We start from the raw sequence: 57,671 nt of genomic DNA, 5'->3' as shown, positions 1-57,671 counted from the left end.
GTCGGACTCGCCACTCGCCTGGGCGAGCAGGTCGAGGTACTGACCGGCTGTCACCTCGACCCGGACGGCGTCGAAGTACTGCTCCGCCCGGGCCAGCGCGGCCGCGTCGAAGCCAGAGGTGTGCAAGAGCTCGTCGGCCCAGATGAGGCACAGGTCGCCGAGCAGGATGGCCGCACCGACGCCGAAGCTCACCGCATCCCCGCCACGGCCGGACTGCTCCGACCGAGCCCGCTGCAACGCCTCGAACCGGCGATGCGCGGCCGGTGCACCCCGGCGTACGTCGGAGGAGTCCATCACGTCGTCGTGGACCAGAGCGCTGACATGCAGCATCTCCAGACTGGCCGCGGCCTTCAGGATCGGCCGGGCCGGGTCACCACCGGCGGCGCGGAAACCCCAGTAGCAGAAGGCCGGCCGCAGCCGCTTCCCCCCGCTGGTCGCGTCCCGGGCGGCCTGGACCTGCTCGGTCAGCTCCGGCCCGATCGCCTCCAGGCGCCGTTGCTGCAGGTCGAGGAAACCGGTCAGCGCGCGCTGCACCTCGGCGGGGATGTCCACATCGCCATACACGTCTCGGAGCGTAGTCGGTACGACGACAGCGGTGGACACCGCGGGTAACCTGTCGCCATGGCGAACGGTCTTGCTTCGACGCGTCCCGGCAACCGGCCGACGATTCGCGAGCTGCTCGCGAGCGGGGGCCGTTCCTTCTCGTTCGAGTTCTTCCCGCCGAAGACACCCGAGGCCGAGGAGGTGCTGTGGCGCTCGATCCGGGAGATCGAGCAGCTGCGGCCCACCTTCGTCTCGATCACGTACGGTGCCGGCGGGACCACCCGGGACGGCACGATCCGCGTCACCGAGCGGGTCGCCCAGGACACCTCGCTGACGCCACTCGGCCACCTGACCTGTGTCGCGCACTCACGCGACGAGCTGCGGTCGGTGATCGGTGCGTACGCCGGGTCCGGGGTGCGGAACATGCTGGCGCTGCGCGGCGACCCGCCGGGTGGCCCGAACCAGCCCTGGGTCGCGCACCCGGAGGGCCTGAACCACGCGATCGAGCTGGTCGAGCTGATCCGGTCGCTCGGCGACTTCTGCGTCGGCGTCGCGGCGTTCCCGGACAAGCACCCGGAGGCCACCTCGCTGGAGGCGGACGCCCAGGTGCTGGCGGCCAAGGCCCAGGCGGGTGCGGACTACGCGATCACCCAGATGTTCTTCGGTGCTGACGACTACTTCCGTCTGGTGGACAGGGCGGCCGCTCTCGGCTGCGACATCCCGGTGCTGCCGGGCATCATGCCGGTCACCAACATCAAGCAGATCCAGCGGATGGCGGAGCTCACCGGGATGGCGCTGCCGACGGCTGTCACCGACCGCCTGCTCGCGGTCGAGGACGACCCGGCCGCGGTCCGGCAGGTCGGCGTCGAGATCGCCACCGAGCTGTGCGAACAGCTGCTGACCGGCGGCGCACCGGGCATCCACTTCATCACCTTGAACCGATCGACAGCGACCCGTCAGGTCTTCCTGAACCTGCGTTCGTCGGTCGTGTCCTGACCGCGGCACCCGGCCGTATCCTGTGGCGATGGCTGACCCGTCGGATCTGTTGATCGACCGCACCCTCGTCCTGCTCCGGCACGCCAAGGCGGTCCCGCCCGAGACCATGCCGGACCTGCAGCGTCCGCTGGCGGACCGCGGCCGCGCCGACGCCCGCGCGGCCGGGCGCCACCTAGTTGCCCAAGGCATCGAAGCCGGACTGGTCCTGTGCTCGCCGTCGGAGCGCACCCGGGAGACCTGGCAGTACGCCGCCGAGGGCGGCGCGACCACCACCGACATCTGGTACGACCGGCGCATCTACAACGCCGACACCGACGAGCTCCTCGACGTCATCCACGAAGTACCGGCCGAGGTTCGCACCGCGATCATGATCGGCCATGCGCCGGCCATCCCGTGGCTCGCCGACGAGCTCGCTCTGGACGGCACCAGTCCGGAGCGGGTCGAACTCACCAGGAAATACCCGACGTCGGGCCTGACCATCCTTCACTTGACCTGCCGCTGGTCGGACCTGTCCGCGAACGACGCCGACCTCGTCTCGTACGTCGTACCTCGCGGCTAGCTCGCCGGGCAGACGCCGTCGGCCGGCAGCTCACCGGTGAGCAAATACATCTCCGCCTTGTCGTCGATACACGGGTTCTTCGTGAACAGGTACGACGCGTGATTGCCGCCCTTGTCGATCAACAGCCTGGAGCCCGGTAGTACAGCCCGCATGCGGCGTGCGCCGATCACCGGGGTCGCCGCGTCGTAGCGGCCCTGCAGGAGCAGGATCGGCGGCACCTTCGGCGACCCGATCCGGACCTGCTTGGCGGGCTGTACCGGCCAGAAGGCACAGGGTGCGCCGTACCAGGTGTTCAACCAGGCGAACCGCGGCGTCAGGTGGTCGGCCAGTTCGGTGTCCTGGCGCCAGCGGCTCCAGTCCCGCGGCCAGCCGGGATCCATGCAGTTGTAGGCGAGCTGGCCCGTGTCCCACTGCCTGGGTCGCGAGCTGGTCGGTCGCACTCAGTACGCCGGTGGGATCACCCTTGCGGTAGGCAACGACCGCTTCGGCCAGGCTCGGCCAGGAGTCCTGGGTGTAGAGGCTGGAGGCAAGCAAGTCGTCGAGCTCCGACGCGCCGTCGCCGGGGCCCGGACAGCCCGGCGACCAGTGCGGTCAGCGATGCGACGACGACAGCAACAGCCGCGCCGCGCCGCAGGGTGTTCTTGGTCAAGCCCCGTCCTACTTCCTTTTCAGGAGGTGCGGGCGGGCAACCAATGGGTAGTGCTGTTGATGGTAATCAACCGCTGCGTGGCCCGGGTCAGCACCACGTACAAAGCGCGGACGCCGCCGAGGGTGTCGCTGACGATGCGGTCCGGTTCGACCACGACCACAGCGTCGTACTCCAGGCCCTTGGACTCGAGGGGGCTGACGGCAACGACCCGCGGGTTGCCGACGTCGGCCAGCACCGCGTCGACGGCAGGTCGCAGCTTGGGTGTGACGATGACGCCGACCGTTCCTTCGACCAGTTGGAGCAGCTCGGTGGCCGCGTCGGCGGTGGCTTCGACGATCTTGCCGTCGTCGAAGATCCGGTGCTCCGGCTCCACTCCGGTACTGCGGACCGCGTTGGGCAGATCGGCGTCGGGCAGACTCTGCCGGATCACCTCACCGGCGAACGCGTAGATCTCGGCCGAGTTCCGGTAGTTGGTCGACAGCCGGAACGCGTGCCGCTGCAGATGCGACAGCATCGAGTCCATCGCCGCACGAGCCTCGTCTGGGTCCGGCCACGAGCTCTGTGCCGGGTCGCCGACGATGGTCCAGCTCGCCTGCGGTCCGCGCCGGGTCACCATCCGCCACTGCATGGGGGAGAGGTCCTGTGCCTCGTCCACCAGCACGTGGGCGTACTCCTCCGGCTCCTCGGCCTCTCTGGCCGCCGCTGCCCGGGCACGCCGCTCCGAGGTCGTCAGCACCTCGTTGACGCCGTCCGACAAGCCCTCCAGCCAGTCGAACTCCTCGTCCTTGGTCTCCGAGACCGGAGCGCGTCCCAGCAACGTGTCCAGCTCGTCCAGCAGAGCCACGTCGGCGATGGTGAACTCGCTGGTGCTGCGGATCGCTCGGGCGAGGGCGTCGACCTCGGCCGGCGTCAGGTCGTTGCGGGCCCACCGCTGCAACCGCCGCGCGTCACCGAACCAACGCAGTACCGCTTCCGGTGTCAGCACTGGCCACCACTGGCTGAAGAACGACCGGAACGCCGGTGTGTCGGTCACCTGGTCGCCGAACGCCTCACGGTCGCCGTACACCCCGGTGCGCAGGTCCTCCGGGAACCGCTGCCACAGCGCGCCCACCAGACCTTTGCGGGCTTCGGTGGCTGCGCGGTTGCGCGGCGTACGGCGCAGGGCGTTCCGACGGACGTTGTCCAGCTGGTTGGCGTCCAGCTCGATCGTGGCGCCGCCGAGGAAGACGCGCAGAGTGGCAGGCGCCGTCGGCACGCGGTCGCGAGCGGCCCGTGACAGCAGTGCGCTCATCCGGAGCGAACCCTTGATCGCGGCAACCTGCGCCTCGTCCACCGCGGTGGCCTTGACGCCGTCGACCATCTCGCCGACCGCCCGCAGGGAGACCGTGTTCTCGCCGAGGCTCGGCAGCACGCGCTCGATGTAGGCCATGAACGCGGCCGACGGCCCGACCACCAGTACGCCGCCCCGCTCGAAGCGCCGGCGGTCGCTGTACAGCAGGTACGCCGCCCGGTGCAGAGCCACCACGGTCTTACCGGTGCCCGGTCCACCGCCGATCACGGTGACGCCACGAGCCGGCGCCCGGATCGCCTCGTCCTGCTCAGCCTGGATGGTGGCGACGATGTCGCGCATCGTGTGACCGCGAGCGCGCGACAGCGACGCCATGAGGGCGCCCTCTCCCATCACCGGCAGGTCCTCAGGTGCGCGCTCCGGGGCCAGCAGGTCGTCCTCGAGGCCGACGATGCGGGCGCCCTTGTTGCGCAGCACCCGCCGCCGGACGACCTTCAGCCGATCGGTCGAGGTGGCACGGTAGAACGGCTCCGCGGCCGGCGCGCGCCAGTCGATCACCAGCGGCTCGTACTCGGCGTCACGGACACCGAGCCGGCCGACGTACAGCTTCTCCAGGTCCGCCGCAGTACCGGCCGCAGGCTCCTCGTCGCCCTGGTCGGAGTCGAGCCGGCCGAAGACCAGGCCCTCGTGCTCCGCGTCCAGTTCGGCGATCCGGCGGGCGGCGGCGAAGACCAGCACGTCCCGCTCGTACAGACCGGTCTGCTCCTCCTCGCGGACCCGGCCGACGTTCTGCGCCTGCCCGCGTTGGTGCCCTTCGACCGCGATCCGCGACGCCGATCGAGCCGCCTCCGCGACCCGGTCGTACACCCGGTCGACGTGGTGCTGCTCCGCCGCCAGCTCGGCCCGCTCGACGTTCTCGTGATCGGCCGACGTAGGGGATTGATCCACCGAGGTCCTCTCTACTGCCGGGCTCCTGCCCCGACACGGAACACATGAACGATCAATCCTACGTGGGTCGGGTGACCGAACCCCACCCGGTATCAGGCTCAGGATCAGGCCTTGCCGATGGCGTCCGCCACGATCGCGGCGCCGAGTGTGGTGGCGGGCACACCGGAGCCCGGGTGAGCGCCCGCGCCGACGCAGTACAGGCCCTTCACGGGGGAGACGTTGGATGCCCTCCGCCGGGCCGTTTTGTACCCCTCCCAGGCCACCCCGGCCCACCAGGACGGTGACGTCTGACGGGACACCACTTTGTCCCGGATGTGCAGCCCGCGGGCCACGAGCAGGTCGAGTACGTCGTCCGTCGGATAGCCGTGCACCAGGACTGACCACGCCTGGTGTCCGGCCGGTGCCTGTCCGGCGGTCCGGACGACCACTGTCGGCGTACCGTGCAGCACCGTCTCGAACGGGAGGCTCGGCAAGGGCTCCTGCAGCCCGAGATGTACGACGTACGCCGCCTGGGCCTGGTGGGTCGACAGCACCTTCTTGCGCATTTTCTTGGCCGCCGGGTCGTCCAGGAGCTCGGTGTAGAGCAGACGCGGGTCGATGTCGCTCACCACGATGTCGGCGGGCAGCTCGGTCGCATCGGCCAGCCGTACGCCGGTCACACTGCCGTCGGTCGTGGAGACCCCGACCACCTCGGCGCCGGTGCGGACGTTGATCTTCCGCTCGCTTGCACGCTGGGCCAATGCGTCCGCGAGCGCACCGAAGCCGCCCGCGATCGTCCAGCGGCCGAACGTGCGCTCCAGGTAGGACCACACCCCGACGTACCCGGGGGTGAGCTTGGCGTCCGAGCCGCCTTGCGCTGCGAAGTGCCGCAGTACCGCACGGGCCCGGTCGTCATCCAGCTCGCGGTTCGCCACCTTGTCCAGCGACTGCCACGGCTTGAGCGACCGCACTGCGCTCAGCGACAGCTTGTCGTGCAGTGGTGGTTCGAGTGAGGTCTTCCGCAGGATCTGCCACGTCTCGCCGTAGCCGTCGACCAGAGCGGTCCACTGCTTGGCCGTCTTCTGGTCGGCCAGATCGGTCCAGGCCGCCTCCTGCGCACCGCGGTCACCGACCGGCAGGTCCAGCACCGACCCGTCGCCGAACATGTGCCGCCGTGGCTCGGTCACCGGCTCGAGCTGGACCAGACTCTCGATCGGGCGGCCGCTCTTGCGGAAGAGGTCCCGCAGCGCCGCTGGGAGCGTCGTACTGGCTGCTCCTGCGTCCCAGCTGAACCCGTCCGCCTCGACGCGACCCAGCACGCCGCCCAGGTGCTGGCCGCGTTCGCACACGGTGACCTGATGGCCGAGCTTGGCCAGCCGGACTGCACTGGCGAGACCGGCCAGACCGGCCCCGATGACTACTACGCGGGCCATCAGGCGGCACTGCTCCCAGTCGCCGGGGCGCCCCGTTTCTCCCGCCAGGCCCGGAAGCGTGCGAAGCCCCGCCGGATGAACCGGAACGCGAAGTACACCCCGATCAGGCCGAGCAGCAACAGCACACCGGCGATGATCAGCGCGACCTCCGGGTGGAACGCGGCCAGCGCCACCACGCTGGCGACGGCGACGTCCTCACCGGACGACGCGGCGATGTTGGTGACCGGCTCGGGAGAGGTGTTGATCGCCAGCCGCAGACTCGACTTCACAGCGTGTGAGAGTAGCGCCACCACTCCACCGGTGGTCGCGATCACGGCCTGCTGCAGGGTGCTCGCCTCACCGGCCAGCAACGCGGCGATGATCACGCCGATGGTCGGCCGGATCACCGTCGAGATCGCGTCCCAGGCCGAGTCGATGTACGGAATCTTGTCGGCGACGAACTCGAACGCGAAAAGAACACCCGCTGCGATCAGAACGGGGGTGGTGCTCAGTGCGGTCGGTACGTCCTCGGCGCCGGCGAACCGGCCGAGCAGACCGAGAATCAGCACGCAGGCATAGGCGTTGATGCCACTGGCCCATCCCGTCGTGAACGCCAACGGCAACGCTTCCATCGTCTTGCTCCGTAACGCTCGGTCGCCACCCCGTGAGACGGCATGTTTCGTCAGTATCGAACCTGCTGGTGTGAGACTTGGTTAACCGTTGACATCCGGTGCGCCTCGACTCACAGTGAGCAGGCTGCCAGTCTGTGTGACCGGCACTCCCCGCCATTGGGTTCAGGAGATCAACATGCTTCGTCGTCCGAAGATTCTCGCCGCACTGGCAGCGGTCGCGCTGCCCATCACCGCGCTCGGCGTGTCGACCGGAGGCCCACCCGCTGCCGCCGCGCCCCCAGGGCCATCCGCCGCGACCACCTCCGCCGGCGCGGCCTCCGCGTTCAGCGCAGCCGCCGCGAAGTACGGCGTACCCGAGTCGGTCCTGCTCGCCGTGTCGTACTCCGAGTCGCGGTGGGACGACCATCTCGGTGCCCCCAGCACGTCGGGCGGCTACGGCCCGATGCACCTCACCGCCGTCGACCCCAACGAAGTGGCCGACCTGTCCGGCAAGCGCAAGGTGGCCAACGCTGCGTCGCTGCGGACCCTCGACAAGGCGTCTGAGCTGACCGGGCTGGACTCGGCCTCCCTCCGGAACGACACCACTGCCAACATCAACGGTGGTGCCGCGCTACTGGCGTCGTACCAACGCTCTCTGGGGCTGCCGGTCGGTGCGAGCACCTCTCCGGCCCAGTGGTACGGCGCAGTGGCGTCGTACGCGGAGGCCGGCGACCGCGTGGCCGCGTCCGGCTTCGCCGACGACGTCTACTCGATCATGGCCCGCGGTGCGTCCCGGACCACGAACACCGGACAGCAGATCACGATGGCTCCGGTCGCAGTGACCCCGGACAAGGCACAGGCCGACAAGCTGGCGTTGCCTGCCGGGCAGAAGCCCGCGAACAGCGGCGTCGAGTGCCCTCCGACCCTCGGGTGTGAGTGGCTGCCCGCGCCGTACTCCCAGTACGGCGCGGGGGCTGGTGACTACGGCAACCACGACCTGGCGAACCGGCCGAAGACCGGCAAGATCGACTACATCGTCATCCACGACACCGAGGGCAGCTGGCAGACCACGCTGAACCTGGTGCAGGACCCGACGTACGTGAGCTGGCAGTACACGATGCGCTCGTCCGACGGCCACACCTGGCAGCACGTCAAGGCGAACGACGTCGCCTGGCAGGCCGGCAACTGGTACGTGAACATGCACAGCATCGGCATCGAGCACGAGGGCTTCGCACCCCAGGGCGCGACCTGGTTCACCGAGGCCATGTACCGCAACTCGGCCAAGCTGGTCCGCTACCTCGCCGCCAAGAACCACATCCCGCTCGACCGGGCCCACATCATCGGCCACGACCAGGTGCCGGGAACGATTCCCAGCACGGTGGCCGGCATGCACTGGGATCCGGGACCCTATTTCGACTGGGAGCACTACTTCGACCTGCTCGGCGCCCCGATCTACGGGCACAAGATCTTCCCGGTGAAGGCCGGCTCGATCGTCACCATCAAGCCGGGCTTCGAGGGCAACGTGCAGGTGGTCAGCAACTGCGACGCCCCCGGTACGCCGTGCACGCCGCAGGCCACCAACTTCGTCTACCTGCGTCAGGCGCCTGACGACAACGCTCCGCTGGTCAAGGACATCGGACTGCACCCGAACGGGATCGACGGCACCACGGACGTCTCGGACATGGGCTCACGGGCCGCTGCGGGTTCGCAGTACGTCGTGGCGCAGCGCCAGGGCGACTGGGTGGCCGTCTGGTACCTGGGCGCGCTGGGCTGGTTCAAGAGCCCGGCGTCGGCGCCGGACGCGTTCGCCAAGCCGGGTCTCGTGGTGAAGCCGAAGGCGGGCAAGGCCTCGGTGCCGGTCTACGGGCGTGCCTACCCCGAAGAGGCGGCGTACCCGGCGGGTATTCCGTACCAGACCGTCACGCCGCTGCAGTACTCGATCGGTGCCGGTCAGGCCTACCCGGTCAGTGACCTGAACATCGAGACCGACTACTACCGCGCCGTCACCTTCGCCGGTCAGCCCCCGACCGACCACGTGCAGGTGCTCGGCAAGGACCGGTACTACCAGATCTGGTTCGGACACCGGATGGCCTACGTCCGAGCCGCCGACGTGGACATCAGGCCGGCCGTCTAGATTGCTGTTGTGTATGACGAAGCCGTCCAGCAACTGCTGGACGGCTTCGTCGCATCGGTGCGCCAGGTCGCCGCGGTCGAGGCGATCTGGTTGCACGGCTCGCTGGCACTGGGCGACTACCAGTTGGGGCGCAGCGGTCTGGATGTCGTCGCGGTCGTGTCGTCACCACCGCCGGCTGCCGTCGAGGACGTTCATCGGCGACTGATCGCGGAGTCTCCGCCGGCGTCCAAGCTGCATTGCTCCTACATGCTCGCCGACCAGCTGGCGGATGCGTCGATCCGGCATGTGACCTTTGCTCAGGAGCGGTACTTCGACCGGCCGGTGACGCCGGTGACGCGACGAGAGCTTGCCCTGAGCAACGTCTCGCTCTTCGGCCCGCCGCCGTCCTCGTTGCTACCGGCTACCAGTGACGAGGAGTTGTTCTCCTTCATCCGCCGCGACCTGCGGGAGTTCTGGCTGCCTGCCGTGGCTCGGTGGACGAACTGGTACGTGGATGTCTGGGTCGATCTCAGCCTGCTCACCATCGCCCGCGCTCACGTCACGCTGACGACGGGGGAGCTGATCACCAAGCGGGCGGCCCTCGACGTACTGCCGTCGTTGGGAGCACCCGCGGCCGTCGTCGCGGACATCACCCGCGGCCGCTACGGTTCCCGCCGCCTCGCGACCCCGTGGTGGCGCCACCGTCGCGCGGTGCTGACCCGCCGCTTCGTCCAGACCGCAATCCCCGCCGTGCTCAGTTGACGGTGATCGGGGTTCCGTTGGAGATGGTGACGAGCTCGGCGTACGTGGTCGGGAAGACCGAGTGGGGGATGCCGGCCGCGGCCCAGATGACGTCGTACTGCTCGAGAGCGGCGTCGACGTAGGTCGGGACCTGGTGCGGGTGACCGACCGGGGCGACACCGCCGATGGACTGGCCGGTGTGCTCCTTGACGAACTCCGGCGTGGCGCGGCGCAGCTTGCCGATGCCGAGCCCGGCGGCCACCTTCGCGGTGTCGACCCGGTGCGCGCCCGAGGTCAGGATCAGCACCGGTACGCCGTCGCCGTCGAAGATCAGGCTGTTCGCGATCGCGCCGACCTCGCACCCGAGTTCGGCCGCAGCGGCCGCAGCCGTCGGCACCGCCTCGTCCAGGATCACGATCTCACCGGTGGCACCGGCCGCCTTCAAGGCGTCGGCCACCTTCTGCACGTTGGGATGACTGCTCACCTTCGGCACCTTATGCGCGTGCGTCGACGCGGGTCACGCCGGTTTCAGTTCGGCTGCTCCGAAGGACACGTTGAACCGGTCGCACCAGATGGCCACGCTGCGGAAGTCGTCGAGCGTGACGCCGGCCGGGACCGGGTAGTTCTGGTTGCCGTGGTTGCCTTTCAGGCTGCCGAGACTGCGGTACTGCCCGTCGTCGAACAAGTGCCATCCGGCTCGGCCCGGAACGACGTTCGCATCGCTCAACCACACCTTCAGGTCGGGACCGTCCGAGGTGTCGAGGTTCTCGATCCGCAGCACCCGGCTGCCGTCGGGCAACCGGAGTACGGCGACCGTGCCGGACGTCTCGTGTTCATGCGTGATCAGCTTCCCGGTCAGCAGAACCTTTGGTGTGGGCGGGACCTGCTTCGGCGCAACGGAAACTGTCGGTGGCGTCGTCGACGATGTCTGTGTGGAGATCGGAACAGCGCCCGGGAGCGCTTCGTCGACGACCGTGTCGGTGAAGAGCCGCCACGGCTGGAAGAGCGGCAGCGCGACTGCCGCGACCACGACGGCAACGGCCGCCGCGGTGACCAGTGCTGCCCGCTTCTTCACGGTCCGTCCCTTCGTCAACGCCTCGGTGCACCCAGTCTGGCGGCCGGATCGGTCGCGCGGCGGCGCGCCGGGCTTACGGGCCGTTGACGATTGTCGGCGGGCGGCGATACGCTTCCAGTGTTCGAACAGATGTTCGATTACCTCCGGCCCGGCTTCGTCGGGAGGCCTGCCGGAGGTGACTCGGACAGCTGGACGGCTCCGGTGCGGAGTTGCGGCCGCATCGGGATCCGGTGGTTCCGGCGGGCCGGGCACCGAGGTGGACCTCGACCCCCACCTCGTGCCCACCCGCCGGGCCTCCGACCGGGCCGTCGACCAGGGGAAGCAGCAGTTCGTACACAGGAGGCGATGGAGCATGTGGGAGTTCGACGAAGCCGTCGAGGTGCGTTCGGGTGTCGTGGACGGCGTCGAGACCCCGGAGCAGTTCCTCTGGCGTGGCCGTCTGTGGCGTGTCTGCTCCGTCCAGGCGCACTGGACCGAGACCGCCGCCTGGTGGGAACGCGGCATCATCGGCACCCCGATCCATCGCGCGACCGACTGGCATCACGCCGAGGCCGCTCCGGCCGTCGCCGAAGCGCCTGTCCTTGCCGGTGCTCCCGCTCCGGCTCGGGCCAGTGGCGCGGCGGTCGGCGTACTGGATGCGGACTGGGGACCGCGGCGCGCGGTGTACCGGGTGGAGGCGGGATGCGGCCGGCACGGTCGGCGTGAGCTGTTCGATCTCGCGCACGACCCGGACTCCGGCCGCTGGCAACTGGAAAGGGTGACAGATCGATGACCGTTTCACCGGTGTCTCCGGCGGCTGCCGGCGCGGCGAGCCGGGAGTTGTCCCGCGCACGAGCCGCTCTGGCCGAGGCGCTGGACACGAGCGACCACCTGATCCGCTACTCGAGTGCTCACATCGCGGCTCTCAGGGTCGCGGCGGCGGTCCTGGCCGTCCGTGCCCGGCCGGTGCGCTCCGGCGCTCGCCGTCGCATCCAGCGGAATGCCTGGGTGCTGCTGGCGGAGGTCGCCCCAGAGTTCGCCGAGTGGGCTACGTTCTTCTCGGCCGGTGCGTCTCAGCGGGCTGCCGCCGAGGCCGGCTTGGAGCGTGCTGTCACGACCCGCGAGGCCGATGATCTGATCCGCGCCGTGGAGACCTTCTACGGCCTGGTCGAGTCCTCGCTGCGGTTGTCCAGCACGCCCGCCTTGACCGCCACCACAGACCCCCAGTCGGTCCTCACCCAGTCCTGGATGCAGGCCAGCTAGCAGCAACCCACGACGGCAGTCACTCGGAGAGAAACGACATTGAGTCAGGTACGCAGAGGTGTCGGCCATGACCTGTGTGGTCGCGTGCATGCGGTGCTCGGGGTCGAGTGCTATCTGGCGGACGCCCACTACCCACGCCCGCATCAGTCGCTCGAAGGCGAGTCCTGGGACGACGGCCTGTGCAGCAAATGCGCCGGCGGCGGCCTCCTGGCCGGCTACACCTGCGACCGCTGCAACGGCGCCGGCTTCGAACCCGTCGAACTAATAGACCCCGAAACCTACCAACCCGGCTAACCCCACACCCCAACCCGCCTGGTCCCCATACCCCCACCGGCAAACCTGCCGGGCACCTCGCCGCCCTAGGCGGTTGGCGGGGAGGTGGTGGGAAGTAGGGTGTGGCGGACGTGGGGTGATTGGTTGGGGGACTGCTAGGAGGGTCATGACGATGGTCGATCGGCGGCGGCGTTCGTTGCGGACGGCGCTGGTGGGCGAGGCTCTGCGGGTTGCTCTGGCAGGGCGGGCCCGGACCAATCCGGGTGCCGGGCTGGACATCGTCGACCTCGGTGGTGGCACCGGCGGATTCGCCGTACCGCTGGCCGTCGAAGGTCACCGGGTGACCGTGGTCGACCCGAGTCCCGACGCGTTGGCGTCGCTCGAGCGGCGGGCGCGGGACGAAGGCGTGAGCGACCTGGTCCGTGGCGTCCAAGGCGATGCGGCCGAGCTTCCCGGTCTCGCCGGCGAGTCGAGTGCGGATGCCGTCTTGTGCCACGGCGTACTCGAGGTCGTCGACGATCCGGTGCAGGCCCTGCAGGCAATGGCCTCGGTACTGCGCGAAGGCGGCGTACTGAGCTTGCTCGTTGCCCAGCGCAACGCTGTCGTACTCGCGCGGGCCCTGGCCGGTCACCTGGCCGAGGCTCGGGTCGCCCTGCAGGACCCGGACGGACGCTTTGGTGCGAACGATCCGATGCCGCGGCGGTTCGACGAAGCCGGCATCATCGCGCAGTTGGCCGACGCCGGGTTCATGGTCCACACCGTGCACGGCGTCCGCACGTTCGCCGATCTGGTCCCGTCTGCTTTCGTCGACTCCGAGCCAGGCGCCGCCGACTCCCTGGCCGAGCTCGAGCGCGCCGCCAGCCAGCACCCCGCCTTCCGGGCGCTCGCCACCCAGCTCCACATCCTCGCCACCCACTGACCACCGGACACGGGAAGGCTCCAGGACGTACGCCGTACCGCCTGAGCACACCCGGGCGTGTCGCGGCCCACAGACGGCCCGGAACGCCCGAATGCGACGGAACGTGATGGGGCGGCAACCGTAGGCTGGAACAGGGTTTCGGCTGGTGGCGCGGTGGTTCGGGAGCGGCCGTCGAGGCGGGCAGTTTCCGGACCGTGACGCGCTGGACAGGCGGCCAGGGTTTCGTGTGAGGCATGCGCGTCCTAGACTGGAGGCGGCCTATCGAGATCGCGCTCACCATGGAGGGATCGACGGTGCCCCTCTCGGAAGAAGAGCAGCGCCAGTTCGAGCAGCTCGAACGCGCCCTCGCTGCGGAAGACCCGAAGTTCGTCTCCGCCATGCGAGGGACCAATGTGCGCTTGTATTACAAGCGCCGGGCAGTGCTTGCCGGCGTCGGATTCGTGCTGGGCATCGTGGTCTTGATGACGGGCGCGATCATCCCCAACACCATCATCGGAGTCATCGGCTTCGTGATGATGGTCGCCTGCCTCTACATCGCGGCGCTCAGCATGAAACGGATCAGCAACGCGGGGGACTCCGACGACATCCCGCCGCCTCCGCCGTCGAAGCGGCACCGGACCAAACACGACTCGTCCGGAAGTTTCATGGAGCGCATGGAGGATCGCTGGCGCCGCCGCCGCGACGAAGACCTCTGACCGGCCGCAGCGCCGGCTGAGCGCGAGACCAGTCGAAGAACCACACCCGTGCCCTGGTGGGGCGGGTGTGGTTCTTTTTGTGCACGTATGGTTTGAGATCTGTCCCAGGTGGGAAGCCACCCCTGAGCTGCCCAAGCATCCACAGGCCCGTCGGCATCACGGGATCCCGAGTTAAGTCGGCCGCGCATCCCGGGATGGAATGCGCGGCCGAGAGTCGACTGTGCGGCCGGGCCTACTGCGCGCCCGAGGCCGGGTCGTCAGTTGGCGTGGCGTCCGCGGAGGACCAGGGACCGGAGCCGGGCGAGCAGGAGGTCGAACTCGTCCAGGAGGTCGGAGGCCTCTGTGCTGCCCCGGTTCAGGTACCAGCGCCAGGACGGTGGCAGCAGCCGAGCCCGCCAGCGACGCACCTGCCGTGCCTGCGACCAGAGCGCCTTGCGTACGGCGGCCGCCTCGGCACGGAGGTCCGTGCTCGGATTCACGTCACCGGAATACCGCAGAGCCTCGATGCCACGAGCGAGCCGGAGCGCCTGCGGATGCGCCTCGGCGGGCAGCTTCGTCAGCAGCCATTCACCGGACTGGCGCGGCGTGGAGATCTCCGACCAGTCGAGACCGAGGTCCCGGGACGTGTCGCGGATCTCCGCCCAGAGCCCTTCGGCACCGGACCGGCCCGGCGGCCGGGAGAACCGGCGGCGTCTGGTCAGACTGCGGATCAGCCACGGGATGCACAGCAGCAGGATCACGCCCGCGCTGATGCCGATCGCCTGACCGCCTCCGTTGGTGAACCAGTTGCCCTGGTCGAGGACCGCGACGCCGCTGTCGTTCGGCAGGTTGCGGTCGCCGTTCGGCTTGTCGATCAGCGGGTCCTCGGTGCCGCCCGGGGTGATCGGCGCGGTGCTCGGTGCCGTCGACGGGTTGATCGAGTCCGAGCCGGTGCCGACCGTCCAGCTCGGGGTGGTCGCGACTCGGGCCGGTGGGGTCGGCTCGAACCGGACCCAGCCGTAGCCCTGGAAGTACAGCTCGGGCCAGGCGTGCATGTCGTGCATCCGCACCGTGTACTGGCCGTCCTTGTCGGACGTCCCGGGCAGGAACCCGATGCCGACGCGGGACGGGATGCCGAGGATGCGCGCCATCAGCGCCATCCCGGTGGCGAACTGCTCGCAGTACCCGGTCTTGTTCTCCAGCAGGAAGTCGCGCAGCGCCGGCATCCCGCTGCCGCGGGCGTTGTCGGTGCTGTAGGTGAAGCCGCCGCTGCTGCGGAACCAGCTCTGCAACAGCACCGCCTCGTCGAACTGGTTGCCCTTGGCATCGGCCGTGACCTCGTGGGTGAGGTCGGTGATGTCCTGCGGGGTCCGCTTCGGCACCCGGCTGGTGTACTCGTCCGGCGGACCGCCCTGCAGGGCGTTGTGCAACTGGTCCGGGCTGGGCTTGAGGTCGTACGCGCTCAGGTTGTACTTCTTGCCGCCGACCACCTGCCCGTTCGACGACACCACGTCGAGCGCACTGGCGTCGTACCGCCAGTCCCGCTTGAGCGAGATCGTCCGCAGCGGATAGGGGACCGGCGCGAACTGGGACCGGAAGCTCCGGCTGACGTTGATCTCCATCTTGGTCTGCGGAGCCTTGCTCAGGTCGCCGTTGTACCCGGGCGGCGGTGCGAGCTCGCCGTCGATCTTGCGGTTCTCGGGACGCGGCGCGATCCGCCAGGTGTTGCCGTCGAAGCTGTCGAGCGCGGTCAGCCGCAGGTAGCTGCCGACGTCCGGACCGCCCTTGTAGGTGAGCGCGACCACGTTGTCGCCGCGCTTGAGGTTCTTGCCCATGTCCAGCATCGGGTCGGTCGACGAGATCGACGCGCCGACGCCGTTGCCCGGACCGCTGCCTGCCAGGCCGTTGCCGACGACACCTTCCGGCAGAGCCGGCAGCAACGCAGGCAGTAGGGCGGCGAGCGCAACAACGCTCAGACCGATCCGTCGGCCGGCCTGTCCCAGGGCGGACGCCTCGACCGGCTCGGCCGCGTCCAGGTGTGACACACCAGAGATCCGGCGGCCCCACCGGCTCAGCCTGCTGCGGCCCTCGGCCGACAGCAGCACGATGTAGCCGATCGCCGGCGGGATGAACAGCAACGCGGGCAGTCCGCCGTGCACGGTCGCAGCCGGCACTGTGTACATGATCAGGAGCAGCAGTCCGGCCCAGGCCGCCTGCCGAAGCTGTACGGCGACGACGTGGATCAGCAGTCCGGTCGCGGAGATGACCGACACGGCGAACAGGGTCAGATGCGAGTCCGGCGGCAGCGGCGCGCTGAACCGATTGATCGAGTCCATCGCGTTGACCAGCTGGGTGTTGAACTCGATCGCTGTCCCCTTCCACGGGAACAGCCCGAACTTCAGCGTGCTGTTCAGGAAGAACAGCGACAGCAGCTCGATCAGCACCAGGAGTTGAACCAGCGGTACGACGATCCGCGGGGCGCGCAGGTTCTGCAGCAGCACGCCGACGCCGGTGACAGCGCCGCAAAGAAACGCGCTGATGAACAGGAATGGCCCGGAGAACACAGGCGTCAGCACGAGCGACCCCAACACGGTCGCTCCCCAAGCGGCGAGAGAGATCCTCACGTGTCCGGTCATGCGATCCTTCCGCTCCGCAGTCCGAGGCCGGACCACACGGTGGGTAGGTGGTCGCCGCGCCGGACCCTGGCGACTCGCCAGCCGCTCCGGCGCAGCTCGTTCTCGGTGGCGTCCGCGGCGGCGGTCAGGCGGGCCGCCTTCTCGGTCGCCTCGGCGCCGACCGCCCAGCTGGCCGCGTCGAGCAGCAGCGCGACGCCGATGGCCTGGCTGGTCCGCCAGCGGTTCAGCGAGGTGACGTCCTCGGAGCTGCACGCGCCGAGGATCGCGATCACCAGGCTCGGATCATGGGTATGCCGGTCGACGGTCAGCAGCGGACCGATCTCGGCGTACTTGTGTTCCTCGACGGTCGCGCACTCGGTCAGCAACTGCTGTGTGGTGAGCGGCTGGTGGACGGAGGCCGAGGTGCGGTGGGTGATCGCCGACAGCGTGGTCGTGCCACCGAGCATCGTGGTCGCGTAGCCGCGGCGGATCCGGTCGATGCCGACCGAGGCGGCCGCGCTGACGGCCCACTCGAGGCTCGACGACGGGCCGTGGCCGTGGTGGGAGATGGTCCGTGCGTCCAGGAACATCGCGCACCGGCTCTGCCAGGGCTGCTCCTCCCGCCGCACCATCAGCTCACCGCGGCGGGCGGTCGACCGCCAGTGCACCCGGCGGAGGTCGTCACCGTCGCGGTACTCGCGAACCGTCGCGTCCTCCTCGCCGGCCGATGCGATCGCCCGCGGCCGATTCTCACCAGAGCCGGCGCGGTCCGCACCCAGCCGGATCTCCGGCAGCCGGTAGACCCGCGGCGTCACCAGCAGATGCTGGCTGCGGGTGAACGTACGGCTCGTCTCGACCAGTCCGAACGGGTCGGCCACGGTCAGCATCAACGGCCCGACCTGGAACAGCCCACGGACATCGGACTTGACCGAGTAGGTGACGGTACGACGCCAGTTCGGGCTGACCCGGTCGACCACGAAGCGCGGCCGGTGACCCAGCACGTAGGGGATCCGGTCCTCGAGCAGGAGCAGACCAGCCGGCATCCGGCCTTGGTTGCTCAAGGCAAGCTCCACCGTCGCCTGCGTCCCCACCGGCACCTGGTCCGGCGCGAGGCTGCGTCGTACCTGCAACCGCAGCCTGGTCCGTCCGACCACGAGCGCCGCGACCACCGGCAGCGCGACCAGCAGGATGCCGACGCGCAGCAAGTCCTTCTGCCCGAGCAGGAGTGCACACAGCGACGCGGTGATGCCGGCCGCGACGAACGCCCGCCCTCTGGTGGTCAGCCCGCGCAGTGCCTGCCGCATGTCTCAGTCCCGACGAGTGCGGGGGAGTGCCACTGTGGACACCAGCCCGGAGATGATGTCGGCTGCACCGCGCCCACCGAGATGCGCCTCAGCCGCAGGAAGAACACGGTGCGCCAGCACGGGCACCGCGAGCTCTTGAACATCGTCCGGGAGCACGAACTCCCGGGAGTCGAGTGCCGCCGCCGCGCGGGCCGCCCGGATCAGATGCAGGGTGGACCGCGGGCTCGCACCCAGCCGGAGCTCCTGCGATCGACGGGTCGCGCCGACCAGGGCGACGGCGTACTCCTTGACGCCCTCGGACACGTGCACCGACTGCACCGTCTTCACCAGTCGCAGGATCTGCTGGCCGTCAGTGACCGGTTGCAGGCTCTTCAGCGGATCGTCGGCGGCGTGACCGTCGAGCATCCGCAGCTCGGCGGCCGGCTCCGGGTAGCCCATCGAGACGCGGGCCATGAAGCGGTCGCGCTGCGCCTCGGGGAGCGGGTAGGTGCCTTCCATCTCGATCGGGTTCTGGGTCGCGATGACCATGAACGGCGCCTCGAGCTGGTACGTCGTGGTGTCGACGGTGACCTGGCGCTCTTCCATCGACTCCAGCAGCGCGGCCTGGGTCTTCGGCGACGCACGGTTGATCTCGTCGCCGACCACGATGTTCGCGAACACCGCGCCGGGCTTGAACTCGAAGTCGCGGATCTCCTGGTTGAAGACCGAGACGCCGGTGATGTCCGACGGCAGCAGGTCCGGGGTGAACTGGATCCGGCGCACGGTGCAGTCGATCGACCGGGCCAGCGCCTTGGCCAGCATCGTCTTGCCGACGCCCGGTACGTCCTCGATCAGAAGGTGGCCTTCGGCCAGCAGGACCGTGACGGCGACCTCGACCACGTCGGGTTTGCCCTCGATCACCTGCTCGATGGCCCGGCGGACTCGTCCCGCCACCTCGGCCAGTTCGTCGAAGTCCCCGGCTCCTGCCAGCGCCGAGCTGGTCGCGGTACTGCTCACCCTGAGTCCTCCCCATTCGTTGACGGCCGACACATTCTCACCCGCTGTAGGGGCCGGGCCTAGAGCATCGGAAGTTTCGTTACCTGGCGTTTCGGTGTTCATCGGCACAGGCCCTCACCGGCTGGGTCGGAAAGTCGTCCCTCCAAGCGTACGGGCGGCGAAAACAAACTGCCGGGGGTTACGACGGCTCTGGGCGCCGAATGGTTCATCCCGATGCGGAGCGGAGTGGAAACAGCACCGAGTGGAGCGAAGTGGAGATGTCCGGTGGAGCGGAGTGGAGAACGCCGGTGGAGCGAAGTGGAGGAAGGCCAGGCGCCTGACCAGGCAGCGACACGCGGGAACGCCGGGTGGGATTCGCGGCGCGGGTGGGGGAAACGGGCGGAAGTTGGTTGACGGTGGTGGAAAGTGGAGTAAGGTGGAGCGCAGTGGAACCGAAGTGGTGGAAACAGCTCGCCTGAGACGGAGAGTCCGCAACGGGGAGGTGGAGCGTGTTCCTCGGAACTCACTTCCCCAAGCTCGACGACAAAGGCCGGTTGTTCCTGCCGGCGAAGTTCCGCGACGAACTGGCCGACGGCCTGGTGATCACGCGTGGACAGGAGCGGTCGCTGTCCGTGTGGCCCGAGCGCGAGTTCATCCAACTGACAGAGCAGCTGAAGCAGGCGCCGATCACCAACAAGGGTGCGCGGGACTATCTGCGGATGCTGTTTGCCGGAGCCTCGAACGAGGTGCCGGACAAGCAGGGCCGGGTCACCATCCCGCCGATGCTGCGCGATTACGCCGGACTGGATCGCGACTGCGTCGTCATCGGGGCGATGAACAGGGTGGAGATCTGGAACACCGAGAACTGGAACAGGTACTCGCAAGAGCAGGAGCAGGCCTTCGCGGACCTGTCCGAAGAGGTATTGCCAGGCATCTTCTGAAGGCAAAGCGTTTCCAGCTGAACAGTGGGCGAGCAGGACCGAGAACACACCGACCGTCCGGTGAGATCACGGGTCCGACTTCCGACCTCAAGCCCTTGGCGCCACTTCCCCGGCGCCAAGACCGACGAGGTACTTCCCCGGAAGGCGTACCCGCGATCTGACCGGACGGTGTCACTCAGGGTCACTCAGGATCACTCAGGATCACTCGAAACACCCGCACCACAGCGACTCCCTCCACCCCGCCCCACCGCAGGACAGGTACCACGTACGACGGCGACCCGGATCCGCGACATCCGGAGCGGCGACCAACCGGAAGGCCGGCAGGCCCGACGGGCAGCACAGCAGTACAGAACCTGCGGGGGCAGGGTCGCTCCCGCGGCGACGGGAAGGGTCGAGGATGAACGCTGCGGAGCGGCATGTGCCGGTGATGCTGGAGCGCGTGGTCGCGCTGCTGGCGCCGGCGCTCGCGCATCCCGGCGCGGTCCTCGTCGACGCGACCCTCGGCCTCGGTGGTCACTCCGAGGCGTTCCTGCGCAGCTTTCCCGACGCCCGGCTGATCGGCTTCGACCGCGACCCCGAGGCGCTGCGCCTCGCCGGTGACCGGTTGGCGCCGTACGAGGAGCGGATCACCCTCGTGCACGCGGTGTACGACCAACTCCCGCGGGCGCTCGCGGACCTCGGCGTACCGGCGATCGACGGGATCCTGTTCGACCTGGGCGTCTCGTCGATGCAGTTGGACGAGGCCGACCGTGGATTCGCCTACGCGCAGGACGCGCCGCTGGACATGCGGATGGACAGCACCGGTCCGACCACCGCGGCCGACATCGTGAACACCTACAGCGCGGCGGACCTGGCCCGGATCCTGTTCCAGTACGGCGAGGAGAAGTTCGCCCGGCGGATCGCGGACCGGATCGTGCGGGAGCGCGAGACCGAGCCGTTCACCACCAGCGCGCGACTGTCCGAGCTGGTCCGGAACGCGATCCCGCAGGCTGCCCGTCGTACTGGCGGACATCCGGCGAAGCGGACGTTCCAGGCGCTGCGGATCGAGGTGAACGGCGAGCTCGAGGTGCTCCGGCGCGCGCTGCCGGCCGCGCTCGCGGCACTGGCGCTGCACGGGCGGATCGTGGTGATGAGCTACCAGTCCCTGGAGGACCGGATCACCAAGCAGACGTTCGCGGCTGCCACGAAGTCCGACGTACCTGACGACCTGCCGGTCATTCCGGCCGGGCACGAGCCGTACCTGAAGTTGCTGACCCGCGGTGCCGAGCGGCCGACCGAGGAAGAGGTCGCGGCGAACCCGCGGGCCGCCTCCGCTCGCGTGCGAGCCGCCGAACGAATCCGGGAGAAAGGGCTGGTGGCCTGATGAGTACTGTCTTCAGTCCGTCCAAGGCACGGGTCACGCCGGCGCCGGCCAAGCGGTCGGAGCCGAAGCTGCGGGTCGTCTACGGCGCGCCGTTCCGGCCGCCGCGGATGCCGTTCGTCATCTTCGTGGTGTCGCTGCTGGCGGCCGGCCTGGTCGGTCTGCTGCTGCTCAACACCGAGCTGCAGAGCGGGACCTTCCACGTCACCGAGCTGAACAAGCAGGCCGATCAGCTGCGGGACCAGCAGGAGCAGTTGGAGAAGCAGGTCCGCACGCTGGAGTCGCCGCAGAACCTGGCTGACCGGGCGCTGAAGATGGGCATGGTGCCGAACCCCAACCCGGTCTTCCTGCGACTGTCCGACGGGCGGGTGCTCGGTGTGCCGCAGGAAGGCAAGGCCGGGACCGGCGCGGCGATGTTCGGTCCCAGCGCGGCACCGAAGCCGGCCGTCACGCCGACGCCTCCGGTCGTCACGCCTCAACCTCCGCTCGTCACGGCCAAGCCGCCGGCCGGCACGGTGAAGCCTCCGGCCGGGACGGTCAAGCCGGGGACGGTGAAGCCGGGTACGGCGACCGCACGGACAGGAACGGCGACGGGTAACAAGCCGCCCGCCACCACCACGAACTCCCCGCGCACCGGTACGACGACAGGGGCGCAGGGCACCACGACCACCGGGGGATGATCGGATGACGGACCGACGGGGCAGCGAGCCGCCACGCAGGCGTGGCACCGAGCCGGGCCGGGGCGGCACGCCCCGCAAGGCTCAGCCTCGCCGTCCGTCCGTCACCGACAGCAATCGCTCCACCCCCCAGCGTCCGGAATCCACCCGGGACCGTCTCCTCCGCCAAGCCCGCGAAGAGCAGGAGCGCGCCGCTCAGCCGAGTCCCGCTCCGCGCCGTCCGGTGAAGAAGGCGGAACCGAAGAAGCGCGTGAGCTCGAACGGCGCCCGCCCGGCAACCCGCCGTACGACGGGTGAGACCGACCCGAGGAAGAGGCCGGTCAAGAAGACGGCGGCCCGGAAGGGCCCTGCCGCGAAGAAGAGTCCGGCGAAGAAGAGGCCTCCGCAGAACCGGCCGGCTCCTCGGCCCAAGAAGCGGAAGGTGAAGCGGGCGCCTCGGACTTTGAAGTTGGGACGGCCGACCTTGCGGCTGCGGGTGACGTTCGGGGTGATGGCGTTCGTACTGTCGCTGTTCGCCGGGCGGCTGGTGCTGCTGCAGGGCGTCGACCCGGACAGCTACGCCCAGGCGGCCAGCCGGGAGAACACCAAGCCGTTCCCCCTGTACGCCTCCCGCGGCGCGATCGTCGACCGCAACGGCGTCCCGTTCTCGGTCTCCGAGGACGCGGTCGCGATCACCGCCGACCCGACCCAGACCGGCCCGGTCGCGACGCAGCTCGCCGGGATCCTGGCTCCCAAGGTCTCCGGTACGACGTACGACAAGCTCGTCACCGCGATGACCGGGAAGGGCCGGTACGTCCGTCTGGCCCGTCAGGTCGCCCCGCAGACCTGGAACGAGATCCAGGCCGCGATGAAGCAGCGCAACGCCGACATCAACGAGCAGAACAAGGCCAAGCCGCAGGACCAGAAGGCCCCGCTGCTGGCCGGTCTCTACACCGAGGACGACCCGGTCCGCAGTCACCCGAACGGCACCATCGCCGCGAACGTGGTCGGTGTAGTCGGCGGCGACGGCAAGGGCCTGTCCGGGCTCGAGTACGGGCTGAACGACAAGCTGTCCGGTCAGGACGGCAAGGCGATGTACGAGGTCGACACCAAGGGCAACAAGATCCCGAACGCGAACCACACGGTCGAGGAGCCGAAGCCCGGCGTCGGCGTGCAGCTCACCCTGGACGCCGACCTGCAGTGGTTCGCGGAGAAGCGGATCCAGCAGGCGGTAGAGCAGTACCACGCCAGCTCCGGCACGGTCGTCACGCTGGACGTGCCCTCCGGCGAGATCCTGGCGATGGCGAACTACCCGAGCTTCGACCCGAACAAGAAGGTCACCTCGCCGAGCCAGTTGAAGAACCCCGCGCTGGAGCGGACCTACGAGCCGGGCAGTGTGCAGAAGGTTGTCACGATGGCCGCTCTCGCCGACGCCGGCCTGATCGACCTGAACACCAAGCTCCGGGTGCCGGGCAGCATCGAGGTGCAGCGGCGCACGATCAAGGACCACTGGGACCACGGTTCGCTGAACCTCACCATCGCCGGGGTGGTCGCGAAGTCGTCGAACGTCGGCACGATCATGGCCGCGCAGCAGATGCGGATCCCGCAGTTCGTGAAGTATCTGCACGACTTCGGCTTCGGCGCGCCGACCGGGCTGAACTACCCGGGCGAGAGCAAGGGCCTGATGCCGCCGGGGGACGAGTGGACCGAGCTGACCCGGTCGAACGTCGCGTTCGGTCAGGGCCTGTCGGCGAACGCGGTGCAGATGGCCGCCGCGGTGAACGCGGTCGCCAACGGCGGTGTGTACGTGCCGCCGAAGCTGGTCCGCAACTACGTCGACGCGAACGGCACCACGACCCCGAACCAGACCGCGCCGCCGCGCCGGGTGGTGAGCGAGAAGGCCGCCAAGGAGGTCGCCACGATGATGGAGGCGGTGACCGCGAAGAAGGGCACCGCACCACAGGCGGCAATCGACGGCTACCTGGTGGCCGGCAAGACCGGAACCGCCCAGGAAGTCGACTCGGCCTGCGGCTGCTACCGCAAGTGGGCGACTTCTTTTGCGGGATTTGCCCCAGCCGACAACCCACGGTTCGTGACGTACGTCGTACTGCACGACCCGCGGGGTGCGCGGGGTGGTGGCTTCCAAGGAGGACCGGTGTTCCGAGACGTGATGAGCTACGCGCTGCAGAAGTACGTCGTCCCGCCGACGGGGGCGAAGCAGCCCGACGTTCCCACCACCTGGTGACGCAGGGTCAGGTAGGAGTCACAGTGCCAGGAGCGGTAGCCTCTGGGCCCGTGTCCACCCCTTCCGCCGCAGGCGGCGCCGTCGCAGCGATCAGGCCACGGCACATCGTGCCGGTCGATCTCGCCGAGGTCGCCAGGGTCGCCCACGCGCGGACCCCGGCAGCGTCCGTCCATGTCACGGGTGTATCGCTCGACTCGCGTTCCATCCTTCCTGGTGACTTGTACGCCGCTCTGCCGGGTGCGATCACGCACGGTGCGGCCTTCGTGGCAAAGGCGGAGCAGTCCGGGGCGGTCGCCGTACTGACTGATCCCACCGGCGAGGAGCGGGCGAACGCGACCGGTCTGCCGGTGCTGGTGGTCGACAAGCCGCGAGACGTGCTCGGCGCGGTCGCCGCCCGGATCTACGGCGAGCCGACCAGTGAGCTGCGGTTGCTCGGTATCACCGGCACGAACGGCAAGACCACCACCTGCTTCCTGCTGGACGCCGTACTGCGCCGGATCGGCCAGGCGGCGTTGATCGGGACGATCGAGACGCGGATCGGCGATGAGGTGGTGAAGAGCGTCCGGACCACTCCGGAGGCGACCGATCTGCAGGCGCTGTTCGCGGTGATGCGGGAGCACGCGGTCGCGTGGTGCTCGATGGAGGTGTCGAGCCACGCACTGGCGATGGGCCGCGTGGACGGCGCGCGCTTCGCGGTGGCCGGGTTCACCAACCTGACCCAGGACCACCTGGACTTCCACAACACGTTCGAGGAGTACTTCGCCGCGAAGGCCTCGCTGTTCACCCCGGAGCGGTGTGATGTGGCGGTGGTGACCATCGACGACGAGTACGGACGCCGGTTGGCCGCGCAGACCGTCGTACCGCTCGTGACTGTGTCCACGACCGGCGAAGCCGACTGGACGGTCGCGAGCCGGCACCAGTCCGAGCACGGCACAACCGTCCTGGACATCCAAGGGCCGGGGGAGACGCTGACTGTCGAGATCGCGTTGCCCGGTGACTTCAACGTGGCGAACGCCCTGCTCGCGACCGCGATGCTGCGGCAGCTCGACGTACCCGCGGAGGCGATCGCGGCCGGACTGCGGACCGCGACCGTGCCCGGGCGGATGGAGACATTCACCCGCGAGGACGGCTTGGCGGTGATCGTGGACTACGCGCACACGCCGGACGCGGTCGAGCTCGCGCTGAAGGCCGCGCGCGGCGCGACGAAGGGCCGGCTGTTCGCCATCGTGGGCTGCGGCGGCGACCGTGACGCGGGCAAGCGCCCGCAGATGGGCGCCGCGGCCGCGCGCGGCTCGGACGTCGTCATCGTCACCGACGACAACCCGCGCAGCGAGGACCCGGCGACGATCCGCGCCGCCGCGCTCGAGGGTGCCCGGCAGGCGGTTCCGGGCGTCGACCTGCACGAGATCGGTGACCGGAGGCGGGCCATCGCGACCGTGATCGACCTGGCCGGACCGGGCGACACCATCGTCGTACTGGGCAAGGGCCATGAGACAGGCCAGGACGTCGGCGGTGTGATCCACCCGTTCGACGACCGCCAAACTGTGCGTGAGTTGCTGGAGGCTGAGCGGTGATCGGAGTCAGGTGCGGTGAGATCGCCGAGGCGGTCCACGGCGAGCTGGTGGGTGTGGACCCGTCGGCCGTCGTCGACGGTGCGGTGGTGATCGATTCGCGAGCCGCCGCTCCCGGCGGGTTGTTCGTCGCCCTGCCCGGTGAGCGGGTCGAAGGGCACGACTTCGTCGGTACGGCGTCCGAGGCCGGCGTCACGGCGTCACTCACGTCGCGGCCGATCGATGGTGCTCCTTGCATCGTCGTCGCGGACACGCAGAAGGCGCTCGGTGACCTGGCCCGCCTAGTGGTCAGCCGGCTGCCCGACCTGGTCGTGATCGCCCTGACCGGCTCGTCCGGCAAGACCAGCACGAAGGACCTGATCGCACAGCTGATCCGCCCGTACGGCGAGACGGTGTCGCCGGAGAACTCGTTCAACAACGAGATCGGCCACCCGCTCACCGCGCTGCAGGCGACCGAGAGCACGAAGTACCTGGTGGCCGAGATGGGTGCGCGGCACATCGGCGATCTGACGTACCTGTGCGGGATCACGCCGCCGCGGGTCGGTCTGGTCCTGAACGTCGGGACGTCGCACATCGGCGAGTTCGGCTCCCAGGACAACATCGCGCTCGGCAAGGGCGAAGTGATCGAGGCCGTCGTCCCCGGCGGTACGGCGATCCTCAACGCCGACGACCATCGGGTCGCGGCGATGCGGAGCCGGACGCAGGCGCGAGTGCTGACCTTCGGCGAGGCGCCGGAGGCGGACATCCGCGCCGAGGGCGTCAAGCTCGACGCCGAGGGTCGCCCCGCGTTCACCGTGCACCTCGGCGACTTCGCCGGCGAAGTGCAGCTGCAGCTCATCGGCGAGCACCACGTGTCGAACGCACTGGCCGCGGCAGCCGTCGCCTCGGCGCTCGGCCTCACCCCCGAACAGATCGTGGCCGGGTTGAACTCGGCAGGCCGGGTGTCGGCGGCGCGGATGGAGCTGGTCGAGCGGGCGGACGGCGTCACGATCATCAACGACGCCTTCAACGCGAACCCGGACTCGACGCGGGCGGCGCTGAAGGCGCTGGTCGCGATCGGACGGTCCCGCGGCGCGCGGACCTGGGCGGTGCTCGGCGAGATGCTCGAGCTCGGCGACACCTCGACCGAGGAGCACGACGCGATCGGCCGGCTCGTGGTCAGGCTGGACGTGAACCGGTTGCTCGTGGTCGGTGCTGGGGCGAAACCGATCCATCTCGGTGCCTCCCTGGAAGGATCCTGGGGCAACGAGTCGGCGTACGTCGACACGATCCCGGAGGCGCTGGAACTGCTGCGGTCCGAGCTGCGCCCGGGTGACGTCGTACTGGTCAAGTCCTCGAAGGCGGCGAAGTTGCGCAGCCTCGCCGATGCTCTGCTGCCCGGACGCGATGAGCTGTCCAAATCTGAGGGAGCCGCGCAGTGATCTCGATCCTGTTCGCCGGCGCCGTGTCGATGGTGCTGACGCTGCTCGGCACTCGCTGGGCGATCACCCTGCTGTCCAGACGTGGCTACGGCCAGGAGATCCGCGACGACGGCCCGACCTCGCACCACACCAAGCGCGGTACGCCGACCATGGGCGGCACCGTCTTCATCGTCGCCACCATCGTCGGGTACTTCGCGGCGAAGCTGTTCACGATGATCAGCGGCCACGGGAGCGCACCGACCGCCTCGGCGCTCCTGGTGCTGTTCCTGTTCGCCGGCATGGGCGCGGTCGGCTTCCTGGACGACTTCATCAAGATCGTCCGCCAGCGCAGCCTGGGCCTGCGCAGCAAGGCGAAACTGGCCGGCCAGACGTTGGTCGCGGTCGCCTTCGCGGTCCTCGCGCTGCAGTTCCCGGACGAACGTGGCCAGCGTCCGGCCTCGCCGTTCATCTCGTTCATCCGCGACATCAACTGGCTGCACCTGGCCGGGATCCTGGTGGTGATCTGGATCCTGCTGCTGATCGCCGGCATGTCGAACGGCGTCAACCTGGTCGACGGCCTGGACGGTCTGGCCACCGGCGCGTCGATGATGGTGTTCGGTGCGTACACCCTGATCTGCATCTGGCAGTTCAACCAGAGTTGCGCGTCGTTCCCGACCGCCAAGTGCTACGAGGTCCGCGATCCACACGACCTGGCCGTGGTGGCCGCCGCTCTGACCGGTGCGCTGTTCGGCTTCCTGTGGTGGAACGCGTCGCCCGCGAAGATCTTCATGGGCGACACCGGCTCGCTGTCGCTGGGTGGTGCGCTGGCCGGCTTCGCGGTGATGACCCGGACCGAACTGCTGGTGCTGCTGCTCGGCGGGCTGTTCGTCATCGTCACCGCCTCGGTCATCCTCCAGGTCGGCTACTTCAAGCTGACCGGGGGCAAGCGATTGTTCCGGATGGCACCGCTGCACCATCACTTCGAGATGCTCGGGTGGGAACAGGTCAACGTGGTGATCCGGTTCTGGATCATCCAGGGCCTGTGCGTCGTGATCGGTCTCGGGCTGTTCTACGCGGAATGGGTGGCCGGATGAGTCTCGAAACACGCACCTCCGACGGTTGGGCAACGACCCGCTTCGTCGTCCTCGGCTTCGGTACGGCGGGCTACGCGTGCGCCGACTCGCTGCTGCAGGCCGGCGCCGAGCACGTCACCGTTCTGGACGACCGTGACAACGAGGCACTGCGCGAGAAGGCGCAGATCCTTGAGACCCTCGGCGCCACCATCACCCTCGGCCCGGGCACTACGGCGGAGCTCCCCAAGGACGTCGACATCGTGGTGACGTCGCCGGGCATCCCGCCGTACGCGCCATTGCTCGCGCACGCCGATGAGCGCGAGGTGCCGATCTGGAGCGAGATCGAGCTGGCCTGGCGGCTGCGGGACCCGGCGCACGCTGCTCCGTGGTTGTGCATCACCGGGACCAACGGCAAGACCACGACCGTGCAGATGCTGACCGCGATGCTGACCGCGGCCGGCCACCGTGCCGTTGCCGCGGGCAACGTCGGGCTGCCGCTGCTGGAAGTCGTGATGGACCCCGAACCGTACGACGTGATCGCGGTGGAGCTGTCCAGCTACCAGTTGCACTTCACCCACTCGATGTCCGCGCACTCGGCCGCCGTACTGAATCTCGCGCCGGACCATGTCGACTGGCACGGGTCGATGGAGGCCTACGCCAAGGACAAGGGCCGGATCTACGAGAACTGCCAGATCGCGTGCGTCTACAACGTCTCCGACCCGGTCACCGAACAGTTGGTGATCGATGCCGACGTGATCGAAGGTTGCCGCGCGATCGGTTTCACCCTCGGTACGCCGGGCCTGTCGATGGTCGGCCTGGTCGAGGATCTCCTGGTCGACCGCGCGTTCGTCGAGCAGCGGGAGACGTCGGCGCTGGAGCTGGCGAAGCTCGCGGACATCACCCCGGCCGCACCGCACAACGTGGCGAACGCATTGGCCGCCGCAGCACTCGCCAGGGCGTTCGGCGTACCGGCGACGGCGGTGCGGGACGGGCTGCGCGGGTTCACCCCGGACAAGCACCGGATCGCCCATGTCGCAGAAGTTGCCGGGGTCAACTATGTCGACGACTCGAAGGCGACGAACCCGCACGCGGCGCAGGCGTCGCTGCTCGCGTACGAGCACGTGGTCTGGATCGCCGGCGGTCAGGCGAAGGGTGCGACGTTCGACGGACTGGTGCTCGCGGCAAGGGAACGGCTGCGGGGTGTCGTACTGCTCGGCCAGGACAAGCAGGTGATCGCCGAAGCACTTGCCCGACACGCACCGGATGTCCCGGTAATCACTGTCGAGGCAACGGACACTGGAGCCATGCAGATCGTGGTGGGGGAGGCGGCGAAGCTGGCACAGGTGGGTGACACCGTGCTGCTCGCGCCCGGCTGCGCATCGTGGGACATGTTCGCCAACTACGGAGCCCGTGGGGACGCCTTCGCCGAAGCCGTGCGCCGGTTAGGGGGTGTCTGATGGTCCTGCGCCTACTGCGCGGCACTCGGCACGGCACCTCGCCGCACTGGCGCAAAGGCCACGATGCTCCGCATCGAGACCTCCGCTCCAGCACGCCGATGCACCGCACCGAGCACCTGCTCGCGACGGCGCAGGACCATCAGACACCCCCTGGGCGACAACTGATCCGGGAGTGATCGCGTGACGTCGATCGCGGATCAGCCCAAGAAAGCGCAGGACGAGCGGCCGTGGCTGGCCGCCATCCGCGAGGTGCTCGACCGGCCCCTGACGTCGTACCACATCCTGCTCGGTGCGACCGGCCTGCTGCTGGTGCTCGGGATGCTGATGGTGCTGTCGGCGTCCAGCGTGCTGTCGCTGCGGGCGAACGGGAACAGCTACACGATCTTCGTCCGCCAGCTGATCTGGGTCGGCGTCGGCCTGCCGATGGCCTACGTCGCCTCCCGGATGACGCCGCGGCACTTCCGCATGCTCGCGTACGTCGCTCTGCTCGGCTCGGTGTTCCTGCTGGTGCTGACCTACGTGCCGGGCCTCGGCGTCGGTGTGAAGGGCAACACCAACTGGCTGAACCTCGGTGGACCGCTGCAGATCCAGCCGAGTGAGTTCGCCAAGCTGGCGCTGGTGATGTGGTGTGCGGACCTTTACGCACGCAAGGAGAAGTTGCTGACCCAGTGGAAGCACCTGCTGGTCCCGATGGTGCCGGTCTGCGGTCTGGTGATCGCACTGGTCGTCGGGCAGCACGACCTCGGTACGGCGCTGGTGCTGATGGCTGTGATGATCGGCATGATCTGGGTGGTCGGCGCACCGACGCGGTTGTTCATCGCGACCATCACGGTGGTCGGCACGATCGCGTCGTACTTCGTCATCACCGCGAAGCACCGGATGGACCGGGTCTCGTCGTTCCTGGATCCGTTCACCGACCCGTCCGGCGTCGGCTGGCAGGCGTACCACTCGTTCTACGCGCTCTCGACCGGCGGTTGGTGGGGCGTCGGGATCGGCAACAGCCGGCAGAAGTGGGGCAACCTGCCGGAGGCCCACACCGACTTCATCTTCTCCGTGATCGGTGAGGAACTCGGCCTGTTCGGGTCACTCACCGTGCTCGCCCTGTTCCTCACTCTGGCGTACGCCGGGGTGCGGATCGCGACCCGGAACACCCAGCCGTTCGTCCGCTATGCGGCGGCCGGGATCACGGTCTGGATCATGGCGCAAACCCTGGTCAACCTGGGTGCTGTGATCGGACTGCTACCCATCGTGGGGATTCCGCTCCCGCTTTTGTCGTACGGTGGTTCCGCACTGCTGCCGACGCTGATCGCGATCGGCATGCTGCTGTCCTTCGCGAAGGCCGAACCCGGCGCGCAGGCCGCCCTGAAGGAGACCAGGCGGTCGCGGTTCGGGTGGCTGTCCTCGCGTACGTCCTGACGAGAACACGCGGGAGCGTTGAAAGCTGTGCCCAGCATCGTCCTGGCCGGTGGAGGATCCGCCGGCCACACCTCACCCCTGATCGCGACCGCCGACGCCCTGCGCCGCATCGACCCGACGGTCGAGATCCTCGCCCTCGGCACGGAGCGTGGCCTGGAGACCCGCGTGATTCCCGAGGCCGGCTACCGGCTCGAGTTGATCCCGCCGGTGCCGCTGCCGCGCAAGCCCACGCCCGCCCTGTTCGCCGTCCCCGGGAAGATGCTCGCCTCGGTCAGCGCCGCCCGGAAGATCCTGGACGAGGCGAAGGCGGACGTCCTGGTCGGCTTCGGTGGCTACGTCTCCACGCCCGCGTACGTCGCGGCCTGGCGGCGGAAGACGCCGATCGTGGTGCACGAGGGCAACGCGGTGCCGGGGATCGCGAACAAGTTCGCCGCCCGCTACTGCACGCAGCACGTGAAGACGTCCTTCCCCGGCTCCGACCTGCCGCACGCGGAGTACGTCGGCCTGCCGATCCGGCGAGCGATCTCCACGCTGGACCGGGCCGCGCTGCGCGCCGAGGCCCGTCAGTTCTTCGGACTGGACCCGGACGCTCCGACGCTGTTCGTGACCGGTGGCTCGCAGGGCGCGCAGCAGATCAACCAGGCCGTCTCCGGCGCCGCCGCGGACCTGCAGGCAGCCGGGATCCAGGTACTGCACGCGATCGGCCCCAAGAACACCCTCGAGGTCCCGCAGACCGGTCGCTACCCGTACGTCGTACTGAACTACGTCGACCGGATGGACCTCGCGTACGCCGCGGCCGACCTGGTCGTGTGTCGCTCGGGGGCGAACACGGTCACTGAGGTGTCCGGTGTCGGCCTGCCCGCCATCTACGTTCCGCTGCCGATCGGTAACGGTGAGCAGCGGTTGAACGCGAAGCCGGTGGTGGACGTGGGTGGAGGTGTGCTGATCGACAACGCGGAGATGACGACGGACTGGGTCCGGGCCAACGTGCCGCAACTTCTGCACGACCGCGAGCGTCTGACAGCCATGTCCACAGCAGCGACGGGTGTGATCCGCACGGATGCCGACGATCGATTGGCGCGGATCATCCTGGATGTGGTGGGGTCTGCTTCGTGATCGTCGAAGTATTGAATTTTGGTCCTGACGCCACCATTCTGCCCGCCGAGAAGCTGGGCAGGGTGCACTTCGTCGGTATCGGCGGCGCCGGTATGTCCGGGATCGCCCGGATCATGGCGTCCCGCGGCATCGAGGTGTCCGGCTCCGACGCCAAGGACGGCAAGGTGCTGGCCGCGCTGCGCGCGCTCGGCGCCACCTGCTGGGTCGGCCACGCCGCCGAACATGTCGCGGCCGCGGACACCGTGGTGGTGTCGACCGCCATCCGCGAGACCAACCCCGAGGTGGTCGCGGCACGGGCCGCCGGGATCACGATCCTGCCGCGGGCCGCCGCGCTCGCGTCGGTCATGGTCGGCCGCCGGACGCTGGCGATCGCCGGCACCCACGGCAAGACGACCACGACCTCGATGCTGACCGTCGCGCTGCAGCACTGCGGGGCCGATCCGTCGTACGCGATCGGCGGCAATCTGAACGAGTCGGGTTCGAACGCCCACGACGGCAGCGGCGACCTGTTCGTCGCCGAGGCGGACGAGTCGGACAAGTCGTTCCTGACCTATACGCCCGAGGTGTCGATCGTCACGTCGGTCGAGCCGGACCACCTGGACAACTACGGTGACGAGGCCAGCTACCGGAAGGCCTTCGAGGAGTTCTGCGGTCGGGTCCTGGCCGGTGGCTTCATGGTGATCTGCCACGACGACGCGGGTGCGCGCCGGTTGGCGGCGTACGCGCGTGAGCAGGGCATCGACGTCCGGACGTACGGCGAGTCGGAGGATGCGGACCTGCGCGTCACCGAGATCACGGCCACCGGGGCGACGCAGTCGTTCGTGCCGGTGTACCGCGGCCGCAAGCTGCCGATCGTGCAGTTGCAGCAGGCAGGCAAGCACAACGCGCTCAACGCGTCGGCTGCCCTGACGGTCGGGCTAGGCCTCGGGTTCTCCGCGGCCGACCTGGCCGAGGGGCTGGCGTCGTTCACCGGCACCGGGCGGCGGTTCGAGTTCAAGGGTCTCGAGGACGGGGTGCGGGTGTTCGACTCGTACGCCCATCACCCGACCGAGCTGGCTGTCGACCTGACCGCGGCCCGGCAGGTCGCGGGGGAGGGCCGCGTCGTCGCGTGCTTCCAGCCGCATCTGTTCAGCCGGACCAGGATCTTCGCCACTGAGTTCTCCGAGGCACTCGCGCTGGCCGACGAGGTCGTCGTGATGGACGTGTTCGCCGCCCGGGAGGACCCGGAGCCCGGTGTCACCGGTGCCCTGATCGCGAACCACGTGCCGCTGAAGCCGGACCAGGTCCGTTTCGAGCCGTCCTGGTCCGCCGTACCTCAGCTGGTCGCCGATCTGGCCGAGCCGGGCGACCTGGTGGTGACGCTGGGCGCCGGCGATGTGACCCTGATCGGGCCGGAAGTCGTTGGTCTGCTGGCCGAACGCGCCGCCGCCCGCGAGTCTGCCGCGGAAGCCCTTGCCCCTGTGGTGGAGTAAAAGGGTGGGGATTGTTGAATGAGCCAGAGCGCTGATCTGGCTCGGGCACAGCAGCGGTTCGCGCGCCGGCAACGGCTCGTGCGGTGGCGGAGTTGGCTGCCGTGGGCCATCGGCGGCGCACTGGTCGTCGTGGCCGCTGTGATCGTCTGGTTGTTCTACTACTCGTCCGCCTTGGCAGTCGACGGCGTCCGGGTGAGCGGTGCGGACACGGTGCCGGTGGCAACGATCCAGAACGTCGCCGAGGCGCCGGTCGGGACACCGCTGGCGAAGGTCGACCTGCGATCGATCGCCGATCGGGTCCGGACGATTCCCGCGGTGGCGGACGCGCAGGTGACGCGCGCCTGGCCGAACAAGGTCGTGATCGTGGTCACCGAACGGGTCCCGGTGGTGGTCGTCACCGACGGGTCGCGGTTCGAGTTGGTGGACGCGACCGGTACGACGTTCAAGACCGTGGCCGCTCGGCCGGCCGGGCTGCCGGAGGCCAAGGTGACAGGGTCGCGGCGGGACGTGACGGTGCATTCGGTGGTGACGGTTTCGGCCGCACTGCCGGACACGTTGCGCACCCAGGTCGGGTCGATCTCGGCCGCGTCGCCGGACTCGATCACCCTCAACCTCTCGTCCGGGGTGAAGGTGGTCTGGGGCAGCTCCGATGACAGCGAGCGCAAGGCAGAGGTACTCAGCGTGCTGATGAAGCGCAAGGCGAAGGTGTACGACGTCTCGGCGCCCGATCTCCCTGTCACCAAAGGGGAAAAGCGATGACGGATCACATCACGGGACAGTGCGGCGAGGCGCGTGGACTTTGGTCGGAAGCGTCCCGTACCGTGCGTCGTAATCTAAAGTTGACATAAGTCTAAGCATTCACTTGAGGTTCAGTCTTTTCGCTGGACAACGGGAAACGAACGAGGCGAGAGGCGCGGACGTGGCGGCACCGCAGAACTACCTGGCACTCATCAAGGTCGTCGGCATCGGCGGAGGCGGCGTGAACGCCGTCAACCGAATGATCGAGCACGGTCTGAAGGGCGTTGAGTTCATCGCCATCAACACCGACGCGCAGGCGTTGCTGATGAGCGACGCGGACGTCAAGCTCGACATCGGCCGGGAGGAGACCCGGGGCCTCGGCGCCGGCGCGAACCCGGCGATCGGGCAGAAGGCCGCCGAGGACCACGCAGAGGAGATCGAGGAGGCGCTCAAGGGCGCCGACATGGTCTTCGTCACCGCCGGCGAGGGCGGCGGCACCGGTACCGGCGGCGCACCCGTCGTGGCCCGGATCGCCCGTTCGCTCGGCGCCCTGACCATCGGTGTGGTGACGCGGCCGTTCTCGTTCGAGGGCAAGCGCCGCGCGACCCAGGCCGAGGACGGCATCAGCACCCTCCGCGAGGAGGTCGACACGCTGATCGTGATCCCGAACGACCGGCTGCTGACGATCTCCGACCGCGCCGTGTCCGTGCTGGACGCGTTCAAGCAGGCCGACCAGGTGCTGCTGCAGGGTGTTTCCGGCATCACCGACCTGATCACCACGCCCGGCCTGATCAACGTGGACTTCGCCGACGTCAAGGCAGTCATGTCGAACGCCGGGTCCGCACTGATGGGCATCGGCTCGTCCCGCGGCGAGGACCGCGCGGTCGCGGCGGCCGAGGCGGCCATCTCGTCTCCGTTGCTTGAGGCAAGTATCGAGGGTGCGCACGGCGTCCTGCTGTCGATCGCCGGCGGCTCCGACCTGGGCCTGTTCGAGATCAACGAGGCCGCCCAACTGGTCTCGGAGTCCGCGCACACGGACGCCAACATCATCTTCGGTGCGGTCATCGACGATGCGCTCGGTGACGAGGTGCGGGTCACCGTGATCGCGGCCGGGTTCGACGGCGGCATGCCGAAGCGCCGCGAGCAGGCGATGAACTCGGCCCGCCCGCAGACCACCCGTCCGGCCACCGAGACGTACTCGGCCCCGATGTCCGGGACGACGAACCCGCCGGCCCAGAGCGGTCAGCAGGCTGGTCAGCCCGCGACCGGTCAGCCGGGTCAGCCGCCGGCAGGTCAGCCTGGCGCCGGCCAGTCCGCAGCCGGTCAGCCGGCCGCGGGTCAGGGCTCGACGGGACAAGGCTCGACAGGACAGGGCGCGCCGGGGCAGGCCGGGTCCGGGCAGGGCAGCGCGGGGCAGAACGGCGGCCCGGCTCAGCCGGCCTCGGGCGCCCCAGGCCAGGCCACGACTCCGCCGGCTCCCACCGACGACACCGTCCCGGTGCCGGCCCCGACCGAGGGCCGTCCGGGAGCGGGCACGACCAACTCGGCGCGCCCGCAGTCCGGTGACCCGGTTCGCACCGTGCCGTCGCAGCCCGCGCCGCACACGCCGGCCACTCCGACCTCGCCGCACTCGTGGCCGACCAACGGTCCGAGCAACTCGCCGGCCGGCGGTTCGTCGTCCGGTTCCACCTCCTCGCAGCCCGCCCCGGCCCGCCCGGTGCGCAAGCCGGAGCCGGAAGAGGACCTCGACATCCCGGACTTCCTGAAGTAAGGAGCGTCCGGGCCGGTAGCCTTTGTTCGTGTTCAGCTACGACGAGGTTCACTCCGCTGCCCGCTTCGCCGTCACCGACCGCTTCGGCGGCGTGAGCACAGCGCCGTACGGCGAACTGAACCTCGGCGGGTCGGGGGAGGATCCGGAGCTGATCGCGGAGAACTTCCGCCGGGTCGCGGAAGCCTTCGGCGTCGAGCCGGAGGCCGTGGTCCGGGTCAGCCAGGTCCACGGTCGCGACGTTCACGTGGTCCGGCCCGGCGACGTACTGCCTGCCGATCCGACGCCGACCGCGGATGCGATCGTCACGACCAGGTCCGATGTGGTGCTCGCTGTCCGTGCCGCTGACTGTCTCCCGGTTCTGCTGGCCGACTCCGAGCAGCGCGTGATCGGTGCCGCCCACTCCGGACGCCCGGGGATGTACGCCGGCGTCGTACCGGCGACCGTCGAGGCGATGCGTGACCTCGGTGCCCGGAACATCACCGCCGTACTCGGGCCGCATGCGTGTGGGAAGTGTTATGAGGTACCTGCGGAGATGCGGGCCGAGATCGCGGAGCGGGTGCCGGCGTCGTACTCCGAGACCAGCTGGGGTACGCCGGCCATCGACGTGGCCGCCGGGGTGAAGTCGCAGCTGGCCGAGCTCGGGGTCGAGGTGATCGACGCGACCGCATGCACGATCGAGTCGGACAACCTCTACTCGTACCGGCGCGAAGGCAAGGTCAGCGGGCGGCTGGCCGGTCTGGTCAAGCTGGCAGCGGAATGAGCACACGCGCCGACGAACTGCGGAGCAGTCTGCAGCAGGTCCGGGAGCGGATCGAGAAGGCCTGCCAGGCGGCCGGGAGGTCTCCGGACGAGGTCACCCTCGTCGCGATCACCAAAACCTTCCCAGTCAGCGACGTACGGGCGCTGGCGGCCCTCGGGATCCGGGACGTGGGGGAGAACCGCGAGCAGGAGCTCAGGGCGAAGGCGCCGGACTGCCCGGAGCTGACGTGGCACTTCGTCGGGCAACTGCAGTCGAAGAAGGCCCGCTCGGTCGCCCGAAACGCGTCGATCGTGCACTCCGTGGACCGGTCGTCACTGGTGGTCGCGTTGTCGAAGGCCGCTGTCGCCGAGGAGAAGACCCTTCGCTGCCTGCTCCAGGTGAGCCTGGCGTCGTACGGATCGAGTGAGGCCGCGACCGGCGCCGAGCGGGGTGGCGTCGCGCCGGACGCCGTACCGGATCTGGCCGCCGAGGTCGCGTCCGCGGACGGGCTGGAGTTGGGTGGCGTGATGGCCGTCGCGCCGCTCGGATCGGACTCGGACGAAGCCTTCGCCGGGCTGCAAGAAGTAGCGTCGCGGCTACGCTCCGAACACCCCGGCGCGGACTGGATCTCGGCCGGGATGACGGGCGATCTGGAGGCCGCGATCAGGCGCGGCGCGACACACGTCCGGCTCGGGCGCGCCTTACTCGGTACGCGTCCTCCACTCGGTTAGTGTCGACATCGAGCAGGTTTTGCTTCCTGCTCACCGTTGTCGTCGAACCGGGATCGAGGGGCTGGAGGGCCATGAGCGGCGCACTGCGCAAGATGGGTGTGTACCTCGGCTTGGTCGAGGACGGGGAGCGCTACAACGCTCGCTACGACGACGAGTACGACGACTACGAAGAGTACGACGACGAAGCCGTCGACGGGGAGTCCCACGAGCCCGAGCCGGTGCCCGCCGGCCGGGAGAGCCGCGAAGCCCGTGAATCCCGGACCGAGTCGCAGTCACACTCGGGTCGCGAGGAGCAGGGCGCAACGGTGAGCAAGTTTCCAGATCGACGTGGTGTCGCACCGTCCCCGGAGGTTACCGAGTTGGCCCGCATCACCACCGTGCACCCGCGCAGCTACAACGAGGCGCGAGTCATCGGTGAGCACTTCCGTGACGGCACGCCCGTCATCATGAACCTGACCGAGATGGACCACGCAGATGCCAAGCGGCTGGTCGATTTCGCCGCCGGGCTGATCTTCTGCTGCCGTGGTTCGATCGAGCGGATCACCACCAAGGTGTTCCTGGTCTGCCCGCCGAATGTGACGGTGGCCGCCGAGGAGAAGGAGAAGATCGCCGCGGACGGGTTCTACAACCAGAGCTGACCCGAACCCTTCGCCGGTCTTCTACACTCATTGACGACATGGTTGCTCTAGCGCTCGTCCTCAGTGTTCTGTACTGGGTGCTGCTCGCCTTCTTCCTGGTGCTGGTGGCGCGGTTCGTACTCAGTCTGATCGTCATGTTCGCGCCGCAGTGGCACCCGAAAGGCCCGCTGCTGCTGTTGTTCGAACTGATCTACTCGGTCACCGATCCGTTCCTGCGCCCGCTCCGGCGGATCCTGCCCCCGATCGGGGCCGGCGGGATCCGGATCGACCTGTCCATGCTGATGCTGTTCGTGATCGTCTCCGTGGCGATGTCGATCAACTCGACCGCGCTCGGATCGCTGTGACCCAGCGGATCGGGACGGACAGGGAACCGGCGGAGGTTCTGCCGGGTCCGAGGGTGAGGACGCCGGGGACTGGGTAGGTAGAGTCTCGACGAAACGGCTGAGTTGTCGAGCCGCTCCGCGGGGGCAGTGGAGCGTTATCGCCCGCCCGGATTCCGTCAGAACACAACGAAGCGATAACGTGATCTACTGAGTCGCCGGGGTGAAGGCCACGGGGACTCCGCCAAGACACAGACAAACGAGGTGAAAGATGCCGCTGACGCCGGATGACGTCCGCTCGAAGCAATTCACGCCCGTCCGACTACGGGAGGGCTACGACGTCACAGAGGTCGACTCCTTCCTCGACGAGGTGGAGGCCGAGCTCGAGCGACTTCTCGCCGAGAACGAGGAGCTGCGGGCCAAGCTCGCGGCGGCTCAGCGCGCAGGCGCGGGACAGGAGCGGCCGGTCGTCGACCAGACCGCTGCGCTGCCGCCTGTCGTGCAGCAGCCCAAGCCCCCGGTCGTGGTCGAGAAGCCGGAGGAGAAGCCACCCGTGGTGCCCGCTGTAGCGGCTGCGGGGGCTGCTGCGGCAGCAGGCACTGTCGGGGACGCGTCCAGCTCCGCCGTGCGGCTGCTGGAAATGGCGACCAAGCACTCCGACGACCTGGTCCAGGAGGCGAAGGACACCGCCGACAAGATCATCGGCGAGGCCCGCGCCAAGGCCGAGCGGCTGGAGAACGAGGCGCGTGGCAAGGCCGACCGGATGACCGGCGAGGCTCGTGCCCGCGCCGAGAAGCTGGACGGCGAGATCGCCGAGCGCCGCGCCCAGATGCTCGGCACGCTGGAGAAGCAGAAGGGTCAGCTCGAACGCACGATCGACGACCTGCACGCCTACGAGCGCGAGTACCGCAGCCGGCTGAAGACGTACTTCACCGAGCAGCTCAAGGCGCTCGGGAACGGCGACGACACGCTCAGCCCGCGCAACGGCTTCCGCCCGGAGGCTCGCGCCCAGGCTCACGGTCACGGCGTCTAAAGAAACCTCGAGAAGAGGCGGTGCTTTCCGGCGGCACCGCCTCTTCGGCATGTCTGGCCACTTCTGACACACCGTCCCTTCGTGGTGACAGGGTGTCAGGGCCAGGCAAGCGGATCCTTCCGGCCACTGAGTGTCTCGACATCGGTGAGCCGCAGCCGGTACGGCGTCAGCCGTAGCAGCGAGGGCGATTCCCCGGCCGGGCCGTCGGGGAACACACTCCAGAAGTCGTAGCCGAGCGGTGCCGGCTCGCCCCGGTAAGCTCCCAGGCTCGTTGCCGGGTCGCCACATCGGCGATCCACTCCGCGCGGCAGTCCGCGACTGCCACCTCATGACCGGGCTCCCAGTAGCTGCAGCTCAGATACGGGCTGTAGGCAAGGTGTCGCACCTTCACCGGCGTCGCCCGCGTGACGATCCACCCGGTCAGCTCATCCGCCAGTTCCCACACCGGATGCAGGATGCGGGTCCGCGGCCGCTGACCCGGGCCGACGGTCGCGACGGTGCACCACACGATCCGGTGCGCACGGTCCAGAAACTCCTTTTGCACAACCATGGTTGTAGGTTAAGTGATACACAACCAGGGTTGTATAGTTCGCGACATGGAATTCGACCCGGCCGGTGCGGACCTCTCGCTCGCCTCGCTGTTCGCCGGCTGGGCACTGGCGGACGAACTCCAGCGCAGGCTGGCCGCCGACGGCTTCGCGGATGCGCGCTTCGCCGACGGCGTGGTGTTCCAGCATCTGGTCGCCGGCCCGGTGACGATCAGCACACTGGCCGAGCGCCTCGGCGTCACGCAGCAAGCCGCCTCCAAGTCGGTCGTGGACCTGGAGAAGCGCGGCTACCTGAGCCGTGAGCCGGATCCGGCCGACGCACGCGCCCGCAACGTCGTCCTCACCCACCGCGGACAGGCCGTGATCGGCGCGGCCCGGCGGCAGCGGGCGGCGCTGGAGTCAGAACTTCGTCAAGCTTTCGGGGACGAACGGGTCGAGGCCGCGCGGCTGCTGCTGGTCGACACGATCAAACGGCTCGGCGCGAGCCCGTCGATCCGGGCCCGCGCCGTCCGTCCGCCCCGTTAGCTCACGCCTTGGCCAGCCAGTAGGTCAGTTGCAGTTCCTCTTCGGTGCCGGTAGCAACATCCGCCGACTCCGTCGGGGCCGAGTGCGCGAGTTCGACCGCCAGTACCTCGCGGGCGATCTCGTCACCGTGCTTGCCGAGGGCATCGGTCAGTTCGGTGTCCGTCGACGTGAGCCAGACCTTGACCCGGTCCGAGACCTCGAGGCCGGCGTTCTTCCGGGCCTCCTGCAGGGTCCGGATCACCTCACGGGCCAGACCGGCCTGCTTGAGCTCCGGCGTGACCTCGAGGTCGAGGGCAACGGTTTCGCCCTGCTCGTTCACCACGGACCAGCCTTCGCGCGGCCGCTCCGACAGCAGTACCTCCGACTCGCCGACCTCGACGTTCTCGCCGTCCACCACGACGGTCGCCGTACCCGACTCCTTCAGGGCGGCGGCCAGGGCGGCGGCGTCAGCCGCGGCGATCGCGGCGGCGACCACCGGGGTCTGCTTGGCGAACCGCTTGCCGAGCTCGCGGAAGTTGCCCTTCGCGGAGAACTCGACCAGGTCCGCGCCGGCCGACGACAGCGGTTCGACCGAACCCACGTTGAGCTCGTCGGCGATCTCCCGCAGCAACTGTGGCGAGAGGTCAGCGATCGCGGCCGATCCGACCAAGGCCCGCGACAACGGCTGGCGCGTCCGCACCTTGGCCTCCGCCCGCGCCGACCGGCCGAGCTCGACCACGCGACGCGCCATCGACACATGTTGCGCGAGTGCATCGTCGATAAGGCTCTCGTCGTACGTCGGGAACGTCGAAAGGTGCACCGACTCCGGCAGATCGGGCGTGACCGGACGGAACACGTCCTGCCAGACCCACTCGGTGACGAACGGCGTCAGCGGCGCCATCACCTGGGTCAGCGTCTCGAGCGTCTCGTGCAGCGTCGCCAGCGCGCCGCGGTCACCGGCCCAGAACCGGCGGCGCGAACGCCGGACGTACCAGTTCGAGAGCACGTCGACGAAGCCGCCGATCGCCGTGCCGAGCTTCTGCGTGTCGTAGCCGGCGTACGCCTCGTCCGCGTCGCGGACCAGCCGGTGCGTCTCGCCGACCAGCCAGCGGTCCAGCACCGATCGCTCGGCCACCGGCGGCGCGTCCGTGGGGGACCAGTCGGCCAGCCGCGCGTACAGGGCGTGGAAGGCGACCGTGTTCCAATAGGTGAGCAGCACCTTCCGGACGATCTCGTTCAGCACGTTCGGCCCGATGCCGCGCGCCTTCCATGGCGACCCGGACGCGGCCATGAACCAGCGCACCGCGTCCGCGCCGTGGTCGTCCATCAGCGAGATCGGTTCGAGGATGTTGCCCAGGTGCTTGGACATCTTCCGGCCGTCCTCGGCCAGGATGTGGCCGAGGCAGACGACATCGCGGTACGGCGACTCGTCGAAGACCAGCGTGCCGATCGCCATCAGCGTGTAGAACCAGCCGCGGGTCTGGTCGATCGCCTCGGAGATGAAGTCGGCCGGGTAGGTCTGCTCGAACTTCTCCTTCGAGCCCTCGACCCACGGGTAGCCCCACTGCGCGAACGGCATCGAGCCCGAGTCGTACCAGGCGTCGATCACCTCGGGCACCCGGCGGGACTCCGCGCCGCAGGTCGGGCAGGCGAAGGTGATGTCGTCGACGTACGGCCGGTGCGGGTCGGTCTCGCTGAGATCGCGTCCGGCCAGGTCGCCGAGCTCGGCCAGCGAGCCGACGCACACCTGGTGGTCGTCGGCGCAGCGCCAGATCGGCAGCGGCGTACCCCAGTAGCGGGATCGGGAGACAGCCCAGTCGATGTTGTTGCGCAGCCAGTCGCCGTACCGCCCCCACTTGACCGAGTCCGGGTACCAGTTGGTCTTCTCGTTCTCCCGGAGCAGCGCGTCCTTCACCTGGGTGGTGCGGATGTACCAGGACGGGAGGGCGTAGTACATGACCGGGGTGTGGCACCGCCAGCAGTGCGGATACGGGTGCTCGTACGGCACGTGCTTGTAGAGCAGGCCGCGGTCCTGGAGGTCCTTGACCAGGGTCGCGTCGGCCTTCTTGAAGAACTGCCCGCTGACCAGCGGTACGTCCGCGGCGAAGTGGCCGTTGCTGTCGACCGGGTTCACGACCGGCAGGTCGTATGCGCGGCTGACCGCGAGGTCGTCCGCACCGAACGCTGGGGCCTGGTGCACCAGACCGGTGCCGTCCTCGGTGGTGACGTACTCGGCCAGTACGACGTAGTGGGCCGGCTCCGGGAACTCGACCAGCTCGAACGGTCGCTGGTACGTCCAGCGCTCCATCTCACGACCGACGTACCGGCCGGTCACCGTCCAGCCCTCACCGAGCCGGTCCAGCAGCGGCTCCGCCACGACGAGCGACTCGGTGCCGTCGGTGGCGACGACGTACGCGACGTCGGGATGAACTGCGACAGCAGTGTTTGAAACGAGCGTCCAAGGTGTCGTCGTCCAGACCAGCAGCGACGCCTGACCGGCCAGCGGTCCGGAGGTCAGCGGGAAGCGGACGTAGACCGAGGGGTCGACGACCGTCTCGTAGCCCTGCGCCAACTCGTGGTCGGACAGACCGGTGCCACAGCGCGGGCAGTACGGCGTGATGCGGTAGTCCTCGACCAGCAGGCCCTTGTCGTGGATCTGCTTCAGCGACCACCAGACCGACTGCACGTACGGCGCGTCCATGGTCCAGTACGGGTGCTCCAGGTCCACCCAGTAGCCCATCCGCCGGGTCATGTCCTCGAACGCTTCGACGTGCCGCAGGACCGACTCGCGGCACTTGGCGTTGAACGCGGCGATGCCGTACGCCTCGATGTCGTTCTTGCCGGTGAAACCGAGTTCCTTCTCCACCGCGACCTCGACCGGGAGGCCGTGGCAGTCCCAGCCGGCCTTGCGCTCGACCCAGAAGCCGTTCATGGTCCGGTAGCGCGGGAACACGTCCTTGAAGACGCGGGCCTCGATGTGGTGCGTGCCGGGCATGCCGTTCGCCGTCGGCGGGCCCTCGAAGAACGTCCACGGTTGTCCGCCGGCGGATTGCTCGAGGCTCTTGGCGAAGAGGTCGTGCTCCTCCCACCGGGAGAGCACCTCGCGCTCGAGCGCGGGGAAGTCAACTTGCGCCGGGACCTGCCGCCATGGGGTCCCCGGGGTGTCTGCCGCCATCTTTCCGTCGTCCTTCGTCGCCAGTGACCTGCTGACGAGGGACGAAGTACCAGGCTTTGGTCGCCGGATACCGCGCGGTACCACCCTCCTTGGTAACTCCTGGTGGAGCTACCCACTTCCTTCCCGCGCCGCGGCCGGTTCTAATAGGTCCTTGCGGACCGTTCTTCCGGCGGCTCCGGGGTGATGGCCCCATCACTGCCTTTGCGGATCGCGGTTGTCAGTGTACGGCGTAGTACCAGGCAACTACGAATCGTTAATCAGTGGTCAGGTGAGAATTCAGGGATGAGAATTCTCCTGCGGGCCGGACCGGGTGCTTCCCGGATCACGACCGGTCCGTGGCAGGACGTCAAAGGGGGAGGAGAGCGACATCCGGCCGGGGTATCGAACAGATGTCCGGCTGAATTCCAGTTGGGTCCGAACTGATGCTCGTTCGGAACGAAACAGACTCGGGTGGTGAGGCAGTCGCAAGTGCGACTGTGACGCGCGGAACATCGAGTGGCCTTGAAGAACCGACTACCGTATGTCCACGGTCTGCGCGTCGGACTGGCACGTGGTGAACGCGTGGCCTACTGTCTTGCGACCAGTCCGCTTCAGTCTCCGACGAAGGCAGGGGGTAGCTGACCATGGCTACATCGGCTCCCAAGAAGACCGCCCCCCAACGCACCGCCGCGGCCAAGAAGAGCGCCGCGAAGAAGACGACCGAGCAGGCCAAGACCACGGCCCGCAAGAAGGCGCCGGCGAAGACCTCACCGGCCAAGAAGACTTCCGCGGCGAAGAAATCCACCGCCGCGGCGAAGAAGACAGCTGCGAAGACCCCTGCCAAGAAAGCTCCGACGAAGAGGGTGGCCATGAAGACGAACGAGAACAGGGCCCCGGCAACGGCGCCGGCGAAGTCCGCAGCACGCAAGGCTGAGACCCTCGCGGTGAAATCCGGGGAGACCCCGTGGACGACGGCCGAGCTGGCCGAGTTGCGCGGCGAGCTGGAAGCCGACGTGGTGCACCTGCGGGAGGAGATCCGCGACGCCGAGCAGGAGATCGTTGGACTGCTCCGCGACGGCGGTGACGGAGCGGGTAACGACCAGGCCGATGTCGGCTCCACCACGCTGGAGCGCGACCACGAGATGTCGCTGGCCAACAACGCCCGGGACATGCTGGACCAGATCGAGCGGGCCCTGGCCCGGATCGAGAACGGCACCTACGGCGTCTGTGAGAGCTGTGGCAACCCGATCGGCAAGGGTCGGTTGCAGGCGTTCCCGCGTGCGACACTGTGCGTGTCATGCAAAGAACGCGAAGAACGCCGCTGAACCAGACCTCGTCCCGTCAGGCGGGGGACGACGCTGAACCGACGCCGGAACCGGCCGACCACGAGTCGGCCGGTTCTCCGTCGTCTCCGGACCCTGCCACGCCGCCGCCGAAGAAGTCCTGGAAGTGGACCCTCATCTTCGCCGCTGTCGGGCTGGTCATCCTCGGGCTGGATCAGTTGACCAAGGCGCTGGCGCTGCAGCATCTGACGCCGGGTGAGCCGGTGAACGTGATCGGGAGCCTGCTGAAGTTCAACCTGATCCGGAACTCCGGCGCCGCGTTCAGTCTCGGCGCCGGGTATACGCCGTACATCAGCGTCATCCAGATCACCGTCGCGGCCGGGGTCGTCTACCTGTCCCGGCGGCTGGGGTCGGTGGGCTGGGCGATCGCTTTCGGGCTGCTGTTCGGCGGTGCGGTCGGCAACATCATGGATCGGGTCTTCCGGGAGCCGTCGCCGTTCCACGGACACGTGATCGACTTCCTGCAGACCCCGCACTGGGCGATCTTCAACGTCGCCGACATGGCGGTCACCACGGCCGCCTGCCTGCTGGTCCTCCAGACCCTGCGCGGCGTCCGCCTGGACGGTACGAAAGACCAGCGGAAGTGAGTGACTCCCGGACCGTGATGGTGCCGGACGGGCTGGCCGGCGAGCGCCTGGACGCGGCTCTGTCCCGCCTGTTCGGCGTGTCCCGGACCAAGGCCGCCGAGCTGATCGAGTCCGGCCTGGTCCAGGTCGACGGTGCCCCGGCGCCGAAATCGTCCCGGGTGGCGGCCGGCGTACTGCTGGATGTCGAGCTACCGCCTCCGCCCGGCGAAGTGACTGTCGTGCCCGAGACTGTGGACAACCTGCGGATCGTGTACGACGACGACGAGATCATCGTGGTCGACAAACCGGTCGGAGTGGCCGCGCACCCGTCACCTGGCTGGACCGGCCCGACCGTGATCGGTCACCTGGCCGGAGCCGGTTTCACCATCTCCACCAGCGGCGCCGCCGAGCGCAAGGGCATCGTCCACCGGCTCGACGTCGGCACCTCCGGCCTGATGGTCGTCGCCAAGACGGAGTACGCGTACACAGTGCTGAAGCGCGCCTTCAAGGAGCGCACGGTCAAGAAGATCTACCACGCACTGGTCCAGGGCCATCCGGATCCGTTCACCGGGACAGTGGACGCACCGATCGACCGGCACCCGCACCACGACTACAAGTTCGGCGTCGTCGCGGGCGGCAAACCGAGCGTCACCCACTACGAGACGCTCGAGGCGTTCCGGTACGCGACCCTGCTCGAGATCACCCTCGAGACCGGCCGCACCCACCAGATCCGCGTACACATGTCCGCGATCGGCCATCCGTGCTGCGGCGACCTGACGTACGGCGCCGACCCGGTGCTCGCCGAGCGGCTCCAGCTCACCCGGCAGTGGCTGCACGCGATGCGCCTCGGCTTCAACCATCCCGGCACCGGCGAGTACGTCGAGTTCACCTCGGAGTACCCGGACGACCTCGACCACGCGCTGGACCTGCTCGCGGACTCGCAGTGAGGCTGTATCTGTCTTCGTTCCGCCTGGGCGATCATCCCGAGCGCCTGGTCGCTCTCCTGCCGCCGAGCGGCCGGGTGGCCGTCATCTGCGACTCGATCGACTTCGAGGAGCCTGGCGAACGCAAGGAGAAGGTCGCAGCCGAGATCGCCTGGCTGACCGAGCTGGGTCTGCGTCCCGAGGAGCTCGATCTCCGCGAGTCCGCCGACTTCTCGACGTACGACGGAGTCTGGGTCCGCGGTGGGAACGTCTTCGTCCTCCGCGAGGCGATGGCACGCTCCGGCGCCGACCGGATCCTGCCCGACCTGATCCGCTCCGAGCAGCTCGTGTACGCCGGGTACAGCGCGGGACCGTGCGTCCTCGCACCCAGCTTGCGCGGGCTCGAACTGTGCGACGACGTCGATGCGGTCGACGGCGAGGTGATCTGGGACGGTCTGGGCGTCCTCGACCACGCGATCGTCCCGCACCTGAACTCGCCCGGTCACCCGGAGATGGAGTTCCTGGAGAAGGTCGCCGAACTGTACGACCGGACCGGCGTCGCCTACCTCCCGATGCGCGACGGCCAGGCCCTGGTCGTGGACGGCAACCACCGCGAACTGGTGTGATCCTGGTCTGATCCACGACCGGATAGCGGGCGGTGCCCGCGCGGATCGGTGAGCCGGTGAAGAACTGTCGGCAGGCCCGCATAGGCTGTTCCAGTCCCGCTCACTCACGCCCTGGGAGGTCTGCGAAGACATGGCGTCCAGCGACAGTTTCGTGCATCTACACGTGCACACCGAGTACTCCATGCTGGACGGCGCCGCGCGGATCGACGAGTTGTTCAAAACCGCCCATGACATGGGCCAGCCGGCGATCGCGACCACCGATCACGGCTACGTGTTCGGGGCCTACGAGTTCTGGAAGACCGCGAAGAAGTACGACGTCAAGCCGATCATCGGCGTCGAGGCGTACCTGACCCCGCACACGCATCGCAGTGAGCGGAAGCGGGTCAAGTGGGGCGACGCGAACTCGGGTCGCGACGACGTCTCCGGTAGTGGTGCGTACACCCACATGACGTTGCTGGCGAAGAACACCTCCGGCATGCACAACCTGTTCAGGATGAGCTCGCTGGCCAGTCTCGAGGGCTACTACTTCAAGCCCCGGATGGACCGCGAACTGCTGAACACCTACGGCCAGGGCCTGATAGCGACCACCGGCTGCCCGTCCGGTGAGGTGCAGACCCGGCTCCGCCTCGGGCAGTACAAGGAGGCCGTCGAGGCCGCCGCGGAGTTCCGCGACATCTTCGGCAAGGAGAACTTCTACTGCGAGCTGATGGACCATGGCCTCGGCATCGAGCGGGACATCCAGAAGGACCTGCTCAAGCTGGCCCGGGAGCTCGGCCTGCCGCTGGTCGCGACCAACGACCTGCACTACACCAAGCCCGAGGACTCGACCGCGCACGCCGCGCTGCTGTGCGTGCAGTCGGGCTCGACGCTGTCCGACCCGAACCGGTTCAAGTTCGACGCGAACGAGTTCTACGTCAAGACCGCGGCCGAGATGCGCGAGGTGTGGAAGGAACTGCCGGAGGCGTGTGACAACACGCTGCTGATCGCCGAGCAGTGCGACGTCAGCTTCACCGAGGGCGAGGGCCGGTTCATGCCGCGCTTCCCCTGCCCGGACGGACACAACGAGGAGTCCTGGTTCGTCTCCGAGGTCGAGACCGGCCTGCACTTCCGCTACCCCGACGGCATCCCGGACGCGGTCCGCAAGCAGGCCGAGTACGAGATCGAGGTGATCGTCGGGAAGGGATACGCCGGCTACTTCCTCGTCGTCGCCGACTTCATCAACTGGGCCAAGAAGAACGGCATCCGGGTCGGCCCGGGCCGTGGTTCCGGTGCCGGTTCGATGTGCGCGTACGCGATGAAGATCACCGACCTGGACCCGCTCCAGCACGGCCTGATCTTCGAGCGCTTCCTGAACCCGGAGCGGATGTCGATGCCCGACTTCGACGTCGACTTCGACGACCGCCGCCGCCCCGAGGTGATCCGCTACGTCACCGAGAAGTACGGCGACGACCGGGTCGCGATGATCGTCACCTACGGCACGATCAAGGCCAAGCAGGCGATCAAGGACGCCGGCCGGGTGCTGGACTACCCGTTCGCGATGGGCGACCGGATCACCAAGGCGATGCCGCCGACCGTGATGGGCAAGGACATCCCGCTGTCCGGCATCTTCGACCCGCAGCACAAGCGGTATTCCGAGGCCGGCGAGTTCCGGCAGCTGTACGAGTCGGACCAGGACGTGCGCAAGATCGTCGACACCGCGCGCGGGCTGGAGAACCTGAAGCGCCAGTGGGGTGTGCACGCGGCCGGCGTGATCATGTCCAGTGAGCCGCTGATCGACCTGATCCCGATCATGCGCCGCGAGCAGGACGGCCAGGTCATCACCCAGTTCGACTACCCGAGCTGCGAGACGCTCGGCCTGGTCAAGATGGACTTCCTCGGCCTGCGCAACCTGACGATCATGGACGACGCGGTCAAGAACGTCGAGGCCAGCCGCGGCATCACGCTCGACCTGGACGAGCTGGCCAAGAGCCTCAACGACGGCCCGACCTTCGAGCTGCTCGGCCGCGGTGACACGCTCGGCGTGTTCCAGTTCGACGGCGGCCCGATGCGGGCGCTGCTGCGGCTGATGAAGCCGGACGGCTTCGAGGACATCTCGGCCGTCGGCGCGCTCTACCGGCCCGGCCCGATGGGTGCGAACTCCCACACCAACTACGCCCTCCGCAAGAACGGGCAGCAGGAGGTCTCGTACCTGCACCCGGAGCTGGAGCAGGCGCTGGAGCCGATCCTCGGACCGACGTACGGGCTGATCGTCTACCAGGAGCAGGTGCTGAAGATCGCCCAGGAGCTGGCCGGTTACAGCCTGGGCAAAGCGGACCTGCTCCGCAAGGCGATGGGCAAGAAGAAGAAGGAGGTCCTCGACGCCGAGTACGTCGGCTTCGAGGAGGGCATGAAGTCGAACGGCTTCTCGGCCCAGTCGATCAAGGCGCTCTGGGACGTCCTGGTCCCGTTCTCCGACTACGCCTTCAACAAGGCGCACTCCGCGGCGTACGGGCTGGTCTCGTACTGGACGGCGTACCTGAAGGCGAACTACCCGGCGGAGTACATGGCCGCGGTCCTCACGTCCGTCAAGGACGACAAGGACAAGATGGCCATCTACCTCAACGAGTGCCGCCGGATGGGCATCAAGGTGCTGCCGCCGGACGTGAACGAGTCGGACTCGAACTTCACCCCGGTCGGCACCGACATCCGCTTCGGTCTGTCCGCGATCCGCAACGTCGGCGTGAACGTGGTGGCCGAGATCGTCGCGTCCCGCGAGGAGAAGGGCCGGTTCACCGACTTCGTCGACTTCATCGACAAGGTGCCGCTGCCGGTCTGCAACAAGCGGGTGATCGAGTCGCTGGGCAAGGCCGGTTCGTTCGACTCGATGAACCACGCCCGGCGCGCGATCGTCGCGGTGCACGAGCAGGCCGTCGACGAAGCGATCGACCTGAAGCGGAACGAGGCGCACGGTCAGTTCGACCTGTTTTCGATGGGCGACGACGAGGCGGACGAGGGCGAGGGGAACAGCCGGCTCACCGTCACCGTCCCGGAGATCGAGGAGTGGGACAAGGCGACCAAGCTCGCGCACGAGCGCGACATGCTGGGGCTGTACGTCTCCGACCACCCGCTGTTCGGCGTCGAGCACGTGCTCACCAACGGCACTGACTGCACCATCGGTCAGCTGCTCGCCGACGAGGACCGGCCGGACGGCTCCCAGGTCACCATCGGCGGCCTGGTCACCGCGGTGCAGCGGAAGGTGAACAAGCGCGGCGACATCTACGCGATCGTCACCATCGAGGACCTCGAAGGTTCGATCGAGGTGATGATGTTCTCCTCGGCGTACCAGTTGCACGCACATCTGCTCAGTAACGACGCGATCATCTTGATGAAGGGCCGGGTCCGGCGTCGTGAGGACCGGCTCGAGCTGAGCGGCTCCGAGGTGATCGTGCCGGACCTGACCGAGGGCCCGAGCGGTCCGGTGGTGATCACGATGCCGGTCAACCGGTGTACTCCGCCACTGGTCGAGCAACTGCGGGACGTGCTGCAGTCGCATCCCGGGATGACCGAGGTGCAGTTGCGCCTGCAGGCCCGGCAGAAGACCACGGTGATGCGGATCGGCGACCGGTTCCGGGTGACGCCGACATCGTCGCTGATGGCGGATCTCAAGGCGCTCCTCGGCCCGTCCTGCCTGGCCAGCTGAGGGACCTGTGAACGAGTCTTCTTCCGCTGTGCGGCACACTGTCGAGGTGAGTCAACAGGAGTCCGCTCAGCCCTCGCCGTACGTCGCACCGCCCTCGGGGGTGCCGTTCGGTACGCCGCAGGCCTCGGAGCCGGCGATGCCGTGGGCGAAGGCGATCCTGGTGACCGTGGTTGTGTTCCTGGTCGCCGGTGTGGTGGCCGGGTGGGCCTGGCAGCAGTTCTCCCCGCTGGCGCAGTACACGGTCGACGAGCGCGGCGGTGCTCTCGGCGAGGAGCAGATGACCCGGATCTTCGGGCCGGACGGCACGTTCACCTCGATCGGGTTCGTGACCGCGCTGGTGCTGGGTGCCGCACTCTTCTGGTGGCTGCGCAACTACGGCCCGTGGTCGGTCGCGATCGTCGTACTCGGCGCCTGCATGGGTTCGGGAATCGCGTGGGGCGTCGGCATGCTGCTCGGCCATGAGCCGCTCCAGCAGCGGCTGGAGGCGGCCAAGCCGGGAGACCTCGTGTCCGCCCCGCTGGAGCTGCATACCTGGACTCCGGCCGCGGCCTGGCTGGTCGGTGCCGCCCTTGCCGCAGCGGTCATCGCCGCCACCACCTGGCGCAGCGAGCCGGTTGCAACCACTTCGCAACCTGGTGCGTCAAACACCCCGCCACCGGTGCACTAGTGTGTCCAGGTCGTGCCGCGCGGGAGCGCCGGACGACCTAGCCGGTGGGTGAGGCCACCGGACCACGCGAGGGAGCATATGTCCGACCAGAACATCCCGCCCAACCCGCCGTACCCAGGCGCCGGCGGTCCGCAGCACCCCCAGAACCCGTACGGCGGACCCCCGCAGGGACAGCGTCCGTACGCCGGTCCGCCGCAGGGCCAAGGCCAGTACGGCGGCCCCGCTCAGCACGGTGCTCCGCAGGGACAGCGCCCGATGGGTGCTCCCGGCAACCAGCAGCCTCCGTGGACCCAGGGCCCGCCCCAGGGTGGACCGCAGTACGGCCAGGCGCCGTCGCAGGGTCAGCCGGGTCAGGCGCCGTACGGGCAGCAGCCTGGCGGTCCGGCGTACGAGCAGCTGAACATCGGCGGGCAGCCGCCGCAGGGACCGGGGTTCGGTCCGGGAGAGTGGCAGCAGGAGCCGAAGAAGCGCCGCGGCAAGGTGATCCCGCTGATCGCCGCGCTGGCCATGGTGCTGGTCGTCGCCGGCGGCGGAATCTTTGCCTACGGCAAGCTGAACGGCGGCAAGCAGCCGGAGGCCGTGCTGCCCGGCACCGCGGTCGCGTACGCCCGGGTGGACCTGAACCCGTCGGCCGGCCAGAAGGTCGCCGCGATCCGGTTCCTGATGAAGTTCCCGTCGGTCAAGGAGAAGCTCGGCCTGACCGGTGACAAGGACGACCTGCGGCAGAAGCTGTTCGAGCAGATCAAGAAGTACGCCGGTGACGACCTGGCCGATGTGAACTACGAGAAGGACATCAAGCCGTGGCTCGGCGAGCGTGCCGGCGTGGCCGCACTGCCCGCCACCGACGGCAAGAAGGACCCGACCGTGGTGCTCGCCGTTCAGGTGAAGAGCGAGAGCGACGCGAACAAGGGCCTGGACAAGTTGCTGGCCAACGAGGACGAGAAGCCGGGCCGTGCGTTCAGCAACGGCTACGTGCTGCTCGCCGACAGCCAGGCGATCGTCGACGCGGCGGTCGCCACCGCCAAGGACAACCCGCTGGAGAAGAACGCCAAGTTCACCGCGGACATGGACAAGCTCGGCGAGCGCGGCTTCGTGTCGGCGTGGGCGGACATGAAGGGCATCGCCTCGCTGTCCGGCCGGGTCCAGTCCGAGCAGTTGGCCGGCCTGGGCGACGCGAGCATGGCGGCGGCGCTGCGGTTCGACTCGCAGTACGTCGAGCTGAAGGGCATCGCGTCGGGCGACCAGAGCATCAAGGTCAACTCGGCCGACGCCGCTGACGTGATCAGCCAGTTGCCGGACAGCACCGCCGGTGCGCTCGCGGTGTCGGGTGGCGAGAGCCTGATCGACACGATGTGGAAGCAGATGGAGAAGGCGGCCAACGGCAACCTCGAGCAGCTCACCCAGGGCTTCGCGGAGGAGACCGGCCTGAAGCTCCCCGACGACCTGAAGGTTGTCCTGGGCAAGAACCTGGCCCTCGCGATCGACAAGGACACCTCGAACGGCCCGAAGATCGCGGCCCGGCTCGAGACCGACCCGGCCAAGGCCGAGCCGGTGGTGGAGAAGCTGACCACGCTGCTGCGGGACAAGTCCCGGGCGAACATCCCGGTCGAGTCGGCCAAGGACGACGACACGCTCGTGCTGGCGACAGACAAGGACTACGCGGACCAGGTGCTGAAAGGCGGCACGCTGGGCCAGACCGACAACTTCAAGCAGGCCCTGCCCGACACGAAGGGCGCGGTGTCGATCGGCTACATCGACTTCGAGGCCGCGGGTTCGCTGAGCGAACGCTTCAGCTCCGACAAGGACCTGGCCGCCCTGAAGTCCGGCGGCTTCGTCGCCCGCTCAACCGGCGACGGCCAAGCGGACTTCACCCTCCGGGTAGTCGCGAAGTAGTTCAACACCAGACAAGCCCCGGCCGGCATCGCGATCGCCGCCCGGGGCTTGCTCTGCCCGCAGCCGGTCCAGCCGGGCGGAGCAGCTAGCCGCACTCGGCCGGGAATCGGGTGGTGGGCTTCGCGGAAACAAGTTGCCGTCAGGCGGCGAAAAGTTTCCGTGCAGCGGGCCGGTGAGAGGCCCGCCTCGGGGAAAATCGCGACTTTGGGCGCGGGTCGACCACGCCGGCGCGGGCGGTTTCAATCGGTTGTTGCACGTAGTGCCTCGTTGAGGGCTTGGGCTGGAGTCTTCCATCCCAGGGTCACGTCACCGGCCACAAGCGCCTGACCCATCCCACCCTCGGCCGCCTCACCCTGCCGTACGAGGTCCTCGCCGTTCTCGACGCCCCGGACCAGTACCTCGTCGTGTACGGCCTGGAGAATCCGCTGCCGGACGATGTCGAAATCTCCGGATCGGTCTCTACCTCCTGAGTGAAAGCACCTTTCACCCAAAGGAGAACCGAGATGAACCACCTCACCGGCATTCGGACCGTCGGCGTACCGGTCACCGACCAGGATCGTGCGGTCGCGTTCTACACCGAGACGCTGGGATTCGAGCTGTTGATGGATGCTCCGCTGCCGCAGTTCGGCGGTCGCTGGATCGTGGTCGCGCCACCGGGCGCCGCGGCCAGCATCGCGCTCACCCCGGCCAGGGACGACAGCCCGGCCGGCGTCGACACCGGCATCCGCCTGTCCAGCCCGGACGCCGAGGCGGCGCACGAGCACTTCCGCGCCGAAGGCGTCGAGACCGACGAACTGCTGAAGTGGCCGGGCATCCCGCCGATGTTCAGCCTCCGCGACCAGGACGGGAACCGGCTGTACGTCTCTCAGGAATGATCCGGCAACGTCACGCCGGTGAGCGCGGCGCAGGCGTCCAGGAAGGCCGCTTGCACCTCCGGATCGGACGCAGCCGGATGCGTCCGATGCGGCCGGAGGTGGTAGTAGTACCCGCCACTCGGCGTGCTCGCCGCGGTGGCGAGCCAGACCTGGGTCAGGTGCGCCTGGCCCAGGTCGCCGGGTGCACCGCGGCCGCCCATCTTGGTCGGGACCCAGCCCGGATCCAAGGAGTTCGACAGTACGTCGGGCCACAGCCGGGCGACCGCGAACGCGAGGATCACGTCGTGCAGCTTCGAGTCCGAGTACGCCTGCGCTCCCCGCCACCGCCGCCGTACCCACTGCAGATCATCGAGTACGACGTCCCCGCTCTCGTGCATGCCCGAGCTCAGGTAGATCAGCCGGCCCGGCCGATCGATCAGAGCCGTCAGCAGGTACGGCGCCAACGCGTTGACGGCGAACACGTGTTCCAGCCCGTCGACGGTCTCGATCCGCGGTTCCTGATAACCGACCGCAGCGTTGTGGATCACCACATCGAACCGCCCCGACTCATTCGCCTGCCGAGCCAGGTCGCGCGTCTCCGCGATACTCGCAAGATCACCGATCAACGCAGCTTCGGCCCCAGGCAGCGCGGCCATCGCATCGGCAGCACGGACGTCGTTGCGCCCATGCAGTACGACGCTGTGCCCTTGATCAATGAGCTCGGCCGCGGCCAGCCGACCGAGCCCGTCCGCAGTACCAGTGATCAGAATCCGTGCCACGGCCCCCACTCTGCCAGTTCCGCAGCGCTGAACTCCTTCGGTGCCACTATCGAAGGATGTTGAAGTCGGGGGTGGCGGCGCTGGTGGTGCTGACGTTGGTCGGTTGTTCGGGCGGGAGCCCGCGGGCGAGCGCGCCTGCCACAGCGGCCATCTTCGTTGATCCCGCGACGACGCCGCTCGATCCAGCCAAGGCGATGGCCTTGCAGGACGTGCTCGCGAAGATCGTCGCGACGCCGGACGTCGAGTCGGGCTCGCGGGGTGTCACGGCCTCGGTGGTCACCGATCGGTGGACCTGGTCCGGGGCGGCGGGGAAGGACGCCAGGGGTACGGCGCTGACCGCGGACACGAGTATGGCGGTCGCGAGCATCACGAAGACGTTCGTCGCGGCAGAAGTGATGCTCTTGGCGAAAGCGAAGAAGGTCGACCTGGATGCGCCGATCTCGACGTACGTGAAGCACAAGCTGACCGCGAACAACGCGACCGTCCGGCAGCATCTCTCGATGACGTCCGGCGTACCGAACTACCGGCCCGACGACTACACGCGGATGGACAAGGCAATCTCGGCCGCGCCGGGTAAGCACTGGACACCTGAGCAGGCCTTGTCCTACGACACCGCGCCGGTCGGAGCACCGGGCAGCACTTACAACTACAGCAATCCCAGCTACGTACTGCTCGGCCTGCTGATCGAGAAGGTGACCGGGCAGCCGCTCGCGACCGTGCTCCGCCGGGACCTGGCGACGCCGGCGGGGCTGCAACACGCTGCCTTCCAGGACGGCGAGAAGCCGCAGCCGCCGGCCGTGGTCGACGCCAATCCCGGGTGTGGCCCGGCGAACGACGGCTACCTCCCGTGCCGCTCGATCGCCAGCTTGTCGGCGGCGAACGGAGGGCTGGCCGCGGACGCGCCGACGATCGCGCGCTGGGGATACGAGCTGTACGGCGGCCGCGTGCTTCCGGCCGACCTGGTGAGCGAGATGACCAAGGGCGAGGGGGAGTACGGGCTGGGCACGATGCGGTTCACCGGGCAGTTCGGCATCGGTACGGCGTTCGGTCACCGCGGTGAGCTGGCCGACCACACCAGCCTCCTGGTCGTGATCCCGGAGAAGAGGCTCTCCGTCGCCCTACTCTTTGCTGACGGCAACAAACAGGTCGACACCGCGATGACCCAACTCATCACCACCCTCCAGCCCCTGCTCGGCTGATCGGACCCGGGCTACGGACCCGGTGGCGAGGCCGGATCGGGCAATGACGCCGGACGGTTTCGGTGGCATGATCGGAGGATGAGGTGGAGCGCGGCCGCCCTCCTGGTGATCGCGCTGGTGGGGTGCTCTGGTGGGGGAGGGGAGCCGGCAGCAGCGCCGGTCGTCCCTGTCACGGTGCCGGCGTTCCCGGATCCGGGAACGACCGCGCTTGACCCGGGGAAAGCCCAGGCCCTGCAGGCCGTACTGGCGAAGATCGTCGCGTTTCCGGACAGCCCGGCAGGTTCACGGGGTGCGACCGCGGCGGTCGTCACCGATCGTTGGACGTGGTCAGGAGCGGCCGGCAAGGACAGCGCCGGAACAGCGTTGCGCCCGGACACGAGCATGGCGGTCGCCAGCATCACGAAGACGTTCGTCGCGGCGGAGGTGATGCTGCTCGCCAAGGCCGGGAAGGTCGAACTGGACAAGCCGATCTCGACGTACGTGCAGCACAAGTTGACGGCGAACGGCGCGACCGTCCGGCAGCATCTGTCGATGACGTCCGGCGTGCCGGATTACCTGGACGGGGACTACCGCGCGGTGGACCAGGCGGTCGCAGCGGCACCAGGTAAGCATTGGACGCTCGATCAGCCGCTGTCGTACCACACCGCTACGGTCGGGGCGCCGGGCGGCGACTCCGGTTACAGCAACCCCAGCTATCAGCTGCTGGGGCTGCTGGTCGAGAAGGTGACCGGCCAGCCGCTCGCCGGTGTACTCCGTCGTGATCTGGCCGCACCGGCTGGGCTGAAGCACGCCGCCTTCCAGGACGGGGAGAAGCCGCAGCCCCCTGCGGCTGTGGACCACAACGACTCCTGCGGCGAACCGGACGGTTACCTTCCGTGCCGCGCGTGGGCGAGTGCGGTGGCTGCGTCAGGCGGACTCGCCGCCGACGCACCGACGGTCGCGCGCTGGGGATACCAGTTGTACGGCGGACGCGTGCTGCCGCCTGACCTGGTCAGCCAGATGACCACGAAGGGCAACGCGCCCTACGGGTTGGGGACGATGCTGTTCACGCTGCAGTTCGGCCTCGGCACGGCGTACGGCCATTTCGGGGACATGCCCGACCACACCAGCCTGCTCGTCGTGGTCCCGGCGAAGAAGGTCTCGGTCGCCCTGCTGGTCGCCGACGGCGGCAGGCACCTCGACAGCGCGATCACCGGGCTGACCACGGCCCTCCAGCCCTTGCTCGGCTGAGCGCGGACTGGAGGACTTGCCCAGGCGGCGCTCGCCTCAGCGGTGGACTCGGTAGCGGATGTGGGTGGCTGCTGGGGTGTCGATCACGCGGACGACGTCCAGCTCGACGCGGT

Annotated in this window: 55 protein-coding genes (2 of these 55 only partly in view); 40 read left to right on the top strand and 15 right to left on the bottom strand. The window is 68.7% G+C overall.

Annotation, left to right across the window (positions count from 1 at the left end):
- Positions 1–564: the 5' portion of a polyprenyl synthetase family protein gene (locus tag E0H75_RS17685; RefSeq protein ID WP_131514623.1), read on the bottom strand. It extends 507 nt beyond the left edge of the window; 564 of the gene's 1,071 nt are visible here — the first part of the coding sequence; the start codon lies at positions 562–564; the stop codon falls past the left edge of the window.
- 57 nt (positions 565–621) lie between these two features.
- Here E0H75_RS17685 and metF point away from each other — a divergent pair, with 57 nt between their 5' ends.
- Entirely contained in the window at positions 622–1,539 is a 918-nt protein-coding gene (gene metF, locus E0H75_RS17680; protein ID WP_131514622.1) for a methylenetetrahydrofolate reductase [NAD(P)H], read from the top strand.
- Between the two features lie 28 nt (positions 1,540–1,567).
- Positions 1,568–2,098: a SixA phosphatase family protein gene (locus tag E0H75_RS17675; protein ID WP_131514621.1), complete on the top strand. Its 531-nt coding sequence runs from the start codon at positions 1,568–1,570 to the stop codon at positions 2,096–2,098.
- On the opposite strand, the gene E0H75_RS17670 is transcribed toward E0H75_RS17675, so the two are convergent.
- From E0H75_RS17670 to E0H75_RS17655, 4 genes are all read right to left on the bottom strand, one after another.
- The gene (locus tag E0H75_RS17670) at positions 2,095–2,478 is read right to left on the bottom strand and encodes an alpha/beta hydrolase (RefSeq protein WP_131514620.1); all 384 of its coding nucleotides are present in this window, start codon (positions 2,476–2,478) and stop codon (positions 2,095–2,097) included. The two genes, E0H75_RS17675 and E0H75_RS17670, sit on opposite strands and share 4 nt — an antisense overlap.
- Before the next feature lie 288 nt (positions 2,479–2,766).
- Positions 2,767–4,983: a HelD family protein gene (locus E0H75_RS17665; protein WP_131514619.1), complete on the bottom strand. Its 2,217-nt coding sequence runs from the start codon at positions 4,981–4,983 to the stop codon at positions 2,767–2,769.
- Between the two features lie 104 nt (positions 4,984–5,087).
- A complete protein-coding gene (locus tag E0H75_RS17660) occupies positions 5,088–6,395 on the bottom strand; it encodes a phytoene desaturase family protein (RefSeq protein WP_131514618.1) in 1,308 nt (435 codons plus the stop codon).
- Entirely contained in the window at positions 6,395–7,006 is a 612-nt protein-coding gene (locus E0H75_RS17655; protein ID WP_131514617.1) for a DUF4126 domain-containing protein, read from the bottom strand. The genes E0H75_RS17660 and E0H75_RS17655 overlap by 1 nt, the downstream gene beginning before the upstream one ends.
- 175 nt (positions 7,007–7,181) lie before the next feature.
- On the opposite strand from E0H75_RS17655, the gene E0H75_RS17650 reads away from it, so the two are divergent.
- Together E0H75_RS17650 and E0H75_RS17645 are read left to right on the top strand one after the other, a co-directional pair.
- Positions 7,182–9,119, top strand: a complete 1,938-nt coding sequence (locus E0H75_RS17650; RefSeq protein WP_131514616.1) for an N-acetylmuramoyl-L-alanine amidase — start codon at positions 7,182–7,184, stop codon at positions 9,117–9,119.
- 9 nt (positions 9,120–9,128) lie between these two features.
- On the top strand, positions 9,129–9,860 hold the full coding sequence (locus E0H75_RS17645) for a hypothetical protein (RefSeq protein WP_202873021.1): 732 nt from the start codon (positions 9,129–9,131) through the stop codon (positions 9,858–9,860).
- On the opposite strand, the gene E0H75_RS17640 is transcribed toward E0H75_RS17645, so the two are convergent.
- Together E0H75_RS17640 and E0H75_RS44185 are read right to left on the bottom strand one after the other, a co-directional pair.
- Complete coding sequence (locus tag E0H75_RS17640; protein ID WP_131514614.1) at positions 9,853–10,323, bottom strand: YbaK/EbsC family protein; 471 nt, start codon at positions 10,321–10,323, stop codon at positions 9,853–9,855. The two genes, E0H75_RS17645 and E0H75_RS17640, sit on opposite strands and share 8 nt — an antisense overlap.
- 33 nt (positions 10,324–10,356) lie before the next feature.
- Complete coding sequence (locus E0H75_RS44185; RefSeq protein ID WP_238163089.1) at positions 10,357–10,914, bottom strand: DM13 domain-containing protein; 558 nt, start codon at positions 10,912–10,914, stop codon at positions 10,357–10,359.
- A 352-nt stretch (positions 10,915–11,266) separates the two neighbouring features.
- On the opposite strand from E0H75_RS44185, the gene E0H75_RS17630 reads away from it, so the two are divergent.
- The 5 genes from E0H75_RS17630 to E0H75_RS17610 all read left to right on the top strand — a co-directional run bounded on the left by E0H75_RS17630 (position 11,267) and on the right by E0H75_RS17610 (position 14,043).
- Entirely contained in the window at positions 11,267–11,686 is a 420-nt protein-coding gene (locus E0H75_RS17630; protein WP_131514612.1) for a DUF6504 family protein, read from the top strand.
- Positions 11,683–12,156 (top strand): SAV_6107 family HEPN domain-containing protein, encoded by a 474-nt coding sequence (locus E0H75_RS17625; RefSeq protein ID WP_131514611.1) that lies wholly within the window; start codon positions 11,683–11,685, stop codon positions 12,154–12,156. Before E0H75_RS17630 ends, E0H75_RS17625 begins: the two co-directional genes overlap by 4 nt.
- Positions 12,157–12,249: 93 nt before the next feature.
- On the top strand, positions 12,250–12,450 hold the full coding sequence (locus E0H75_RS17620) for a hypothetical protein (protein ID WP_131514610.1): 201 nt from the start codon (positions 12,250–12,252) through the stop codon (positions 12,448–12,450).
- A 145-nt stretch (positions 12,451–12,595) separates the two neighbouring features.
- Positions 12,596–13,348, top strand: a complete 753-nt coding sequence (locus E0H75_RS17615) for a methyltransferase domain-containing protein (protein ID WP_131514609.1) — start codon at positions 12,596–12,598, stop codon at positions 13,346–13,348.
- A 233-nt stretch (positions 13,349–13,581) separates the two neighbouring features.
- Complete coding sequence (locus E0H75_RS17610) at positions 13,582–14,043, top strand: DUF3040 domain-containing protein (protein ID WP_238163088.1); 462 nt, start codon at positions 13,582–13,584, stop codon at positions 14,041–14,043.
- 257 nt (positions 14,044–14,300) lie between these two features.
- Here E0H75_RS17610 and E0H75_RS17605 read toward each other — a convergent pair whose 3' ends face one another.
- Genes E0H75_RS17605 through E0H75_RS17595 form a run of 3 tightly spaced genes read right to left on the bottom strand, consistent with a single transcriptional unit; the run spans position 14,301 to position 18,883 of the window.
- Entirely contained in the window at positions 14,301–16,613 is a 2,313-nt protein-coding gene (locus E0H75_RS17605; protein ID WP_238163087.1) for a transglutaminase TgpA family protein, read from the bottom strand.
- A gap of 41 nt (positions 16,614–16,654) precedes the next feature.
- Positions 16,655–17,941 (bottom strand): DUF58 domain-containing protein, encoded by a 1,287-nt coding sequence (locus E0H75_RS17600; RefSeq protein ID WP_131514607.1) that lies wholly within the window; start codon positions 17,939–17,941, stop codon positions 16,655–16,657.
- A gap of 3 nt (positions 17,942–17,944) precedes the next feature.
- Positions 17,945–18,883: an AAA family ATPase gene (locus E0H75_RS17595; RefSeq protein ID WP_393384822.1), complete on the bottom strand. Its 939-nt coding sequence runs from the start codon at positions 18,881–18,883 to the stop codon at positions 17,945–17,947.
- A gap of 542 nt (positions 18,884–19,425) precedes the next feature.
- Here E0H75_RS17595 and mraZ point away from each other — a divergent pair.
- From mraZ to ftsL, 3 genes are all read left to right on the top strand, one after another.
- Positions 19,426–19,857 carry a division/cell wall cluster transcriptional repressor MraZ gene (mraZ, locus tag E0H75_RS17590; RefSeq protein ID WP_131514606.1) on the top strand — a complete coding sequence of 144 codons (432 nt, stop codon included), beginning with the start codon at positions 19,426–19,428 and terminating at the stop codon, positions 19,855–19,857.
- 397 nt (positions 19,858–20,254) lie between these two features.
- The gene (rsmH, locus tag E0H75_RS17585; protein ID WP_131514605.1) at positions 20,255–21,220 is read left to right on the top strand and encodes a 16S rRNA (cytosine(1402)-N(4))-methyltransferase RsmH; all 966 of its coding nucleotides are present in this window, start codon (positions 20,255–20,257) and stop codon (positions 21,218–21,220) included.
- A complete protein-coding gene (gene ftsL / locus E0H75_RS17580; protein ID WP_131514604.1) occupies positions 21,220–21,897 on the top strand; it encodes a cell division protein FtsL in 678 nt (225 codons plus the stop codon). The genes rsmH and ftsL overlap by 1 nt, the downstream gene beginning before the upstream one ends.
- A gap of 192 nt (positions 21,898–22,089) precedes the next feature.
- Here ftsL and E0H75_RS44180 read toward each other — a convergent pair whose 3' ends face one another.
- A complete protein-coding gene (locus E0H75_RS44180; protein ID WP_238163085.1) occupies positions 22,090–22,305 on the bottom strand; it encodes a hypothetical protein in 216 nt (71 codons plus the stop codon).
- 10 nt (positions 22,306–22,315) lie between these two features.
- On the opposite strand from E0H75_RS44180, the gene E0H75_RS17575 reads away from it, so the two are divergent.
- The 16 genes from E0H75_RS17575 to E0H75_RS17500 all read left to right on the top strand — a co-directional run bounded on the left by E0H75_RS17575 (position 22,316) and on the right by E0H75_RS17500 (position 39,593).
- Positions 22,316–24,118, top strand: a complete 1,803-nt coding sequence (locus E0H75_RS17575) for a peptidoglycan D,D-transpeptidase FtsI family protein (protein ID WP_238163084.1) — start codon at positions 22,316–22,318, stop codon at positions 24,116–24,118.
- Positions 24,119–24,168: 50 nt separating this feature from the next.
- The gene (locus E0H75_RS17570; protein WP_131514602.1) at positions 24,169–25,692 is read left to right on the top strand and encodes a UDP-N-acetylmuramoyl-L-alanyl-D-glutamate--2,6-diaminopimelate ligase; all 1,524 of its coding nucleotides are present in this window, start codon (positions 24,169–24,171) and stop codon (positions 25,690–25,692) included.
- On the top strand, positions 25,689–27,110 hold the full coding sequence (locus tag E0H75_RS17565) for a UDP-N-acetylmuramoyl-tripeptide--D-alanyl-D-alanine ligase (protein ID WP_131514601.1): 1,422 nt from the start codon (positions 25,689–25,691) through the stop codon (positions 27,108–27,110). The genes E0H75_RS17570 and E0H75_RS17565 overlap by 4 nt, the downstream gene beginning before the upstream one ends.
- The gene (mraY, locus tag E0H75_RS17560; RefSeq protein WP_131351395.1) at positions 27,107–28,183 is read left to right on the top strand and encodes a phospho-N-acetylmuramoyl-pentapeptide-transferase; all 1,077 of its coding nucleotides are present in this window, start codon (positions 27,107–27,109) and stop codon (positions 28,181–28,183) included. Before E0H75_RS17565 ends, mraY begins: the two co-directional genes overlap by 4 nt.
- Positions 28,180–29,619 carry a UDP-N-acetylmuramoyl-L-alanine--D-glutamate ligase gene (murD, locus tag E0H75_RS17555; RefSeq protein WP_131514600.1) on the top strand — a complete coding sequence of 480 codons (1,440 nt, stop codon included), beginning with the start codon at positions 28,180–28,182 and terminating at the stop codon, positions 29,617–29,619. Before mraY ends, murD begins: the two co-directional genes overlap by 4 nt.
- On the top strand, positions 29,619–29,795 hold the full coding sequence (locus E0H75_RS43110) for a hypothetical protein (protein ID WP_165553806.1): 177 nt from the start codon (positions 29,619–29,621) through the stop codon (positions 29,793–29,795). The genes murD and E0H75_RS43110 overlap by 1 nt, the downstream gene beginning before the upstream one ends.
- Before the next feature lie 4 nt (positions 29,796–29,799).
- Entirely contained in the window at positions 29,800–31,035 is a 1,236-nt protein-coding gene (gene ftsW / locus E0H75_RS17545; RefSeq protein ID WP_131514599.1) for a putative lipid II flippase FtsW, read from the top strand.
- A gap of 27 nt (positions 31,036–31,062) precedes the next feature.
- A complete protein-coding gene (gene murG, locus E0H75_RS17540; protein ID WP_131514598.1) occupies positions 31,063–32,151 on the top strand; it encodes an undecaprenyldiphospho-muramoylpentapeptide beta-N-acetylglucosaminyltransferase in 1,089 nt (362 codons plus the stop codon).
- The gene (gene murC / locus E0H75_RS17535) at positions 32,148–33,623 is read left to right on the top strand and encodes a UDP-N-acetylmuramate--L-alanine ligase (RefSeq protein WP_238163083.1); all 1,476 of its coding nucleotides are present in this window, start codon (positions 32,148–32,150) and stop codon (positions 33,621–33,623) included. The genes murG and murC overlap by 4 nt, the downstream gene beginning before the upstream one ends.
- 18 nt (positions 33,624–33,641) lie before the next feature.
- Positions 33,642–34,382 (top strand): cell division protein FtsQ/DivIB, encoded by a 741-nt coding sequence (locus E0H75_RS17530; protein ID WP_131514597.1) that lies wholly within the window; start codon positions 33,642–33,644, stop codon positions 34,380–34,382.
- Positions 34,383–34,542: 160 nt separating this feature from the next.
- The gene (gene ftsZ, locus E0H75_RS45025) at positions 34,543–36,132 is read left to right on the top strand and encodes a cell division protein FtsZ (protein ID WP_131514596.1); all 1,590 of its coding nucleotides are present in this window, start codon (positions 34,543–34,545) and stop codon (positions 36,130–36,132) included.
- Between the two features lie 28 nt (positions 36,133–36,160).
- Positions 36,161–36,892, top strand: a complete 732-nt coding sequence (gene pgeF, locus E0H75_RS17520; RefSeq protein WP_131514595.1) for a peptidoglycan editing factor PgeF — start codon at positions 36,161–36,163, stop codon at positions 36,890–36,892.
- A complete protein-coding gene (locus E0H75_RS17515) occupies positions 36,889–37,602 on the top strand; it encodes a YggS family pyridoxal phosphate-dependent enzyme (protein WP_131514594.1) in 714 nt (237 codons plus the stop codon). The genes pgeF and E0H75_RS17515 overlap by 4 nt, the downstream gene beginning before the upstream one ends.
- A 71-nt stretch (positions 37,603–37,673) precedes the next feature.
- A complete protein-coding gene (locus E0H75_RS17510) occupies positions 37,674–38,240 on the top strand; it encodes a cell division protein SepF (RefSeq protein WP_131351425.1) in 567 nt (188 codons plus the stop codon).
- 38 nt (positions 38,241–38,278) lie between these two features.
- The gene (locus E0H75_RS17505) at positions 38,279–38,584 is read left to right on the top strand and encodes a YggT family protein (RefSeq protein ID WP_131514593.1); all 306 of its coding nucleotides are present in this window, start codon (positions 38,279–38,281) and stop codon (positions 38,582–38,584) included.
- 247 nt (positions 38,585–38,831) lie between these two features.
- On the top strand, positions 38,832–39,593 hold the full coding sequence (locus tag E0H75_RS17500; RefSeq protein WP_131351431.1) for a DivIVA domain-containing protein: 762 nt from the start codon (positions 38,832–38,834) through the stop codon (positions 39,591–39,593).
- A 166-nt stretch (positions 39,594–39,759) separates the two neighbouring features.
- Here the strand turns inward: E0H75_RS17500 and E0H75_RS17495 are convergent, their stop codons facing one another.
- Positions 39,760–40,143 (bottom strand): pyridoxamine 5'-phosphate oxidase family protein, encoded by a 384-nt coding sequence (locus E0H75_RS17495; protein ID WP_131514592.1) that lies wholly within the window; start codon positions 40,141–40,143, stop codon positions 39,760–39,762.
- 46 nt (positions 40,144–40,189) lie between these two features.
- Here E0H75_RS17495 and E0H75_RS17490 point away from each other — a divergent pair, with 46 nt between their 5' ends.
- A complete protein-coding gene (locus E0H75_RS17490; protein WP_131514591.1) occupies positions 40,190–40,666 on the top strand; it encodes a MarR family winged helix-turn-helix transcriptional regulator in 477 nt (158 codons plus the stop codon).
- 1 nt (position 40,667) lies between these two features.
- On the opposite strand, the gene ileS is transcribed toward E0H75_RS17490, so the two are convergent.
- Positions 40,668–43,820 carry an isoleucine--tRNA ligase gene (gene ileS, locus E0H75_RS17485; protein WP_131514590.1) on the bottom strand — a complete coding sequence of 1,051 codons (3,153 nt, stop codon included), beginning with the start codon at positions 43,818–43,820 and terminating at the stop codon, positions 40,668–40,670.
- A gap of 623 nt (positions 43,821–44,443) precedes the next feature.
- Here ileS and E0H75_RS17480 point away from each other — a divergent pair.
- From E0H75_RS17480 to E0H75_RS17440, 9 genes are all read left to right on the top strand, one after another.
- Complete coding sequence (locus E0H75_RS17480; RefSeq protein ID WP_131514589.1) at positions 44,444–45,124, top strand: TraR/DksA family transcriptional regulator; 681 nt, start codon at positions 44,444–44,446, stop codon at positions 45,122–45,124.
- Complete coding sequence (lspA, locus tag E0H75_RS17475; RefSeq protein WP_131514588.1) at positions 45,097–45,729, top strand: signal peptidase II; 633 nt, start codon at positions 45,097–45,099, stop codon at positions 45,727–45,729. The genes E0H75_RS17480 and lspA overlap by 28 nt, the downstream gene beginning before the upstream one ends.
- Positions 45,730–45,746: 17 nt before the next feature.
- The gene (locus E0H75_RS17470; protein ID WP_131514779.1) at positions 45,747–46,655 is read left to right on the top strand and encodes an RluA family pseudouridine synthase; all 909 of its coding nucleotides are present in this window, start codon (positions 45,747–45,749) and stop codon (positions 46,653–46,655) included.
- Positions 46,652–47,257, top strand: a complete 606-nt coding sequence (locus tag E0H75_RS17465) for a Type 1 glutamine amidotransferase-like domain-containing protein (RefSeq protein WP_131514587.1) — start codon at positions 46,652–46,654, stop codon at positions 47,255–47,257. Before E0H75_RS17470 ends, E0H75_RS17465 begins: the two co-directional genes overlap by 4 nt.
- 130 nt (positions 47,258–47,387) lie before the next feature.
- Positions 47,388–50,936 (top strand): DNA polymerase III subunit alpha, encoded by a 3,549-nt coding sequence (gene dnaE, locus E0H75_RS17460; protein ID WP_131514586.1) that lies wholly within the window; start codon positions 47,388–47,390, stop codon positions 50,934–50,936.
- A gap of 46 nt (positions 50,937–50,982) precedes the next feature.
- Positions 50,983–51,603: a hypothetical protein gene (locus tag E0H75_RS17455; protein WP_238163082.1), complete on the top strand. Its 621-nt coding sequence runs from the start codon at positions 50,983–50,985 to the stop codon at positions 51,601–51,603.
- A 78-nt stretch (positions 51,604–51,681) separates the two neighbouring features.
- Entirely contained in the window at positions 51,682–53,496 is a 1,815-nt protein-coding gene (locus E0H75_RS17450) for a DUF3352 domain-containing protein (protein ID WP_131514584.1), read from the top strand.
- Between the two features lie 275 nt (positions 53,497–53,771).
- Complete coding sequence (locus E0H75_RS17445; RefSeq protein ID WP_131514583.1) at positions 53,772–53,966, top strand: MmyB family transcriptional regulator; 195 nt, start codon at positions 53,772–53,774, stop codon at positions 53,964–53,966.
- Positions 53,967–53,999: 33 nt separating this feature from the next.
- Positions 54,000–54,371, top strand: coding sequence for a VOC family protein (locus tag E0H75_RS17440; RefSeq protein WP_131514582.1), 372 nt, complete (start codon positions 54,000–54,002; stop codon positions 54,369–54,371).
- On the opposite strand, the gene E0H75_RS17435 is transcribed toward E0H75_RS17440, so the two are convergent.
- Positions 54,362–55,129, bottom strand: coding sequence for an SDR family NAD(P)-dependent oxidoreductase (locus tag E0H75_RS17435; RefSeq protein ID WP_131514581.1), 768 nt, complete (start codon positions 55,127–55,129; stop codon positions 54,362–54,364). The two genes, E0H75_RS17440 and E0H75_RS17435, sit on opposite strands and share 10 nt — an antisense overlap.
- Positions 55,130–55,185: 56 nt before the next feature.
- Between E0H75_RS17435 and E0H75_RS17430 the strand changes: the two genes are divergently transcribed.
- Positions 55,186–56,328: a serine hydrolase domain-containing protein gene (locus tag E0H75_RS17430; protein WP_131514580.1), complete on the top strand. Its 1,143-nt coding sequence runs from the start codon at positions 55,186–55,188 to the stop codon at positions 56,326–56,328.
- Between the two features lie 78 nt (positions 56,329–56,406).
- Positions 56,407–57,558 (top strand): serine hydrolase domain-containing protein, encoded by a 1,152-nt coding sequence (locus E0H75_RS17425; RefSeq protein ID WP_131514579.1) that lies wholly within the window; start codon positions 56,407–56,409, stop codon positions 57,556–57,558.
- Positions 57,559–57,594: 36 nt separating this feature from the next.
- Here the strand turns inward: E0H75_RS17425 and E0H75_RS17420 are convergent, their stop codons facing one another.
- Positions 57,595–57,671, bottom strand: the end of a protein-coding gene (locus tag E0H75_RS17420) for a dihydrofolate reductase family protein (protein ID WP_131514578.1). Its footprint extends 505 nt past the window's final position; 77 of the gene's 582 nt are visible here — the last part of the coding sequence; the start codon falls outside the window, past its right edge — the gene reads right to left on this strand; its stop codon occupies positions 57,595–57,597.

It is taken from the genome of Kribbella capetownensis (genome assembly GCF_004331485.1).
GTDB lineage: Bacteria > Actinomycetota > Actinomycetes > Propionibacteriales > Kribbellaceae > Kribbella > Kribbella capetownensis.
The sequence above is the reverse complement of the archived record's forward strand: the minus strand, read 5'-3'. Positions and strand labels throughout refer to the sequence as shown.

Coding starts and splice junctions, on each gene's coding strand:
- E0H75_RS17510 (WP_131351425.1), top strand. CDS start 37,674: ATGAGCGGCGCACTGCGCAAGATGGGTGTGTACCTCGGCTTGGTCGAG.
- E0H75_RS17660 (WP_131514618.1), bottom strand. CDS start 6,395: ATGGCCCGCGTAGTAGTCATCGGGGCCGGTCTGGCCGGTCTCGCCAGT.
- E0H75_RS17600 (WP_131514607.1), bottom strand. CDS start 17,941: ATGCGGCAGGCACTGCGCGGGCTGACCACCAGAGGGCGGGCGTTCGTC.
- E0H75_RS17470 (WP_131514779.1), top strand. CDS start 45,747: ATGGTGCCGGACGGGCTGGCCGGCGAGCGCCTGGACGCGGCTCTGTCC.
- E0H75_RS17480 (WP_131514589.1), top strand. CDS start 44,444: ATGGCTACATCGGCTCCCAAGAAGACCGCCCCCCAACGCACCGCCGCG.
- E0H75_RS17675 (WP_131514621.1), top strand. CDS start 1,568: ATGGCTGACCCGTCGGATCTGTTGATCGACCGCACCCTCGTCCTGCTC.
- lspA (WP_131514588.1), top strand. CDS start 45,097: ATGCAAAGAACGCGAAGAACGCCGCTGAACCAGACCTCGTCCCGTCAG.
- E0H75_RS17615 (WP_131514609.1), top strand. CDS start 12,596: ATGACGATGGTCGATCGGCGGCGGCGTTCGTTGCGGACGGCGCTGGTG.
- E0H75_RS17440 (WP_131514582.1), top strand. CDS start 54,000: ATGAACCACCTCACCGGCATTCGGACCGTCGGCGTACCGGTCACCGAC.
- E0H75_RS17495 (WP_131514592.1), bottom strand. CDS start 40,143: ATGGTTGTGCAAAAGGAGTTTCTGGACCGTGCGCACCGGATCGTGTGG.
- E0H75_RS17515 (WP_131514594.1), top strand. CDS start 36,889: ATGAGCACACGCGCCGACGAACTGCGGAGCAGTCTGCAGCAGGTCCGG.
- ileS (WP_131514590.1), bottom strand. CDS start 43,820: ATGGCGGCAGACACCCCGGGGACCCCATGGCGGCAGGTCCCGGCGCAA.
- E0H75_RS17625 (WP_131514611.1), top strand. CDS start 11,683: ATGACCGTTTCACCGGTGTCTCCGGCGGCTGCCGGCGCGGCGAGCCGG.
- E0H75_RS43110 (WP_165553806.1), top strand. CDS start 29,619: ATGGTCCTGCGCCTACTGCGCGGCACTCGGCACGGCACCTCGCCGCAC.
- E0H75_RS17630 (WP_131514612.1), top strand. CDS start 11,267: ATGTGGGAGTTCGACGAAGCCGTCGAGGTGCGTTCGGGTGTCGTGGAC.
- ftsL (WP_131514604.1), top strand. CDS start 21,220: ATGAGTACTGTCTTCAGTCCGTCCAAGGCACGGGTCACGCCGGCGCCG.
- E0H75_RS17505 (WP_131514593.1), top strand. CDS start 38,279: ATGGTTGCTCTAGCGCTCGTCCTCAGTGTTCTGTACTGGGTGCTGCTC.
- metF (WP_131514622.1), top strand. CDS start 622: ATGGCGAACGGTCTTGCTTCGACGCGTCCCGGCAACCGGCCGACGATT.
- E0H75_RS17670 (WP_131514620.1), bottom strand. CDS start 2,478: ATGGATCCCGGCTGGCCGCGGGACTGGAGCCGCTGGCGCCAGGACACC.
- E0H75_RS17530 (WP_131514597.1), top strand. CDS start 33,642: ATGAGCCAGAGCGCTGATCTGGCTCGGGCACAGCAGCGGTTCGCGCGC.
- E0H75_RS17500 (WP_131351431.1), top strand. CDS start 38,832: ATGCCGCTGACGCCGGATGACGTCCGCTCGAAGCAATTCACGCCCGTC.
- E0H75_RS17655 (WP_131514617.1), bottom strand. CDS start 7,006: ATGGAAGCGTTGCCGTTGGCGTTCACGACGGGATGGGCCAGTGGCATC.
- E0H75_RS17610 (WP_238163088.1), top strand. CDS start 13,582: ATGCGCGTCCTAGACTGGAGGCGGCCTATCGAGATCGCGCTCACCATG.
- murD (WP_131514600.1), top strand. CDS start 28,180: ATGAGTCTCGAAACACGCACCTCCGACGGTTGGGCAACGACCCGCTTC.
- E0H75_RS17490 (WP_131514591.1), top strand. CDS start 40,190: ATGGAATTCGACCCGGCCGGTGCGGACCTCTCGCTCGCCTCGCTGTTC.
- E0H75_RS17430 (WP_131514580.1), top strand. CDS start 55,186: ATGTTGAAGTCGGGGGTGGCGGCGCTGGTGGTGCTGACGTTGGTCGGT.
- E0H75_RS17425 (WP_131514579.1), top strand. CDS start 56,407: ATGAGGTGGAGCGCGGCCGCCCTCCTGGTGATCGCGCTGGTGGGGTGC.
- dnaE (WP_131514586.1), top strand. CDS start 47,388: ATGGCGTCCAGCGACAGTTTCGTGCATCTACACGTGCACACCGAGTAC.
- E0H75_RS17650 (WP_131514616.1), top strand. CDS start 7,182: ATGCTTCGTCGTCCGAAGATTCTCGCCGCACTGGCAGCGGTCGCGCTG.
- rsmH (WP_131514605.1), top strand. CDS start 20,255: ATGAACGCTGCGGAGCGGCATGTGCCGGTGATGCTGGAGCGCGTGGTC.
- E0H75_RS17450 (WP_131514584.1), top strand. CDS start 51,682: ATGTCCGACCAGAACATCCCGCCCAACCCGCCGTACCCAGGCGCCGGC.